We start from the raw sequence: 48,232 nt of genomic DNA on the forward strand, positions 1-48,232 counted from the left end.
ATTCCGCGAACGCGCCGTCGATGAGGTGGGCCTCCAGCGCCCGTAGGAACCGCTCGATGTCGTCGGTCGAGAAGTAGGTGGTGTCGGCGGTGAGCGCCAGCCCCAACCCGTCCGGGCGGTCGACGATCTCGATCCGGGTACGCCAGGTGAAGCGCTCGATCCGCTCGGCGAGCCGGAACGTGGTGCCGGTCGTCGCGCCGCGTACCGCCGCCTCGTCGATGTCGCGGCCGAACAGGTCGCTGTCCGCCGACAGCCGGATGTCGTTGAGGTAGCAGTGCGGGTTCACCCCGGTCGCGTACGGCAGGCCGGCCGCGCCGAACGCGTCGCTGAGCGCCTGCGGGTCGTAGTAGGCGTGCCGGTACCCATCGAGCGCCGCCCGCCACACCCGGGGCAGCAGGTACGCCATCCGACGGTCACCGCTCAGGTCGACCGGCACCAGGGCCAACTGGTTCAGCTTGGCGATCGCCTCCGGGTAGCCGTCCAGCATCCGGTTGTTGACCATCGTGTGCATGCCGACCAGGTCGTTGCCGGAGCATTCGCCGACCACCAGCGCCGCCGCCGCGAGCAGCACCGTCGAGGTGGTCGTCCGATGCCGTACGGCGAGCATCCTGGTCGCGGTGTCCGCCGCCGCCGAGGTCAGGACACCCCGCCGGAAACGCGGGGTGGCCGGCTCCCGCTGCGGCATCCGGGTGTCGCGCGACAGCCGGCGGGTCACCTCCACCCAGTACGCCGCCGCCCGCGCCGACCGCCGCCGGTGGCTCTCCCGCTGCTCCAGGTCGGCGACGTCCGCCGACTGCAGACCGGGTGCGTTGTCGATCCGGCCCCGGGCCAGCAGCAGCCGCAGGTCGCGCAGCACCAGCTCGGCCGACCGGAAGTCGACCGTGGTGTGGCTGAACACCACCACCACCTGATGCGGTACGCCGTCGCGGGTCACCACGGCGACACGCTGCGGCCAGTCGTCGGCGTGCGCGAACGGCTCCGCCGCCAGTTCGTCGGCTACCCGCTGGGCGACCGCCACCGGATCCACCGGCCCGCCGCCCGCCGCGTCGCCGGAGTTGCCGCCGGATTCGGCCGGCACCACCAGCACCGGCAACTCACCCCGGTCGGCGACCAGTTGACGGGGCTCGTCGCCGGCCAGCTCCAGCCGGGTGCGCAGCGCGGTGTGCCGCACCATCAGGGCGGCGATCGCCGCGTACACCCGCTCCGGGTCGGAGCGTGCCCGGCGGGGCACGGCGACGTGCCGTTTCAACGCGAACATCGCCCGGCTGGTGCCGTGCCGCCGGAGCGCCATCCACAGTGCCCGCTGACCCCAGGTGATCGGGGCGGTGCGCGCCGGATCCGGCGCGACGAACGACACCGTACGCCGGCCCACGGTCGACAGTTCGGTCACCACGTCGACCAGTATCAGTGAGTGTGCCGTTACCCGACAGGGTCGAGTAAGCGCTTTCCTATGACCGATCGGCCGATGATCTCCGCCTGGGCGGTAGTCTCCGGCAGGTGCCCCACCACGCGCGCACCGTCCACCGGGTCCGGGACCGGATCCGACTGCTCTTCGTCAACACCCAGGAACGCGCTGCACTGACCGCGATCGGCCTCACCAGCTATCCCCAGTGGATCACCGCCGCCACCGGACTGGATCCGGCGCAGATCGTCACCATCGACGTCGCCGACGGTCAGCCACTGCCCGACACCATCGAGGCCGACGCGGTCATCGGCGGCGGATCCGGGCACTCCGCGTACGAGAAGCTGCCGTGGATCACCCGGACCAAGGAGTTCTTCCGCGCCGCCGCTGCGGCTGGCGTACCGGAGCTGCACATCTGCTGGTCGCATCAGGCCCGCGCCGAGTCGGTCGGCGGGCGGGCGGCGATCGGCGGGCACGGCCGCCGGTTCGGCATCGACACGGTACGGCTGACCCCGGCCGGCCGGCGCGACCCGTTGTTCGCCGGGCTGCCCGACGAGTTCGACCTGTTCACCTCGCACGTCGACGTGGTCGAGCAGGTGCCGGTGCGCGCCGCCGAGGGGGCGGTCGTCGAGTTGGCGTACAGCCGGGTCTACCGCAACGAGGCGCTGGCCATCGGCCCGACCGTACGGACGATCCAGGCCCACCCCGAGATCACCGCGAGCATCATTTCGGCGCTGGCCCGCAGCCGACGCGGCGCGCTGGTACGCGAAGGCTGGATCGGCCCGGACGACGCCGACCTTGACGCCTTCACCGCCACCCTGTACGCCCGTGAGGCGCAGATCGTCGCGACCTCTCGGCGGCTGCTCGCCAACTGGCTGCGGTACCACGTCCGCCCGGGTGTCCGGCCCGCCACCGCTCCGACCGGTACGCCGTCCACCGATGCTGGTGTCGGTGTCGCCGCCGGTGCTGGTGTCGCCGCTGGTGCTGGTGCTGGTGCTCATGCGGGGGTGCCGGCAGCGGTCGGCGGTGTGCTGTGAGCGCCGTACTGCCAGCGGCGCGCAGCAGCGCCGAAGCACGCCTCTACGTCGAGCTGCACCCGTGCGACTGCAGTGAAACGCAGTTCGAGCCGCAGGTCGAGGTGGTCGCGCTCGCCGATGGCGACCTGGCCACCCGCTACCAGGGCAGCTGTGCCGGCTGTGCCACCGCACGGGAGTTCCTGTTCCGGCTGCCCGCCGAGCCGGTGCGCCCGTCGGCCGGCGCTGCTTTCTCGTACGGTGGCCCGGAGCCGTCGCAGCTCATCGACCCGGGCGAGTGGCTTGCCGTCGCCGACCGGTACGCCGCCCTGGTCCCCGCCGACTTCGCCACCGCCGGGCCTGCCGCTGCCGACCCGGTCACGCTCGACCCCGCTCAGCGGCGGCGTGCCACGGCTGCCCTGTCCCGGGCCGTCGCCGCGCTCGACGAGGTGCGCAAGTTCATCCCGGCCGACGCCGACGAGGTGCCGGCCGATGCCATCAGCAGCGAGATCGGGCGCCGGATGCGCCGACGCGAACCGGGCCGGTTCCGCCGCGACCGCCTCACCGCCCTCCGCGACACCTACACAACCCTCCTCTCCGGTACACCTGCAGGACCGCCGGACTGACGCCGCCTACACCTGCACACCGCCGCCAACTCGGCGTAACCAGCAGCTATCCGATCACGTGTTCCCTGGGGCCGCTGCGTACCGCATCACCCACCACGGACTACGGCTGCCCAAAATCCACCAGATTCCTGCCCAAGAGCCATGCTTGCGCCAAGCATAGAGTCCACGGGAAGCTGTCCTGACCAGCGTTTCTGCAACGCGGTCATACTAGGCAATCCCAAGGGAGAGATTTCACATTGAGACCCCCTTGACGAGCAGCTACCGGAGGTCCACGAGCGAACCAAAGAAGCTTTCCTCACGGGAAGTGACAGACTCCATCCGCAATGCTATGGCAGTTCTGGTGGTTCCACCGCAGTCGATTTGTTTGATCACTGCAAATAGGGAAATCATGTCAAATTCGAAATCCAGTCGAACTCTGCTCAGCAAGGTCGCCGTCGTAACGACGCTGATAGCCGTGTTATCGCCGACACTGCTAGCAACACCGGCATACGCCGGTGATCAAACACCGATCAGTGGCTCCACTTTCAGCTCGGGAACTGTCTGGTACCTATCAACCACCTGGCGCACCGTATCCTTCTATGGCCCGTATATTGAGATCAATATTCATCGGGCACCCCGGCTGGCGGATGGTAAGGCCGACTACATGAGATGGCGGATCAATCAAGGTTCCAGTTCCACCGATGGCCCCGTGTACGCAATCAATGAGACTCCGTCAGGCTACACCGACCTTGGCTACTACGGCCCACCTTACACTCAGTTCAGAAATAAGTTTGGGCGCGGGACCACCTGCAACAACTGCGACCACGATTTCGAAGGTAAGATGACCTACTAGCGCAAGTGGCCGAGCCGGGCTAGGCGAGTCAGACTTGACACGCGTTGCCCGGCTCGGCCGTTCGAATCACCAGCCCGGAAAGGCATAGAAAACTGAGTGTTCAGGAACACGATACACAGAGTGGGTGTCTTACTCTTGCCACTTGTATCTGCTTCAATTTTCTCCTGTGGCGCACCCTCAAACGCATCGAGATACGTCGACGCAGCGCAGGCGACTCGCGAGTACCTGGATGAGTCCGAGCAGTTGCACCTCGCCGCAGGCTGGGAGTGGCCCACGCATCCCGGCTATTCGGATCGCGACGAGAATGGCGACCGCGTATTGTACGAAGTAAATTTGGGCCGAGTCGACGCCGCCTGGTATTGGCATTGTTCATGGGCGCAGACTTTGCTCGCTGCGACGAGCTCAGAAGATTACGCCCACGCGAACACATTCGTCCAAGATCTGCGCACTTCTGCGTTCTACCAGTGGGGGTTAGACACAGAAGAACAGAGTCGCAGAGATAAGATTCTGGACGACGTCGCGGACGGAGATCTTACCGAATTTAGTAAGATAATCAACCTAAACTGCCCAGATGCACCAAGGTAGGCCAATGCCAGCTGCAACAATTCAGCAGTTGTTCCGAGTCCCACTGACTGTGCCACTTCTTGCCGGCGGAGGACTCGGCACCGCCACCTTTCTGGTGGATCTGATCCCAGAGTTCCTCGCATTCTTCATCACCCCCGTCGTTAGTTCCGCTGCAGCCTGGGGTGCGGTGGCGCTCCTCGTGGCGATGCGCACTGAGACACGCTCATTCGCCACGCTATTTGGCGTGGCAACACTTTGCTCATCGACCGCAACCTACTACCTACTTATTCTAGTGTTGAGTCAACGCTGGAAACTCGGTGCCGAAACGGAAAATTTCACCCTATCACATAGCGGCATTCTCTCGGTCGTAGCAGCGAATGGATTCTGGCTCCTACTGTCGATATTTGCCGGAGCGACACTCGGAGTTCTTGCTCACGCAATTCGATCTGGCCCACCTGCTCGAAGTGCTGCCTTGACCGGTATAACGACAGGGATGCTAGCAACCGAAGGGGCCTACACAATCCTTCACGTCTCATTTATCTGGGTCGGACCGCTTGACTCCTTCACATGGGCAAGAATACAAACGGCCTCGATGCAGTTGTTGTTAGCTGGGCTCGTTCTTGCGCTGATCGTCACAACCCGCAAACTACACCACACCTGGGCGGCATTACTGACACCCTTCATTGCATCAATTTCTGTTGGTATTGCCCTTTGGCTCCCTTTGGCGGAAATCCGACAGTCCCTTTAGGTTACTCCGATTTCAACCCATGGGCTCGCCGAGGTCGCGGCCGGCTTGAGACAGAGTGCCGGCCCATCTCGATGAGGCGGCTCAGCCGCCAAGCTGCCGGCCGCCGCTTGGCCTGAGACCGCCCGCCGGGAGGCAGAAGGGCTGTCCAACACGACCAAGGTGGAGCGCTACCTCGCCCATCTCGCCGCCCAGGTGGTTGACGCCGCCGACATCACAGACATCTACGAAGAGGCCGGCTCGGCAGGCTCGATATCACCGACCTCAACAGGTCTGGGACAACTGTGCCAGCTTCGCCATCGGTCTGTCTCATATCATCTCACTCTCGTACCAGGTGCCGCTCTACGACGACGGCTGGGATGTGACGTGGAACCAAACACTCCATAAGGTGGAGTGGCATGGCGCAAGCACAGGTGGCCAGAACGACAGCCGCAGCGCGTCGGGCGCCAGCACTGTCCGACTCCCATGGAGCACACCCATCGTGTACATGAACTATCGGATCGGCTGGACATACGCCTGCTTCTGCTGATCGCCCACCTCTTCCCCGTGGCGGTCATCGGCCGCCACGGGGACATCGAGCCGGAGATTTCTCAGACATGCGCAATACTGTCGGCATGCGCGCCCGCATCCTCCTGACCGTCGTAGCCGGGATACTCGCCGCGCAGGGCTGCACTGCCGCTGTTCCCGCACCTGAGGCGCCCCCGCCCACCCCGACCGTCGGACAGCCCGTGGTGTTGGATGCCCGCGTACCCGGTTGGGAGACCGCCGCCTGGCTCGCCGAAGACGCGTTCTGCGTGCGCGTCGCCCGAGTCGACGGTAAGCGCAGTGAGGGCAAGGAAAACGAGTTCGCCTTCTGTGATCCGGCACCGGAGGCTCTTGACACTGTGGGTCCACCACTGCTGCCCACCAAGCCGATGCCGTACGTCGCACCACTTGACCCGCAGCAGCGGGAGATTATCCTGGTCGGGCCTGTACGCGGTGCCGTGACCAGCGTATCCGTCACCATGTTCGGCCAGACCGCCACGGCCGCCGTACACCAACTCCCCGCCACCCGAGATCGCCAGATCGGCGCTTACGCGGTCTGGCTTCCTCGCAACGGGGGTGAGCGCGACGGGATGGACCTCTCCGACATCACCGCCGTCGTCGGCTACGACGCCGACGGCAACGTCGTGACCCAGCTGGACTGACGCCGACGCGGGAGCGCTGGCCTACTTGCGCTTCCCGTGTTTCGATGGCTCCGAGTGGTCCAGGAGCGCGACGATTTCGAGCAGCTCGGCCCGGTGTCGCGTCAGCTCGGCGGCGGTGACGCCGAGTTCGTAGTGGTGGTGGTGACCGGCTCGGGACAGGGCCCACCACAGGTAGCTGGCCCGTCCCGCCAGCTTAGGTCCGGCGTAGTAGGCGAGTAGGAGCAGCTTTGGCCGCTGCACCCGGATCCGCCCGATCGCCGGACAGACCCGGGCCCAGTAACGGTCCATAGCCGCCTCAAGCTCGTGCCGCAGCAGCCAGGCACATGCCCGGGGCCAGGCACCTCGGGCGCCGCGGATCACGCTGGTGAGCATCCGGTCGGCGGTGGCGAGGTAGACGGACTGGTTCATCGCAACCGCCTCACCAGATCCTTGGTGTTGTCGACCATCTTCCAGATGGACATCTCGCTCGGCACTCCGTGGACGGCGTCGGCGACTGCCTTGACCGTCCGGGTCGTTTCCCGGCCGTAGTCCCGGTCGAGGTACGCGAACAGGTTCTGCCGGGGCACGACGCGGCCGAAGAGCCCGAGGCTGAGCACGTCCTTGACGCCGCGCGCGTCGCCGAGCCGCTCCTGGATCCGCTGGTACGGCGTACCGGCCCGGTGCTGTGCGAGCCGGTAGCGGTCCATGCTGACCGCCTCGATCGCTGACCGGCAGTACCCAGCCACCATGATGTCCTTCACCTCATTCGGGATGTCCGCTTTGACGATTGCGCGTGCGTCGTCGAGGTAGCGGTCGGCGGGGTCGCATGCCCGCCGTACCTCGACGATGGAGCCTTCGCGGCGGGTGACTTCTCGGATGTCGGCCTCGACGTCGAGCCGCCGGAGTGCTTCCGGCAGCCGGTCGTCGTGGGTGAACACGACGACCTGTCGGGTCAGGGCGACCTCGCGGAGCACCTCGGCGAGACCGTCGATCTTGGCCGGGTCCATGCTCTGCACCGGGTCGTCGATGATCACGAACCGGTACGGGCTGGCGTCGGCGCAGGCCCGGGGCAGGAACACCGCCAGGCCGAGGGCGTGCAACTCGCCCTGGCTCATCACCCCCAGTGCGTCGGTCTCGACCCCGTCAACGGCGACCGGGAAACGGACCTTGCGGCTGGTGTTGTTGCCGTCCATCCGCAGCTGGTGCAGCTCGACGTTGCTTTCGTGGCGCAGCTGCTGCCACACCCGGTCCGACTGCGCGGCGTAGCTGCCCAGCCGTTCGGCGCGGATTGACTTGGTGGCGTCGACCAGCGCCTCGCGGGCCTTGTTGAGCAGTGCGAGGGTCGGTGCCTCGTCCTTGACCAGCGTCGCGGCGTCGACCCAGCGTCGGATCGCGGCACCGGGCTCACGCCAGGTGTCGTGCCGCTGGGTGAGCCAGTCGGTCGTGGCCGCCGCCAGGCCGGCATGGGCGGCGTCGAGTGCGTCCCAGGTTGCCGGGTCGTGGCCGAGCCCGGCCAGGGCGTCGCGCATCGCGGCGCACTGTGCCGGCAGGTGGGCGGCGAGCGCGTCGGCGACCGGGTCGAGCCACTTGTGGACGTCGCCGAGCAGCGCGTCGGCCGTACGGCGAGCCTTCGCGTACTCGTCCTGGGCTGCGCTGGCGGCTGCGGCGACGGCCGCCAGCCGCGCCACCTCCGACTCTGCCTCCTGCCGCCAGCCGTGGTCGAGGGTCCCTTGCCGGCAGACCGGGCAGGGCCGGTCGCCGCCGTCGCGGTGCATCTCCAGGGCGCCGCGCAGCAGTTCGGCGGCCCGGTGGGCCATGCCGCTGTCGGTGGCGGCTGCCTCCTTCGCGGCCCAGTGCTCCTCGACCAGGGTGACGAGGACGTGTCGACCGTCGGGCAGCTTCTCTTCGGTGAGCCGCCGGGCTGCGGCGGCGGCTACCGCTTCCGAGGCGGCGACCTCGTCGCTGGCCAGCGCGCCCAGCCCGGTCAGGTCGGCCCGCCCGGCCCGCGTTCCGAGGGCGAGCAGGGCGTCCCGGGCGCGTTCGTCGTCGACCTGTGCGAGCTGGGCACGGAGCTGGGCGAAGTCGGCCTTGAGCGCTTTGGCGCGGTCATCGTAGAGCTTCCGTTCGCGCTGCAGGCGGGCGTCGGCGGCGGCCAGCGGGGCGAGGCCGAGGATCGGTGCGATGGCGTCGTACAGCTCGGTGGGCCTGGCGGTGATGACGCGTTCGAGGTCGCGCGCGGAGAGGAAGGGCCGGTACCGGTCGGCCTGGCTGATCCACTCCGGCAGCTGACCGGGGGACATCGCGGCGTCGCCCTGGGTCGTCGTGACGGTGGCGGAGGCCAGGTCGGTGGTGCCTGCCGGCCAGGTGCGGTTGATTGTCACTGGTTCGCCGGTGTCCAGCCGCATGGTGAGGCGGATCTCGGGTGCGCCGTTGTGGTGCAGGTTGCGCCAGCCGTCGCGGAAGGCCTGCGGTCGCTGCGCCCAGCGTAGGGAGTCCTCGGTGAGCGTGAACTCGACTGCTTCGGCGAAGCTGGACTTGCCGGAGCCGTTGCGGCCGATGAACACGGTCAGCCCGGTCTTGGGCACGAGCCCGACCGTGGCGGGCTGGCCGACGCCACGGAAGCCTGCGACCCGGATCTCTTCCAGGAAGGCCTGCGGCCGGCTGCCGTCGACCTCGCCCGCTTCGGGCTGTACGAGCAGGGCGTCGCCCCGCACGACGGCGTCGAGTGGCTCGTCGCCCTGGAACGCGGCGAGGACCAGGCCGTTCACCTTGTCTGGCACCTCGCGCTGCTGAAGCCGGTCGGCGAGCTCCTGGTAGAGCGTGAGCGTGTCGTTCATCAGACCCCCTGATGTCGTTGGTCCATCAAGGAGACCGCACCCGGAGGCCTTAGCATGTGCAAGTGGCTGTTATCCCGGGATAACAAGCATTGCACCGTGTCAAAACATGAGAGACTCGTACAGTTGGCACCGCAGCCGAGGAGGTGAAGCCATGGAGCAGACGGCGGTGATGTCGCAGCGCGAAATCGCGCAGCTGGCGCGGGTCAGCAAGCCCGCGATCATGAACTGGCGCCGCCGGCACCCGGGCTTCCCGGCACCCGTCTCCGGCAGCGACGAGCAGCCGCTCTTCCCCGCCGACGCGGTCCTCGCCTGGCTGCTGCACACCGGGCTCGGCAACGCCGACCCGGAGACGCTGCGCGCCGAGCAGACGCTGCACACGCTGACGGCGTACGCCCGACAACACGGCGGCCGACGCATGGTTGCTGTCCTCAGCGCCGCGCTGTGCCTGCGCCACCTCGCCGGCCGGGAGCTGCCCGCCGACCCGCTGCCGCTGGCCCGCCGCCTCGACCCCGACGACGAGTTTCTGCTGCGTGAGCTGGCCGACGCGGCCGAGCCTGCCGAGTTGCCCCAGCTGGTCGAGCAGCTGATCGAGGGCGCGTACGACGCCGGGCATGCCTGCCGCCTCCTGCTCGGCTCCGCCAACCGCTTCGGCTGGCCGGAGCTGGTGGCGGACGCGCTCACTCCGCAGCTGGTCTCGCTGATCCGTCAGGTCGCCGACATGCCGGGCAGGTCGCGCAGCAGCGGCAACGGCGCCGTCACCATCGCCGACGGCAACGCCGGCACCGGTGACCTGCTGACGGCGTTCCTGAGCGACGACGACGAGGACCGCGATCACCTGCGGCTCGTCGCGTCCGTTGCCGACGAGGAGCTCGTCCGCCTGGTGCGCCGGCAGTTGCTGCTGGCGCGGCTGGACGAGTTCCAGTTCGACGTGACCGCCGACGGGTTGCGCGAGGAGTTCGCCGACCCGGATCTCATCGTCACCCGGCTCCCCTACCGGCCCGCCGAGACCCGCGACGCGCTCGCCGACCTCGACTCCGTCGAGGCGATCGCCGACCTGCTCGGTGCGGGCCGCACGGCGATCGTCGTCGGCCCTGCCAGCAGCCTCGTCGACGAGCTGCGGGACGGGGCGGCGGTGATGCGCCGCACGGCGTTGTTGAGCAGCGGCATGGTCGAGGCGGTCGTACGGCTGCCCGGCGGGGTCTACCCGGCCCGGCCCGGCTATCCGGCCGCGATGTGGGTGCTGACCCGCGATCCGGTCCCCGCCGTCAAGGGCCGGCTGCTGCTGGCCGACCTCAGCGGTGTCACGTTCGATCAGCGCACTGTCGACGCCGCCGCCGAGGACATCACCCTGTGGCGTACGGAGGGTTACCGCAGCGACGGCCACGACCCGTGGACCGGCCGGATCGTCCCGTTGGCAAGCCTCGACCTGCGCCGGGGTGCGGCGCTGCGGCCCCCGGGCCCGGCGTCGGTCACCCTGCGGGCCCGGCTGGCCGCCGACCGGCCGGCGCTGATCGGCGAAGTCGAGCGCCGTCTCTCCGACGAGGAGCAAGCTTTCATCCAGTACGCGGAGGAGCACGGCCCGCTGGTCACCGGCGCGGCTCGACGTGACGGCAGCCGGCCGAAGGAGCTGCCCCTCGACACGCTCCGCAGGGCTCGCCGGGTCCGCCAGCTCGCCGGGCACCGGCTGTCGCCGGAGCACATCGGACGGCGGGGTCACCACCGGGTGCTCGGCCCGGCCGAGGTGCTCGCCGGGGTGTCGACCCGGTGGCTGGACCGGCTCACCCTCGCTGCGGAGTATCCGCAGGTCGCGCTCACCGAGCCGGGTGATCTGGTGGTCACCACCAAACCCCGGTTCGGGGTCATGGTGGACGACGACGGCTTCTCGGTGATCGAGCACCCGGCCGCCGGCCTGCGGGTCGCCGCCGGTGACCCGCTCACCCCGCGCGTCCTGGCGGCGCTGCTGGGCACGGCCCGCAACACCACCCGCAGCCCGGGGGCGGTGCGCGGCCCGCGGCTGGGCGACGCCACGATCCCCGACCTGGCCACCGACGAGATCGCCCGCTTGGATGACGTGTTGCGCCGATTGGCCGAGCGCGAACGCCTCCTGCGGCAGCAGGCAAGTCTTTTGGCCGAGGTACGCGAACTCGCCGTGACCGGCTTCGCCGACGGCACCCTGACGACTCTGTACGGTACGAACTTCTGACCGAGAGAACGGAACACACAGTGCCCCCACGCAAGCGTGCCGCCGGGCAGGGCGAGCTGCCCGGCATGTCCAGCACCAAGCAGATTCAGGACATTCTGTGGAAGGCAGCCGACAAGCTGCGCGGATCGATGGACGCCGCACAGTACAAGGAGTTCGTCCTCGGCCTAGTCTTCCTCAAGTACGTCTCGGATGCGTTCGCCGAGCGTCGTGACCAGATCGCGGAGAGCCTGACCGACATCCCGGAGAGCCGGCGCGCAGCTTTCCTCGACGACCGTGACGAGTACACCAGCGCAAACGTCTTCTGGGTGCCGGAGAACGCCCGCTGGGACTACCTGGTGGAAAACGCGCCGTCTGGGGTCGGCAAGCTGCTCGACGACGCCATGGACGCGATCATGCGGGAGAACCGGGCGCTGACCGGCGTACTGCCGAAGATCTTCAACCGGGACAACGTCGACCAGAAGCGGTTGAAGGAGCTGGTCAACCTGATCAGCGACGCCCGCTTCACCGGCCACGGCGAGCGCAAAGCGCAGGACGTCCTCGGCGAGGTCTACGAATACTTCCTGGAGCAGTTTGCCCGCGCCGAAGGCAAGCGGGCCGGCGAGTTCTACACCCCGGAAAGTGTGGTCCGGGTCATCGTCGAGGTGCTGGAGCCCTACTCCGGCCGGGTCTACGACCCGTGCTGCGGCTCGGGCGGCATGTTCGTGCAGTCGAGCAAGTTCGTCGCGGCCCGCGCCGGCCGCGAGCACACCCACGACATCGCCATCTACGGCCAGGAGGCGAACGAGCGCACCTGGCGGCTGTCGAAGATGAACCTCGCCATCCACGGCATGGACCCGGTCGGCACCGGCGACCGCTGGGCCGACACCTTTGTCGACGACAAACACCCGGACATGCGGGCCGATTTCGTCATGGCCAACCCGCCGTTCAACATGAGCGACTGGGCCCGCCGCAGCGATGACCCGCGCTGGCGCTACGGGACGCCGCCGCAGAGCAACGCCAACTACGCCTGGCTGCAGCACATCGTCTACAAGCTCGGCGACCGGGGCAGTGCCGGCGTGGTGCTGGCGAACGGCTCGATGTCGTCGAAGCAGTCCGGCGAGGGCGAGATCCGCAAGGCGATGATCGAGGCGGGCCTGGTGGCCTGCATGGTCGCCCTGCCGCCGAACCTGTTCCGCACCACCGCGATCCCCGCCTGCCTGTGGTTCCTGACCAAGGACAAGACCCCGCAGGGGGCGAAGGCGCTGACCGACCGGCGCGGCGAGATCCTTTTCATCGACGCCCGCGCGCTCGGCACCATGGTCGACCGCACCGAGCGCGTCCTCACCGACGACGACATCGCCAAGATCGCCGACACCTACCACGCCTGGCGCGGCACCAGGTCGGCCAAGACCAAGGACCAGAAGTACGAGGATGTGCCCGGCTTCTGCTACTCGGCGACCGTCGACGAGGTAGCCGCCCACGACTACGTGCTGACCCCAGGCCGCTACGTCGGTGCCGCCGAAGCCGAAGAAGACCCGGACGCCGAACCACTCGCCGACCGCATCGAACGCCTCACCAAGGAGCTGTACGCCCACTTCGACGAGTCCACCCGCCTCGAAGCCGTCGTCCGCACCCAACTCGGGAGGCTCGATGTCTGACCGCACCGTCACCTTTTCTGAGATGGTCAAGGAACACTTGATCGAGATAGGCGCAGGACGACCGCGAACCGTAAATATAAACGGACAAAACTTCCCCATCCTGCGTGTTGCGAATGTCTTGGATGGAAAAGTAGAGTACGAGCGCCAGACTGCCACAGCAAACAAAAGCATACAAGGAGATGTATCGAAGGTCTCAAGACCTGGCGATGTCGTTTTGACAACAAAAGGAACCGTGGGACGAGTGGCTTTAATACCAAACGACGGACCGACCTTCGCCTACAGCCCACAACTTTGCTATTTCCGACCTTCCTCCGATGGCCCACTGAGGTCGCAATTCCTGTACTATTGGCTCAAAAGTGCCGAATTTTGGAGCCAGGCAAGCTCACTTAAGAGCCAGACAGACATGGCCGACTTCCTCAGCCTAGGGGACGTCGAAAGGATGCGGATTACACTCCCACCCCTCATCCGACAGGACGCCGTGGCCAGCACCCTCGGGGCACTCGATGATAAGATTGCAGTCAACGACCGCATCGCCACAACCGCCGAAGAACTATGCGTATCGCACTTCGCGGAGCGGGAAGGAGGTCCCAGAGTACCAGTCGACGCGCTGTGCCGATTTGACAAGAGGCAGGCCAATCCAAGCACGTTAAGCGAAACGTCAGCAATGCACTTCAGTCTGCCATCCTTTGACGCCGGCCGCACTCCCGAGATAACAGATCCTCGTACGATCAAGAGTTTGAAGTTTGTGGTCCCACCGTCTGCCGTACTCGTCTCCAAGCTGAACCCACACACACCTCGCGTGTGGCACGTGCTTCACAATGAACAGATGCCAGCATTGGCATCAACCGAGTTCCTGGTTCTCGTTCCCACCGAGGGCGTATCCACTGCCGAACTATGGGCAGCACTCTCCCAGCCTGCATTCACGGCGGAGATGGCAGCCAAGGTGACGGGTACGTCCAACAGCCACCAGAGGGTCAAGCCCAGTGAGATCATGGGAGCTTCGATCGCCGACCCTCGGGAATTTGGAACACTCAGACAGACGGTCGAAGATCTGCTACAGAGAGCGATTGCGGCACGTCAGGAAATCCGCACACTGCAAGCATTGCGCGACACGTTGTTGCCGGAGTTGATGTCGGGGCGGTTGCGGGTGAAGGACGCCGAGAAGGTCGTCGAAGAAGCAGTCTAGGTAACTGGCTCTGGGGAGGGTCGCGTAATGGGGTTGGATTGGCGGATGAGCGAGGCCGACTGGGAGTCGCACGCGCTGGAGCAGCTCGGGGAGCTCGGTTGGGAAGCCGGCGCCGGCAAGGACTTCGCGCTCGGTTCGAGGCAGCGGCAGTCCTGGGCCGACCTGGTGCTCGTCGAGGACCTACGGGCAGCGATCGAGCGCCTAAACCCCGAGCTGCCGCAGGGGGCGGTCGCCGACGCGGTGCGGGCCGCCACCGACGTGGCCTCGCGGGAGGCGTTCGCCGAAAACCGGGCAGCGCACGAGCGGCTGGTCAACGGCATCCGGTCGATCGTCTACACCGACTCGTTCGGTGCCGAGCACAATCCGACCGTACGGCTGGTTGATTTGCATGACCCCGGCCGCAACATCTTCCGGGCGATCAACCAGGTCCTGGTCATCGACGGCGATCACCGGCGGCGCTTCGACATCGTGCTCTACGTCAACGGCCTGCCGGTCGCCATGGTGGAGTTGAAGAACGCCGTCGACGAGGACGCCACCCTGCCCGGCGCGCACGCCCAGCTTCAGACGTACCGCGCGGAGTTCCCGTTGGCGTTCCGGCACGCCGTGCTGTGCCTGATCTCCGACGGGATCACCGCGAAGTACGGCACGCCGTTCACCGCCTACGAGCATTTCGCGCCGTGGAACATCGACGACGAAGGCCAGCGGGTCGACACCAGCTCACCGGAGTACGACGGCCCGGAGGCGTTGACCGTCGCCCTGCACGGCCTGTTCAACCAGCGACGTTTCCTGGAGCTGGCCGCCGGGTTCGTCAACTTCACCTCCGAGACGAAGCGGATCGCCAAGCCACACCAGCACTTCGCGGTCATCCGGGCCGTCGACTGCATCGTGCATGCGTCGCAGAGCGACGGGAAGGCGGGCGTCGTCTGGCACACCCAGGGCTCCGGCAAGTCGGAGGAGATGGTCTGCACGGCGGCGATGACCGCCCGGCACCTGGCCTTGAAGAACCCGACGATCGTGGTGCTCACCGACCGCACCGACCTCGACGATCAGCTCTTCGGCACGTTCCAGGAAAGCCAGATGCTGCTCGGTCAGGAGCCGATCCAGGCCGACACCCGCGCCGCGCTGCGGGACGAGCTGTCCAACCGCAACGCCGGCGGCATCATCTTCACGACGTTGCAGAAGTTCGGGCGTACGAAGGAAGAACGGGAGGCCGGGAGGTCACATCCGCTCCTGTCCGACCGCCGCAACATCCTGGTGATCGTCGACGAGGCGCACCGCAGCCACTACGACACCCTCGACGGCTACGCCCGGCATCTGCGCGACGCGCTGCCGCACGCGACGTTCATCGCCTTCACCGGCACCCCGATCTCCACCGCCGAGGTCAACACCCGCGCCATCTTCGGCGACTACATCGACGTGTACGACCTCAAGCGGGCCGTCGACGACGAGGCGACCGTGCGGGTCTACCACGAGCCGCGGATCATCCCGGTGTCGCTGCCACCGGGCATCGACCCGGACAGCATCGACGAGGAGGTGGAGAAGCTCACCGCCAGCCTCGACGACGCCGAGCGGCGCAAAGCCGAAGCCAAGGTGGCGACGCTCAACACCGTCTACGGCGCCCCGGACCGGGTCGAAACCCTCGCGAAGGACCTGGTCGACCACTGGGAGGAGCGCCGCGAGCTGATGCGGCCGCAGCTCGGCGGGCCGGGCAAGGCGATGCTGGTCTGCGCGACCCGGGAAATCTGCGTCCGGGTCTTCGACGCCATCAAGGAGCTGCGGCCCGACTGGGTGGACCCGGCCGTCGACAAAGGCAAAATGAAGATCGTCTTCCATGGGGTGCCGAGTGACAAGGAGCTGCTGCGCCCGCATCACCTGCGCCCGTCGCAGCTCAAGACCGTACAGGCTCGGGCGAAGGACCCGGACGATGAGCTGGAGCTGCTCATCGTGCATTCGATGCTGCTCACCGGCTACGACGCGCCGCCGATCCACACCATCTACATGGACCGGCCGATGCGGGGCGCCAACCTGATGCAGGCCCTGGCCCGGGTCAACCGCCGATTCCGGGGCAAGCAGGACGGCCTGCTGGTCGGCTATGCCCCGCTGACTGAGAACCTGCGGAAGGCGCTCACCGAGTACAGCCGGCGCGACCAGGAAGACCAGAGCCTCGGCCGGGAGATCGACCGGGCCATCGGCGAGGTGCACAACGAGCTTGCCGTCATCGAAGCGATGCTGGCCCCGGCTCCGGTGAAGTGGCGGGAGATCCGCGACAACGACAAGGACCGGACCCGCTGGGTGCGGGCGGTGCGCAAGGTCGCCAACTTCCTGCGCGACCCGAGCACCCCCGGCAACGCCGTCGAGCCCGGCACCAAGCCGCTGCACCAGCGGTTCCGTGACTCGGCGGGCCGGCTGGAACGCTTCTACACGCTCTGTGCGACCAGCCGTGACTTCGTCGACCGGGCCGGCGACATCCACCGCCTACGCGACGACATCAAGTTCTTCCGGGATGTCCGGGTCTGGATCGTCAAGGAGGAGGCCGCCGACCGGGAGGCTAAAGGGCTGCCCAACACGGCCGAGGTGGAGCGCTACCTCGCCCAACTCGCGGCCCAGGTGGTCGACGCTGCCAACATCACCGACATCTACGAGGAAGCCGGGCTCGGCAGGCTCGACATCACCGACCTCAACGGGGTCGCGCTGCAACGCCTGCAAGACTCCGAAACCCCACACCTGGCGGTGTCCGCGCTGCGCCGGCTGATCGAGCAGAAGATGCGCGAGGTCACCAAACACAACGTGGTACGCCAGGAGCGCTTCTCCGCCATGCTCGAAGACCTGATGAACCGCTACATGCGCCAGCAGCTGACCAGCGCACAGTTAATCGTCGAGCTGGTCGAGCTGGCCAAGGAAGTCTCCGCGGATGCCCGGCGCGGCCAGCGGTTCGACCCGCCGCTCAACCACGCCGAGCTGGCCTTCTACGACGCCGTCGCGCAGAACGAAGCGGCTACTGAGCTGATGGGGATCGGCAAGCTCGCCGATATCGCCCGGGAGCTGGTCAAGTCGATCCAGTCGTCGATCACCGTGGACTGGTTCTCCCGCGAGCCGGTGCGCGCCAAGCTGCGCAGCCACATCCGCCGCCTACTGGCCCGCTACGACTACCCGCCCGACCACGAGCGCGCCGCCGTCGACCTGGTGATCCGCCAGATGGAAACCTTCGCCGACGAGTGGGCTCCCAACGGCCAATCCGCCAACCGCTGACCCGCGTCGGTCCGACGTGGTTAGGAGTCGCAAGGTAGCGGCGAGACGGTCACCTGCCAGGCAGGATGGGCAACGCCTACGCTCACACCACCAGCAGCGGGACGCGTAGACCGCTGTAGGTGCCCGGCGAGCGGGTCACCACGACACCGCGTACGGCCGCAGCCTCGTGCACGACGTGCCGGGCGGGTAGGTTTCCCGGCCAGCTACCGATCTCGATGGCGGTGTGCTCGGTCAGCGGCAGCGACTGCACTCCCTGAGTCAGCAGGATGCCTTCCCAGCCGCTCCGGCCGGCGTTCAGCTTCTCTTCGGCTTCAGCGATCGCGGTCGTGGGTAGCAGGATCTGCAGCCAGCCGGACTCGGCCTGGTCGAGGAGCACGCCAAGCTCCCGGTAGCCGTGGAAGAGATCAATCAGTGCCGAGCCGTCGAGAACCCGTGGTGGGCGTAGCCTCACGCCGCTGCCTGCCCCCGCACGCCCCAGATCAACTCAGCCTCGGCGTCCGCGCGGTCCTGCGCCGCTTCCAACTCCGCAAGCTCATCCGCACCCAGCGGTAACGGCGGCGCCTGGCCCAGGGCAGCCGCCAAGCGCTGCGCCGCCGTCAGCGGCTCAGGAGCAGTCTCGTCGGGCGTCACACACCGATACTACTACCGGACGCCACCGCTGCACGCCTCCCCGCAGTCCCACCCACCGAGCCAGCGCCGCAGGATGTTCTCAACCAACTGCCAGACCAAGGCCTAATGAAGGGCAGCTCCCGAGAGAGCTGCGACCACCTTGCCGGAGCCCGCGCGGCTGCCCCCGGCGGGCCTCAATGAAGGGCAGCTCCCGAGAGAGCTGCGACCGAGTACCTGATCGACGACTGCGTCACCTGGTGGCTGCCTCAATGAAGGGCAGCTCCCGAGAGAGCTGCGACTTGTCATCTTGGATGAGCGCAATCGGCGCAAGCGGGGCCTCAATCAAGGGCAGCTCCCGAGAGAGCTGCGACTGCGACCACAACACCTCCGGGTCGTCCTGCCGGATGCCTCAATGAAGGGCAGCTCCCGAGAGAGCTGCGACGTGTGAGCTTCCGTCGTGGGTGGCTGGCATGACGCCTCAATGAAGGGCAGCTCCCGAGAGAGCTGCGACCGAGGGACACCCACCGAACTGCTGCCGGGGTCTCGCCTCAATGAAGGGCAGCTCCCGAGAGAGCTGCGACCAAACGAATCGTTGCGTTCCCTGAGTTGGAACACGCCTCAATGAAGGGCAGCTCCCGAGAGAGCTGCGACAGGGTACGGATTCTACCCCTCCTGACCTGCGGTGGAGTGAGCGGTCCGCGAAGGGTCCGCCCGGAGAGAGCACGACAACAGCCCAAACGCCACCAGCATCCACTCTAGAATAGCGCTTGACCAGCGTAAACAGCTCCGCGAGGGGTCCGCGCTCACGGACGTCACGACGGAGCCTTCGCGGCGAGCGATACAGAGCGCCGACCCTACCGAGGCAGGGTCGGCGCTCTCCGGCTGTCTCGCCGGGGTAGGCGTCAGGCCGTCAGTGGTGCTGCTTGGCCAGCTCGACGAACGACCGCCAGGCGGACGGGCCGAAGGTCAGCATCGGGCCGCTGCGGTCTTTGGTGTCCCGGACCAGGACCCGGCCGGGCAGGTTGTCGGCCACCTCGACGCAGGAGCCGGATTCGGAGTAGGTGCTGGTGCGCCAACAAGGGGCGGTGCTCACGTCCATTTCTCAGCCGTCCTCGTGATCAGGTCAAGGCTCTGGTGGTGCGGCAGAGCGTACCCCCGGATCGTCTCCCAGGTCCCCTCCAAGGCCGCCGTATCGTCCGGGGCCTCCACCACCCGGCCTTCCAGATGGTCGTCCAGGAAGCCGACCGTGCGGCCATCGACGTTGGCCAGCACGAGCGGACCTTCCATCCCGGGATAGACGCCCACCTCCGACGGCACGACCTGCACCTGGATATTCGGCCGCTGGCAGGCTTCGACCAGGGCGGTCAACTGCTCCCGCATGATCTCGGCGCTGCCGGCACGCCGGGTCAACACGCTCTCGTCGATGACGGCGGCGAGCCGGCAGGGCTTCTCCCGCCGCAGGATGGCCTGCCGGCCCATCCGAGTGGTCAAGGCGATCGCCGCCGCGTCCTCGGGCACCCGGTACGCCGAGAGCACCGCCTCGGCGTACGCCTCGGTCTGCAACAGGCCGGGGATCAGCAGCGGCTGGAACGCCCGGATCAGCGTCGCACCGCCCTCGTGGTCGCTGAACGGCCGGAACCAGACCGGCGTGTGCTCGCCGACGACGAACTCCCGGTAGAACTTCATCAACGCGGTGCCGAACGCCTTGTCGACCGAGGTCAGATAGTCCGGCAGGGCGGGCCGCTCACCACGCTCGATGGAGCCGACGTGCTTTGCCGAGAAGTGGACGCGCTCCGCCCACGACTCCTGGGTGAGCCCCAGCGACTCCCGGACCCGGCGTAGCTCCAATACCAGATACTCGCTCGCAGACATAGGTCTTCACATCCCCCAGTTCGCTCGACTTTGTCCACTGGCTACCGGGCCGCTGCCGCCTGCATTCCGTGGCCCTCACGGCATCTTGCTCCGACAGCGCTCGGAAGTCCAGGGTGGAGAACAAATCCGGATGACGAATTTTTCATGATCAGAATTGCGGCGACGGTTCAGTTGGAAGGGATGCCGATGGTGGAAATCGGGGCGTTGTTCAGCGCGGCGCTACTCGGCTTCTGCGCGGGGTTGTGGTCGTTCAAGGTCAAGTCCAGGTGGTGCCCGGACTGCGGGCGTACCACGTACCCGATGGCGGAACGGCGTGACGGGTAGCCGGCTACTCGCCACGCCGGAGCCGAAACCCGGCGACGTCCTGATCATCGGCCGGGAAGCCAGCGTCCAGTTCGCCGACGACCGCGCCATCCGACTCCGGGTCATCGCCGTCGACCGCAAATGGACCTACGACGGCTGGATCTGGCTCACCGGATACGTAATCGACCGTCACGGCAACGCAGCCGAACGGCGGGAGATCTTCGTCCAGCGCCACGGACTCTACCGACTTCCCCGGCGCGCAGAAACCTGACCATCGACCAAGTCAATCAATTGATCAAGGGGAGAGAAATGATCACCGAGATGCTACGTGACTGGTGGCTGCGCTGGCTCGACTGGCGCTCCGGCCGGTCCACGGCGTCCCAGCGGCTGCACCACCTGCGCCGCGAGCTGCACCAACAACGGCACACGACACCGGCCCGCCACCGCCGACTCGACAGCAACCGGGGACACCACTGGTCCACACAGGCCACCGAACTCGTCCCCACCCTGCGCCCACTGATGACCTACGGCCAGCAGCTCAACTACCGGCTCCCGACCACCATGGGATAGAGCCGAGCCCTCCTTGCCGCATCTCGTTCCGGCTCGATATCCGACAGTACCTGGCGAACCCACATCCGGTACTCAGTGGCGCGGTCGCGTTACCCTCCGGTGGCCGGGGGTCATCGAAAGGGGGAGGTAAGTGCGGATCGAGGTCGAGGGCAGTAACCCGACCGCCGACCTGGAGTCGTTACGGGACTGGTTCGCGGAGGTCGACGAGCTGCGGGGACGAGTCGACGAGATCCAGGCTCCCGCAGGCGCGGACAAGCTCGGGCCTCTGCTGGAGGCGTTGAGCGTGGCGGCGGGGTCGGGTGGGGTTGCCGCAGCTGTCGCCGCGTCGGTGATCGCCTGGCTGCGGACCCGGGCCGGCGTCGTGCGCGTACGGGTGGAGCGGCCGGACGGGACGAAGGTCAGCGTCGACGCGACCAGCGTGCGAACTCAGTCACCCGAAGCCGTCCGGGCCCAGGTGGAGCAGTTGCTCAGCGCCATCGAGCCCCCGCGATGAGCGGAGTGGTCGAGGGACTGGCGTCCGACGGGGTACGGGCACTGATCATCGCCACCGCCACGCACACCGGCTCGCGACTACCCCCGGTTCCCGCGGCGCGGCGGTCGGCGGAGGCGCTGGCCGACCGCCTGGTCCGGGTGTGCGGGATGGCTTCCGACCGGGTACGTCTGTTGGTGGACCCACCGACCTCGCTGGACGTCGCACGGGCGGTGAGCGAGGAGGCCGCGAGGGCGACGACCGCGTTGTTCGTGTACTACGTCGGGCACGGCCTGCGTGGACCGGACGGCGCGCTGTACCTGGCGGTGTCGAGTACCGACGAGTTGACGCCGGGTCTGGCCGCGCACCAGGCGTACCCGTTCGCCGACCTACGCCAGGCTCTGACCTCGGCCCGCGCGTCGTCGCTGGTGGTGGTGTTGGACTGCTGCTTTTCGGGCCGGGCGCGGGCCGGAGCGGCACCGTCGGGTGCGTTCGACGCCCCACCCGTGCACGGTTTCTACCTGCTCGGGTCGGCTGAGCAGTTGGCGCTGGCGCCCGAGGACGCCGAGTACACCGTGTTCACCGGTGCGCTGATCGGGCTGCTCGACGGCGGCGACCCGCGCGGCGGACCGGTGCTGACCCTCGACGACGCCTACCACTACCTCTTCGCCGCCCTGCGGGACCGTGGTGCACCGCTGCCGCGCCGCCAGGAAGGTGGACGCTCTGGGCAGCTCGTGCTGGCCCGCAACCCCGCCTCCACCGGACCCGAGCACGAGGAGGAGACGGAGCAGTCCGCCGGGCGAAGTCCCTACCTCAGCCTGGCGCCGTTCGGCGAGGAGGATGCGCCGTACTTCTACGGACGCGCCGAGCTGTCCGCCCGGCTGGTTCGGACCGTGCACGAGCGGGTGGACGATCCCGGCCTGCTGCTGCTGGTCGGCGCGTCGGGCAGCGGCAAGAGCTCCCTGGTGCAGGCCGGGCTGGTGCCCCGGATCCGGCAGTCGCCGGGATGGCGGTGCCGGCTGATGAGACCCGGTCAGCACCCGCTGACCCGGCTGGCCGCCGGCCTCGACGCCCCGGGTGCCCAGGACGGCGAGGCACTGGGCGATCCCTCCCTCGCCGTGACGTGGCTGCCGGAGGACGACCCACCGGTGCTGCTGGTGGTCGACCAGCTCGAGGAGCTGGTCACCGTGTGCCAGGACGAGGAGGAGCGGGTAGCGTTCGCGGCGGCGCTCGCCGCGCTGGCCGGCTCCGGGCGCGCCGTCGTCCTGGGCGTCCTGCGCGCCGACTTCTACGCGCAGGCCATGCGCTATCCGGTGCTGGCCGACGCGTTACAGCAGCGGCAGTTCCTGATCGAGCCGATGGATCAGGCCCAGCTGCGGGAGGCGGTCGAAGGACCGGCGAGAGTCGCTGGACTGCGGCTGGACGAGGCGTTGTCCGACCTGCTCCTGCACGAGCTGGGTGCGTACCGCCGGCAAGGGCCCGAGTCGGGTGCGCTGCCCCTGCTGTCCCACGCGCTGTGGGCGACCTGGCAGCGGCGGCGCGGCAACCGCCTGACCGTGCGGGACTACCGGGACATCGGAGGGATCGGTGGTGCGATCGCGCGTACCGCCGAGGGCACGCTCGCCTCGTTGGACCCACCGGCCCGCGCCGCCGCCCGGCACATGCTGCCGCGCCTGGTGCGCGTCAACGAGGAGGCGGCTGACACCGCCTTGCCCGTCGACCGTGCCGACCTGGTACGCGGACTACCGGCCGACGCTGCCGACACCGCTCTGCGCGCCCTCACGGACGCCCGGCTGGTCATCATGGAGCGGGACGTGGTGCGGATCAGCCACGAGGCCCTACTGTCGTCCTGGCCTACGTTGGCCGAGTGGGTGGAGGCCGACCGGCAGTGGCTTACCGTCGCGCAGCGCCTGACCGCCGACGCCCGCGCCTGGACGGCGGAGGGTCGCGACCCGTCCCTGCTCTACCGGGGCGCCCGGCTGGCCCTCGTTTTGGACCAGGCGGCCGAGGCCGCCGGCGCCGACGAGCTCGACCAGCAGTCGTCGGCGTTCCTCGCCGCCGCCCGGAGTCAGGAACGCCGCAGCGCACAGCTCCGCCGCGGAGTGGTGGTGGCGCTCGCGGTGCTGCTCGTCGTCTCGCTGGCCGGTGGGCTGGTCGCCGTGGTCCAGGGCCGAGAAGCTTCCACGCAGGCGCGGGTCGCCGACGCGCGCAGCCTGCTCACCACCGCCGACGCGGTCCTTTCCACCGATCCCCGGCTCGCGCTCCAACTCGCCGTGACCGCGCATCGCCTGTCACCCGGTGCCGCGTCCCGCGCCCTGCTGACCGAGGTCCTGGCCACGTCGCGGTACGCGGGCGCGTTGCCCGACCAGTCCACACCCGTTACCGCCATGGCGCTGGCGCCGGACAACCAGACGCTGGCGGTCGGTACCCAGGAAGGGGTGCGGCTGTGGGATGCCCGTGACTGGCAGGACCCGCGCCCGATCGGTGACCCGACGGGCGGGTTCGACGTGGCCGTCACGGCGATCGCCTGGCACCCCCGCGGGGGGTTGCTCGTCGCGGGTGACCGATCGTCCCTGCGCTTCCTCAGCGTCTCCCCTGATGAGCCGGTGGTGGAAATAGCATCGCTGCCCGGCTTTGGGTCCACGGTAGACACCTTAGCGTGGTCGGCGGACGGTTCGGTCCTCATCGCCGGCAACGTCACCATCACCGTGGTGATCACCCAGCACGAGAACGGATACCGGGTTGCCGCCACGCTGCGGCGCGACCCGGACATCGTCTCCGCACAGACCGTCCTCCACCACGACGGCAGCTCCATGGTCGTCGGCACCGACGACGGCGACGCGCAGCTGTTCGACCTCTCCGACCCGCGCTCGCCGAGGAAGGTCGGGCCGCCGCTGTCCGTGGCGGCGCTGACCAACGCACCGATCACCGCGATGGCGCTGTCGGCCGACGGCAGCGTGCTCGCCACCGGGACCGCGGACGCGAAGGTCGCGCTGTGGGACCTGCGCGACCGTGAACGGCCCAGGCGGATCGGCGACCTCCGCAGCGTGATCGGGATGACCATGCAGGTGGTGCGGGTGGCGTTCGACCGCGATGACCGGGCACTGGTCGTCGCCGACCGCAGCGGCATGGTCGCGCTCATGCCGTTTCCACCGGGCACACCCCTGGCCGAGCGGCTGAATCCGGGCCGCACGGAGCCGTCGTTCTCCGCACACGCCGGCCAGGTCGGGGCCCTCGCCGTGGACACCAGTCGCGGCCTGCTGGTCACCGGCGGAGACGACGGGACGGTACGACTGTGGCAACTCGACGACAACGGGGCGCGTCCCACCAGGTGGGGGGAACCGCTCGCGGGACACGAGATGGACACGTACAACGGTCGCATCGAGGTCGCGGCGAACATCGCCACCAGCACCGCCGAGGACGGTCGCCTGTTGGTGTGGGACGTGACCGACGACGGCGCTTTCACCCCCAGACCGCCGGTGCGCTTCGCCGGATCGCCAGGGACCTCGGACCACCCGAGCGGGTCGGCGCTGTCGCCGGACGGTGGGACGGTGGTGACCGCCACCGCCGATTCGCTAAGACTGTGGGACATTTCCCCAGCCGGCCCGCCCGAGCAGGTCGGCGCGGACGTACCGCTCGGGACCACCCCGGTCGACTTCGCCTGGAGCAGGGACGGCCAGATCGTCCTCAGCGGGGGCGATGACGGCACCGTGGCCGTGCACGACGTCACTGACCGCGCCGCGCCCCGCGAGATCACTCGGTTCGACGTGGACGGCTCGGTCACCGACGTACACCTGGCGTGGACGGAGCCGTTGGCCGCCATCGGCACCGAGAACGGCGTCGTGGCGTTGTGGGATCTGAGCGACCCGGAGGAGCCTCGGCGGCTCGGCGGCGTGCGCACCGGCCAGCACGGCACCCAGCGCTGGGCTTCCGCGTTGTCCACGGACGGGACACTGCTGGCGATCGGTCAGTTCTCCGGCACCATCCAGTTGTGGAGCGTGGCGAACCCGGCCGCGCCGGAACAGCTGGCGTCGTGGCAGACCCCTGGCGTCGGTCCGATCGCGTCGGCGGAGTTCTCTCCCGACGGCAGTGTGCTGGCTGTCGGCGACACGACGTCGGTACGACTGTGGAACATCGTCGACCGGCAGCTGCCCCGCAGGCTGAGCCTGCCTCTGTACGGTCCGGCAATTTTGCCGGTTTCGCTTGCCTTCCTGCCGGGTGGCGAGCGGCTGGCGAGCCAGACCGGCACACACGTCGACATATGGGACCTGTCGGCGCTGCCGACGCTCCGCAACCAGGGCGTCCGCCTGGCGTGCGACCGCCTCGACGGGCAGGGCCTGAGCCGGGCCGACTGGGCCCGCTTCCTGCCCGGCCGCGACTATCAGAATGTCTGCGTCTGACCCGGTGCGGGTCGTCGTTGTTCGGACGGCGCCGCGCACCTCACTGGCGGACGTACCCGATGTCGTCTGCGACGAGCTGTCCCGGGCACGGCATGGGGTGATCATGCTGGCCGTCGACGGGTTGTCCTACGACGCGGCGCTGGCTGCAGGCTGGCGAACCGCCGAGCTGACCCAGCTGGCCAGCACGTTTCCGAGCACGTCGACGACCGCTTGGCTGACCGCCATGACCGGCGTCGGGCCGGCGCAGCACGGGGTGCCCGGGATGGTCTACCGCGTGCCCGGCCGTGGTTGCCTGGTGTACGCCGTCACCGGCCAGGTGTTGGCGCAGGGACCAGCCGACCCGGGGGGCGACCCCAGACTCGTGATCGGCCACCCGACCATCTTCGACCGGGCGGCGGCTGACGGCGTGCAGTGCCGGGCGGTGGCCCGGGAGATCGCCCACCTGCCCGGCCCGTGGGCGCAGGCGCTGCTCCGGGGCGCGACCGTCGTCCCGGCCGCACCGGCGGAGACACTCGCCCGGCATGCCCGCGACCCCGCGTTGCTGGTCGACGCCGCCGCGACCGAGGTCGACGAGCAGATCGACGTGCACCGCGACGGGCGGGCCGGCAGGCAGCTCGGCGACGTACGGCGTCGGCAGCCGATGCTCCTGTGGACCTACGTCAACCTGGACGACTACCTGCACCGGCACGGCTACGACGAACCGGCCGTGGCGGCAATGGCCGAGCTGGGCCGCCGGGCCGCCCGGTGGGCGCAGGCCGGCTGGACGGTCATCGGCTACTCCGACCACGGCCAGGTCCGGTGCGCCCCGGCCGATGACCTGGTGCGGGCCTGGTCCGTCCTGGACGACCCGGCACGGCGGCTGCTCCCGGCCGGCGGGGCAGGCCGGGTCCGGTGGCTGTACCCGGCCCCCGGCGACGAAGACGAGGTCGGCGGCCGACTCGCTGCGGCACTCGGCTCCTCGGCCCGGATCGTGGCCACCGACGAAGCCTGGCGGGACCGGGTAGGCCCGGTGATCGCGATCGCCGCAGACCAACGCTTCCCCGTGCCGGACCCCAGCCTGAGCTGGGAGCACGGCGCCGACTCGGCCGACGAGACGGTGGTGCCGCTGGCAATCTGGCGGAGCCGCTAGTGCCGCATCATGCAACGGCGGATCATGCTGCCCTGTTCCTTGATCTGGCCAGCGAGTGTCACTTTATCGGCGTGCCAATCCGAATCCGATTGCCGTCAGGGTCGCGCAGCTCAATCTCACGCGCCCACGGAGCATCCTCCGCCTGCACATCGAACTCGGAGGCGATGGCCTCGACGTCACGGGCGCGGAGGTAGACCAACGTGTCAGGGCGGGCATCTCCCTTGTGCTCCGACAGGAACAACCGCACATCGCCCCGGGCGACCTCGACGAACGCGGGAAGTCCCGGCTCGAAGCGGTGTTCCCACTGCCTGGCGAAGCCCAGTCGCTCGTACCAGGCAACCGCCGCCGCGGCGTCCTCGACGCGAAGAATGGGAATGACTTCCTCGTTCATGGCGCCATCGTCGCAGACCGCCCAGGGCAAACGCTGCCTGATGTGGCACTAGGACAAACACGTGCCGTTAGGACGCGGTGCCGACGGGCGAGACGTCGGCCGGCCGCTGCGGGTGCGTCTGCGCCCGGAACGGCAACAGCGCGGCCCCCACCAGGATGAAGACTGCGGCGACCACGAAGTAGATCGGCCGGTACCCGACTGTGCCGACGACGACGGTGCCGACACCGATGCATACGGCGTACGGCGTGTTGATGATCGCCTCCGACGCGACGATCGCGCGGCCCTGCAGCTCGGCGGAGGTGCGCCGCTGCACCAGGGTCACCTCGGCGACGAGAATCAGCGGCAGCCCCAACCCGACCAGGACTGCCCCGGCGGCGACCCCGGTCAGGGTGGCGGTGCTGGCCGCAGCCAGTCCGACCCCGTTGAGCAGGAAGCCGGCGCAGGCGACGGTGTACTCGCCGTAGCGGCGCATCGCGGGCCCGACCAGGAGACCGGCGACGACGCTGCCGGCACCCTGGATGCCACCGAGGATCCCGATGATGGCGGTCGGACGCTGCAGCCCGTCGCTGACGAGGGAGAACAGGGCTACGTTGATCATGCCGGCACCGCCGAACGCGACCGCGCTGGCGACGACGATCCGCCGGATGATCGGGTGGCGGGCCACGTGCCGGACCCCGGCGGCGACCTCGGTCGCGAGCGAGCCGCGCTCCGTGGCGGCGGCCGACCGGACCAGATCCCGGGGCCGGCGCAGCAGCACCAGCGCCACGACGGACAGTGCGAACGTCGCGGCGTCGACCAGGATGACCGCTTCGATACCGCTGGTGGTGTAGAGCGCGGCACCGACGACCGGCCCGATCACCCGCATCCCCTGACTGAGGCTGCTGAGTACCCCGTTGGCGTTGCCGAGGCTGTCGTCGGGCAGCATCGAGTGCAGCAGGCCGCCACGGGAGGCCCGGTAGATCTGCCCGGAGCAGCCGTACAGGAAAGTGACGACGTACACCAGCCACAGGTCGGCTGTGCCGTCCACTGTAAGCAGTGCCAGGATCAGGACCGCCATCGTCCCGTCGTTGACCGTCATCAGCCACCGGCGCGGCAGGCGGTCCACCAGCAGACCGGTCAACGGCGACAGCAGTACGGCGATCGCCATGAGCAGGAATACCAGGCCGGCGGCGCTGGTGGATCCGGTGAGGTCCTTCATCCAGATCGCCAACACGATGACCATCATCGTGCTGCCGAACATGTTGAACGCCTGACCGGCAAGGAGCAGCCGCATGTTGCGGTCACGCAGGATGACGGGTCGCATCGAAATCCTCAGCCGCATTGAGATCCTCTGCAGGGTTCAGGACCGGGACGACCCAGCCGGCCCGGTGCAGCATGTCGAAGACCCGGTCGGCGAACGCCACCGAGATAGGAAGTTCGCCGGCCAGCGCCGCCCACCAGGCCGCGCTGCGGCGGCCACGCCGACCGTCGACAGCTCGCAACAGCGTGAGTACGCGGGCGTGGCTGCCGCCCCGGTCCTCAGCCAGGCGTTCGGCAAGCCAGGCACGGTCAGCTGCGGTAGCGGCGAGCGCCCGGGGATTGACCGGGCCGAGCGCGGCGCGGGCCAGCACCGTACCCGGCGCCTCGTCGGCGGTCTACGGCTCGACGCACAGCGCGCGGTCGCGGCCGGCGACGGTCGCGCGGGCAGCGGCTGCGCGGTCCGCAGCGGTGGCGGACACGTCGGCCAGCCAGCGCGCCGTACGGCCGATCTCCCCGGCCGGCACACCGGCGTACGTCAGCGTGCTGACACATCTGCCGACGATCTCGCTGCGGTGGGCCACCCGCCGGACCGACGCGGCGTCGCTGGCCGGGTCCAGCACCGGGCTGCCGTCGTCACGGTACGGGTGCGGTGCCGGCGGACGCTGCCGGCCGGGTAGCGCCGCCAGGATGTGCCCGGCGGCCCAGCCGGCACACGCGTCGGCGACGTCGGCGGCCAACGCCGGGTCCGCGCGTCCGCGTACCGCCGCCACGGTCGACGCCGCCACCGTGACGGTGCGACGCAGTTCGGCCGGGTCGACCATGTCGAGCGTGTCGGCCGAGGTGTGGTTGGTCCGGTCCGGCCAGTGCCCGAAGGACACCGTCGGGCAGCCGGTCGGCGCGTCCGAGACGAGCGCGTGGTCGGAACCTCCGGAGAACGGCGCGGTGACCGCCTGCCCCGGATCGCACGACACCGCGCCGCTGTAGGACCGGGCCCGCGCCGGCACCAGGTCGGCGCAGCGTCCGGCCAGGGCGGGCAGAAACGACGGTACGTCGTCCGGCCCTCGCTCGATCACCAGCGAGCTGCCACAGCGGTACGGGTCCTGCCCGGCCATGTCCACGTTGACCGCCAGGCTGGGCCGGGCCACCGTACCGCTGCCCACGAGATCGTGCAGGTACGCGGCGACACCGACGAACTCCGGTGCCCACAGGAAACGCAGATCCGGTCCGCCTGCGGGCCGGGCGCCGAGCAGCCGGGCGGTCGCGAGCAGCGCGGCGACGCCGGAGGCGTTGTCGTTGGCGCTGGGCCGGGGGTGGCACAGGTGCGCCGAGAGCAGGAACTCGTCGCCGCCACCGTCGCCGGGCAGCACCCCGGTCACCACCGGCATGGTGGCCGTCGACCCGGCCACCGCCACCTCGACGGTGACCGTCTCGCCCCGGTCGGCGGCCGCGCTGAGCCTGGCAAGCTGCGCGGCGGTGAGGCTGAAGCCGGCCAACGCCGCACCGGGCAGCAGCTCCAGCCGGCCGACCTGGTCGGCGAGGCGGTCGGTCCGGGCGCCGAGCGGGTCTGCGGCGACCGCGACGGCGCCGCCGGCCGCCGCCCGCCGGGCGCATTCCGGAAACGGTACGCCGACGTCGTCCAGCAGCACGAGTGTGCCGGTCGGGTCGGCGCCGGCGCACATCGCCGACCAGCGCAGCAGTGGTACGGCGACGCCGCCGGCGAGGGTCGGTGCCGAGTACGCCGCGAGGGTGTACGGCTGTGCCGGGTAGTCGATCAGCGTTTCGCCGCCGTGCCGGAGGCTGGCCCGCACCGGTGTCCACGACATCGGGGCCTGGTAGGTCCACCACCGGCGGGCCCCGTCTGCCGGGAACGTGTGCACGGTGACGTCGCGCAGGCCGGCGTCCGCCGCCCGCTGTGCGACGTACCCGGCCGCTGCGTGGATCCCGGCCGATGCCTGGTAGCGGTCGTGGCGGGCGACCTCGGCGACGTCGGCCATGGCAGCGGAGACGTCGATGCCGTCGTGCACCGCCGCGACCAGCTGGGCAAGTCTCATCAGCGGCCCGCCGGCCGGGGTCGACCGATGGCGGAGCCGGCAGCGGCGGCCGGCTGAACGGCGGTGAACGCTGCGGTGAAGGCGGCCAGGCGGGCCTCGGACAGCGGCACCGACAGCCGCAGCAGCGCGCCCGGTGAGCCACCCGGCTCCAACGACGGCACCTGCTTGGCGAGCACTCCTCGGGCGGCCAGGATCCGGCGTACCCGGTCGTCACCGGGCAGGACCAGCCACGGCAGCCGGGGATCGGTCGGCAGTGGAGTGAGACCGGCGGCGATCAACTGCTCCTCGACGTACGGCTTCACCTGCGCGATCCGGTCCCGCAGTGCGGCCAGCGGATCTTGCTGGGTGAGCAGCGCGGCGGCCAGGTCCAGGGCGAGTGCGCTGACCGCCAGCGGCGGTGCCACCTGCCGGACGACGTCGGTCAGGTCCGGTGCGGCGACGGCGTATCCGACCCGCAGCCCACCGGCGCAGAATCCCTTGGACATGCTGCGGATGACGACGGTGCCGGGCAGCTCGTCGGTGAGTGGGGCGGCGCTCTGGCCGGGCGGCAGGTAGGCACCGAGCGTCTCGTCGACGACCAGCACACTGCCGACGTTGGCGCAGGCCTGCGCGACCTGGCGCAGTTGGTCCCCGGTCCAGATCGGGCCGAGCAGGCCGGGCCGGTCGACGAGGGTCAGCACCGGCCGGTGGTGGGTCACAGCGGCCACCGCGTCCGCCGGGTCGCGCAGCGACGTGGCCCGGACCTGGCCACCGGTGGCGCCGGGCAGTTCCGGATGGCCGGCCACGTCGACCAGGACGGTGCCGCCGTCGCCGAGCCGGGCCAGCGCGTGCAGCAGGCCGGTGGCGCCGGCGCCGGCGGTGACCCGTTCGGGCGGCAGCTGCCGACCCTGCGGCCAGCGCAGATACCCGGCGACGATCGGCGCGAGCCGCTGCGCCGCGTACGGGTCGGCCAGGTCGTAGCGGCGTGCCCGCTGGATCGCGGCCGGTCCGGCGGGCAGCGCCGCCCACGCCGCGGCCAGCGCGGGTTCGACCGGCCCGGCCTCGTCGGGGGCGGCGCGCAGGTCGAGCGGACCCGGTACGTGGTCGTCGGCAGATGGCGGGTCCGGTTGCGGGCTCGGCAACGGCTCCGGTGGCGCTGGCGCTGGCGTACGGTGGCCGTCGAGTGCCGAGGCCACCGTCGGCGCCGGTCTGGCGACGAACTGGACGTAGCGGGTGTCCATGGTCAGCGTGGCACCTGCGGTGAAGTCCGCGTCGGTCCGGGCCACGGCGAACCCGGCCCGGGTCAGCAAGGTGGCCACCTCGGTCGGGTGGTAGAGGCGGACGTCGTCGGGCAGGACGGCGGTGGTGCCGTCGGGCCGGCGGACGTCGACCCGGCCGCTGCTGCGTCCGGTGGCCGGGTCGTAGCGGCGCTGAAAGTGGAACGCGGTACCGCCGATGTCCGCGTGTGCCTCGTCCCGGTAGTGCCGGGCGATGGCGAGCACATTGGAATGGTCGAGGATGAGCAGACCGTCGGCGGGCAGCAGGCGGCGTACCGCGCGCAGCAGCCGGAGTTGATCAGCGTCGGTTCCCCAGCCGAACGCCTGTACGCAGATGGCCGCGTCGATGTCGGGCAGCCCCCACCCGGGCGGCTGCGCGCCGAGCAGGTCCACCCGGCGCAGGTCGAGGGTGACACCGGCGGCGTCGGCGGCGCTCGCGGCCCGCTGCAGCGCGTACGCCGACACGTCCACCCCGATGACGTCGAAGCCCTCGCGGGCCAGACCGACGGCGTGCCGGCCGACCCCGCAGCCCAGGTCGACCACCCGCCGGCCGGGGGCGTGGGTGGCCAGGACGTCCGCCAGGTAGGCGACCTCGGCGGCGGTACGTTCGGCCGTGTACTCGTCGTCGGCGAACGTCCAGTAGTCGGCCGTGAAGTAGCGCTCGTACCACGGGGTCGGCGGCATGCCGGTCAGGACACGGTGGTGAGTTCGCGACGCGCGAAGAAGTCGCAGACGTCGCAGAGGTCCGGTGCGTTGGCGACACCTTCCTGCTGCAGGTAGACCCCGCCGCAGACGCGGCAGGTCGCTTCCATGAAGGGGAACATGTACCGCTGCATGTTCTCGAACGCGGAGAACATGTAGTAGTCGATGCCCGGCCACAGGTCGAGCAGATGGTCGGTCATCGCGTACGACAGGGATCGCTCGTCCGGGCCGGTGGTGAACCGTCCCGGTGTGCCCTGTCGGTTCAGTTCCGGCGCGACCAGCTCCAGGTACAGCGTCAGTTCCTTCTTGGTGATCCGGTACAGCGGGAAGATGTACCGCAGGCCGCCGATCTGCCGGGTCGGGATGCCACCCATCCGGAATCCGCTGGTCATCCAGGTGACCATGCTGGCCAGCAGGTCGTCGGCGTTGAAGCCGAACGCCACCACCCCGGCGCCGCGCGCGTGCGCCTCCTCCTCCAGCATCCGCCGCAGCACCTGGTGGCCGATGACCATCGTCAGGTGGCTGCCCTCGTCGCCGACGATCTCGTTCATCGAGTCGACGAACGTGCCGCGCAGCCGGAACACCCGCTCCACGTCCGCCGCGGTCACGATGACCTGCTCGATGCCCAGCCGTTCGCCGGAGGCGCGGGCGGCGGCGAACGTCGCCGGCTCCTCCCAGTCCGGCAGGCCGGTGATGGTCACGGCCGTCATGTTCAGTGGCGGCAGCCGGTCCCTGGTCCGCTCCAGCAGGGTCAGGTACGCGACGCTGTCCCGCCCGCCGGACAGCCCGACGATCACGTGGTCGCCGTCGCGCATCACCTCCCGGGACAGGACACTGTCGACGAACGCTTCCTCGACGTACTGGATGAAGGCGGCAGCGTCGAACTGCTCGCCCCGGACCTCGACGGCGCCCTTGTCATCAAAAACGATGCTCTTGGTGTAAACCGGGTTGGGTACGCCGTAGACCTGCCGTTTCGGGCGGCGCATCACATTCAGATCGTAATGCCGGACCTGCCGGACTTCGATGATGTCGTCGGCGCCGACAACCGTGGTGTCCTCCGACACCACCTGCCCATCGCGCCAGCTCAACACGGAGTTGACCGGGATACCGTTGCGGCGTAGCACGTCGACCAGAGGCTGCCCCGCCGCCGCAGCCAGTTCCTCGGTCGTGCCGACCTTCGTGTGGTAATAGACTGACGCCATTGTCCAACAATAGATCTCCGCCGGTGTCCGGTACAGTGCGATGATGGGCCGTTCCATCGTCGTCGACCACTACGATGACCCCCGGGCGGCGGCGCGAGCCGGGTGGGATGCGGTCGCCGGCAGCGATGACACGCCAATCTTCTATCAGGACGGTTACCTGTCGGCGTACCACGATGCGCCGCTCGCACCGCTGGAGCGGCTCGGATACCTGGTGGCCCGGGAGCCAGCCGGGCGACCCGTCGCCGTGCTGCCGATCGCGCTGCACCGGCTCGCCGACCCGATCGGCGGGCTGCGGCGCCTGCATCCCGGCATTGAACGGGACAGCGCGTTGCTCAGCCACGTCTGGCACTGCTACGACACCCGTCTGCTCGGCGCCGTCGCCCGGACCGATGTGGTCACCGGACTGCTGGACACCCTGCGCCGGCTCGCCGCCGGCTGGGGAGCCCGCTGGTACGGGCTGGTCAACGTGGACTCGACCGGCCCGACGGCGACCGCACTCACCGCCGCCGGGCTGACCGGCAGGCATCTGGTGGACCGCTACTCCACCGACCTGACCGGCCTCACCTCGTACGAGGACTACCTTGCCCGGCTGGCTCCCCGGCCCCGGGCAAACCTGCGCCGCAACGAGCGTCGGGCGGCCGACGCCGGCTTCGTCTGCGACGTGACCACACCGGACGGCGCGGACCTGGTCGAGATCGCCGAGCTGTGCGACCGGACCGCCGCCCGGTTCGGCAACGCCGGTTTCTACCCCGCCGAGACGTTCACCCGGTTCGTCACCGCCCTCGGCCCGGCCGCGCACGTGCTCCGCATCCGTCAACGGGGCACGCTCGTCGCGGCCGGGGTGTGCCTGACCGACCAGCGCCGTTTCCACACCTGGACCTGCGGTGTCGAATACCGCGTCGACGGCAACGCCAGCCCGTACGCGGCGCTGTTCACCGAATCGGTCCGGCTGGCGCTGCGGCTGGGCCGTCCGATCCTGGAGGGTGGGCGCAGCAACGACGTCTTCAAACGTCGGCACGGGCTGACCGCCCGCCGGCTCGACGCCTACGTGATGCGGCTGTGAGCTATCGGCTGTGCGTGCATCCGGGCATCGCCCCGCAGTGGGAGCGGCTGGCCGCCGGCGGGCCGATGCTGACCACACCGGGGTGGCTGCGCGCCATGGCCGGCCGGCTCGGCGGGCGTACGCTCACCTTCGTCGTCGAACAGGACGGCGAGGCCTGTCTGGCCGTGCACGCCACCGTGCAGCCCGTCCCCCGCCCAGGTGAACTGTTCGACCTGCACCACGTACTGGTCAGTGAAGCTCCCGCGCTGCCGCTGACCGACGCGTCGCGGGCCGCGCGGGCCGAGCTGTCCGGGCGAGCCGAGCTGTCCGGGCGGGCCGCGTCCGATCCGTCGCGCTGGACGCCGAATCTGCTGGTGATGCTGCCCGGCTACGAGTGCCTCCCCGTCGGACCGGCGGCGACCAGCTCAGCCGCGCTCGCGGTCGCCGTCGACGGCATCCTGGGCTGGGCCGCGGACGCCGGCATCGCGACGGTGGCGTTCCTCTACACCAGACCGGATGCGACGGCGCTGACCGGCGCCCTGTCCGCGGCGGGGTTCGTGGCGACGCCACTGTCACTGACCTGGGACCTTCCGGTACCCAGCGACGGTGGTTTCGACGCCTATCTGGCGTCGCTGCCCCGCAAGCGGGCGGCCGAAGCAGGGCGGGAGCTGGCCCGGCTCACCGCCAACGGCGTACGGCTGCGTCATCTGCACGGCGATGCGATCCCCCCGTTCGTACCGGTGCTGGCCCGGCTACGCGGCCAGCTGGTCAGCAAGTACCGGGGCCGCTGCGACGAGCTGGCCGAGCGCGGCCGGTTGGAGTCGCTGCTGCATGACGTCGCCGGCGGCCGTGCCGAGGTGGTCCTGGCCGACGCCGGGGACGCTGTCGTCGGATTCGCGCTGTTCGCGCCGTTCGCGGACGGGTGGCAGTGTCTGGCCCTCGGGTACGACTACACCGATCCCCGGTCGCGGTTCGCGTACTTCGGCACGGCGTTCTACGGGGCGGTCCCGCTCGCCTCGGCGCAGGGGGTCCGCCGGATCGGTTACGGACAAGGCTCGGCGCGGGCCAAGCAGGACCGGGGATGTGTCGGTACGCCGCTGACGGCCTGGCTGCACTCGACCGACCCTGAGCTGATGGCGACGGCACGGGCCGCCGCGACGGCGACCGTTCTGATCCCGGGCGACGGCAGGTCACCGGCAGAGGCGTCACCGGCAGAGGCGTCACCGGCGGGGCGGAAACCGGCGTGAGGTGGCGAGCACGAGACGTTCCCACGGGTCGAGCCGGGCACAATGGACAGCGAGCAGGTTCTGCACCCGGGCCGGGTCGGGGCCGGGCCGGTCGGGGGTGAACTCGGCGGCCAGGATCGGCGCGAGCGGATGCCCGCCGGCCAGCAGCCCAGCGGCCTTCTCGCCGACCCCGGTGGCGGCGAGACCGCTGGGGTCACCAGCCAGCAGGTCGGCCGCGCTGCGGCGGGCGGATTCGGACAGCTCCGGCCAGGCCAGGGCGAGGACCCGGGCGCGCAGACCGGCCAGTACCTGCGAATATCCCCGACGCTCGGCGGGAGCGCTCCGGCTGAGCAGATCGAGCAGGGTACGCAGGTCGGCCGGGTCGCCGCCGTCGTACCCCCCGAGCTCGCCGTCGGTGAAGACCGCGCTTTCCCGCTGGGACTCGGCAGGAGTGTCGGAGCTGTGCATCAGGGCCAGCATGACGTTGATGGATCCGAGGTCGGCACGGATCGTGCCAGGGCTCGCCTCAGCGGGATCACTCGCCCCTTTGGCCAGGCGCAGCCGCGCGTGGCTGGGGTGTCGCGGATCGGGCCGGACGTCGCGGACCAGGAGCGCCACCGTCGGACCGAAGTCGAAGAGCTGGTCGACGAGGCGGTAGAGGTACGCCTTCCACACCTGGGTGATGTTGCGTTCGTGGAACGCGTCCAGGTTGGCCGGCCGGTGCCACAACACCCGCCACGCCACCGGTTGGAACCCCTGGGCGACCACCCGGTCCATGATCGGCCCGCCGAGGTGGCGGGCGAGGGCATCGGGGGCGATCAGCATGAAGACCGTACGCTCCCAGTCGACTGCTTCGCTCACGCGGAGGCTCCTTCGCCACGGAATGGTGCCGGGTGCGGCCCCGGACCTGCCGGCTGCCGCACCCGTCGTCTGTTTCAGGTCACCGCTTCTTCTTCACGACCGGGCGCCGTGTGTGGACAGCTTGGCGGTTCATCCTGGCCTCCTTCCCCGGGTAAGCGGCGGGGTGACCCCGTCGGTTGACGGATCAGCGAGCGGGTGTGCGGCCGGCAAGGGATGATCACTTGCGGGTCGTTGTCGTCTTCTTCTTCACCCGCGGCCTGCGGCCGACCTTCATGTTCCGGTTCACCTTTCCCTCCCTTCCATCGGTAGGTGGTCTGCCGGGTGGGCCGCTGCGGGCTTTCACCCACCGGCGGTCACCACCACCAGTTGGTCTGCCATGGACACGGCGACGTCGTGGACCTGCTGCGGGGCGGCGGCTGCGATCCGGTCGGCGTACTCGGCTACCGACCAGCCGGCGCTGCCACCCAGCAGGGCGTGCCGGCCCAGCAGGAGAGTTTCATCGAGGGAGGCCTCGGCGTCGAGCCGGACCAGCCCGGCGGCGCGCCGTCGGGCCACCGCCACGCGGGCGTCGCTCCAGCCATCCGCCACCGCCGACCGGATGAGGTCGGCAGAGAGCCGGGCCACCTCGTCGCGGTGCTCCACAGCGGTGGTGATCGCGATCCGCCAGACGCCGGTATCGGGGTAACCGCTGAGATCGCCCCAAATGTCGTAGGACAGCCCCAGATTGGTACGCAGTTGTTCGACGAGGACGGACGCGTTGCCCCCGGCGAACAGTTCCATGACCACCTCGGCGGCGGCGAGCCGCGGATCGGCCAGGGCAAACGCGGGTCCGCCGAGCACCACCGCCGCGGTGTCGCCGGGCAGCGGATGATCCAGCCGCCGTGACGGTACGCCGGGAGCCGCAGACGGCAACGGGGTCGGCAGCGGCAGCGGGAGCGGCTCGGCTGCAGGCCGGACGGTGCGGGCACCCTGGTGCGGTGCGGACAGGCCGGCGAGGGCGCTCCGCGCGGTCGCTGCGGTCACGGCCGCAGGGGTGACGCCGCCGGTGACCACGACGGCGATTCGTCCGGCCCGGAGATGGCGACGGGACCAGGCGGTGACCTCGGCGGCGGTGAGCCGGAGCGCGTCGGCGGGGCTGCCGCCGACCGGCCGGCCCATCGGGTGGTCGCCGTACACGGCGGCGAAGAACACGTCGTGGACGATGTCGGTGGGGTCGGCTTCAGCCAGGCGCAACTCTTCGAGGACCACCCGACGTTCGGCCTCGACGAGGGCCGGGGCGAACTCGGTGGCCGTCGCGGCCTCGGCGAGCAGGTCCAGCACGGTCAGCGCGTCGACCGTCGGTACCCGCGCATACAGGACCACGTAGTCACGAGCGGTGATCGCGTTGCCCTCGCCACCGTACGACTCAATTTCGTCGATGACCCGCGTCTTCCGGCCGGGCGGCACCGCCTGCATGACCAGGTGTTCGAACAGGTGGGCGGCGCCGGGGGTGGTCTCGTCGCGGGATCCGGCAAGGATCCACACCGACACGGTGGTGATTTCGGCACCCGGCCGGTGTCGGGTCAGTACCTGAATGTCGTTGTCCGACGCCCGCTCGGCGATCTCGGCGGCGGCGGTCACGAGTGCGCTCCGGTGGTCGCCGGATGAGGCTCCGGGCTGGACAGCTCCGCCACGGTATCCTCGTCGACCTCGTCGCCGATCGTCAACAGGAACCTGCCAACAGGAGTGTCCACCCAGGCCAGACGTCCGCGTTCGTGCAGTACGGCGGTCGGGGCGTCACCTCGCGGGGCGCCGTCCAGCGGCAGGCCGAAGGCCAGTACGCCGGCCCGGACGGACGCACCGGCGGAGAGCCGTTCGGCGGCCGCCGCCCAGGACCGCTGCTCGATCCGGGCGGAAGCACCTTTGATGTTGCGACGCTGCAGGTGGCGAGCCATGCCGGTGAGGGGACGGCGCAGCACGGCCGCACTGCGGATCGCCCGGCGAGCGTGGGTGTCCAGTTGGTTCCGCCGGGGTGGTGGTGGCAGTGGTGGCAGGCTCGTCCGCGCGATGAGCGCGGCGAGTTCGGCGTACTCCGGCCACAACCCGAGTGCGGTCAGTGCCCGGGTGAGCGTGGCCAGTTCGTCGTCGGAGGCGGAGTCCACCAACAGGCTGGCGTCGATCAGATCCCGGGCCCGGAAGCGTTGCTCGAAGCGCTCGAACAGGAGCATCAGGGTGTTCTTCACCGCCGGTGCCCGCCACGGTTGCGGCATGGCGGTCAGCGGTCGCACTCCGGCCAGGTCACCCAGCGACCACCAGGTGGCGATCTCCACCCCGTACGGCAGGACGAACCGGGATTCGTGCGGCCGCCGCAGACTCACCATCATGTGCAGACGATCGTCGAAACAGGCGAACGTGCCGGTGTGCAGGTCCCAGCCGTCGTCGATGAGCAGGCCTGCCGCCCGCCACAGATCAGCCTCGGTGCTGGCGACGTAGTCGAGGTCGTTCATGGTGCGACCGAGACCAGCCGGGTAGCGGTCGGCTACCTCCAGGCCTTTGATCGGGGTCAGGTCGCTGACGCGTGCGGTGAGTTCGGCGGCCACCGTGCGGTAATAGGCGACCCGCGAGGTGGCCAGCTCAAGGTCGTACGCGGTGCCCGGGTCGAGGGTGATGCCCTCTGCGGCCCATGCGGAGTACAGGGTGGCGGTCAGGGACGGCTGTCCCTGGCGCAGCGCCGCGACCGCCTCGGCCGGTTCCTCGAACGGCTCACCGCAACAGACACTCAACGCACTAAGGACATCGTCCGCCGACAATTGGAAGGTCACGGCACGGTGCTCCTCGCGGGCTCGGCGACGCCGGCGTTCGCACCGCGCGGCGACGCCGAGCGCCCGACGGCGGTGCGCTAGTAGTTGGGCAGGCAGTCGGTGCAGGTGGTGCGGAACTTGACCACCTGGACCGCCTGGCGACGCGCGAGCATCTTCTCGACCCGGCTCGGAGTGAGCAGCGTGGGCGCGACAACCGTGTCTTTCCTGACGCTAGTGGAGTTCTTCACTTCATCCCCTTGCTAGGAAAAGTGGTGGCGTATTCAGCTGATCGTACGGAGCTCGCCACACGCAGTCAATGCACGAACCTCAATTGCCGATCGAGTGAAGACAATCGACCAGTACCAAACTAGCAAAATGCCGGATAAAGCTGGGAGCCGCCCAAACCCGACCAACCGCCGCCACCCAGGACACAATCGCCAAGATCACTTGATCAGAATTCGGGCGACACGCCGACACCAGCCCGAATTTCCGTCAAGTGATCTTCACGCTACCCCTGGTGCGTCGAGTGGGGTAAGCCGGCCAAGGAAGTCGCCGAACGACCAGCCCATGCTGGTAGTGACCACCTGCCGCTCCCGCCAGGCGATCGCATCCGGCGTCCCCGGGCCGGCCAACAGGTCCTTCGGCAGGAAGCCGACGCTGCCCGGGCGGGGTTCCGTCAGCCGAAGCAGCAGCAGACCCTCCATCGGGACCGCGATGACAACGAAGTCCGTCGACAACTTCCCGACCCGCCACTCCCGCTCGGCGGTCAGCAGGTCGAACGCCGGATACTCCGGGTGCACACCCAGTAGCGGACGCCCCGGGAACAGGGTGAACGGTGCACCCGGCACCCACTGCGGCTCCACCGGCTGCATGCCGTTCGTCTGCGACAACCAGTCCCGGTAGGCCCAGGGAAGCGGGCGCTCCAACGCCTGCTCCAGTGCCTGCAACCGCCCCTCGTCCAGCTGCCCGAACGGCAGCCGCTGCGCCGGCCGCCACCCCGTCACCGCCGTCGCCTCGTCCACCACCGGCGGCGCCTCACCCGGCGCCAGCCGCCGCACCGTGACCCGCCACCGGCCAGCGTTCTCGAAATGCGCCCCAGCGAAGTACCAGTTTTCGGCACCGATCGGGAAAGTCTCGCCCAGCCGCAACAGGTGCGTCGTCGAATCGGCAGACCCGGGGAAGGCCACCACCACCTGCGCGGTCACCGGTCGACGCGGGTTCGCCCCGCCTGCACCGAGGCTGAACGTACCCATGTTCACCTGTGTGTTGTTCCGGATCACCAGCACATCGGGGTGCGACGGCACCATCCTGTCCCTTCCATCGAGAGTTCAGCCATCGAGCATCTCATGCAGCGTCGGCTCGTCCGGCAACTCGAAGCCCAACTCGCTGCGGGCCACCTGTTCCGCCTCCGTACGACTCACCGGCGAGCGGCCCGCTGCATCGGCCGAAACAGTGACAGCGCCGGGCACCCCAGAACCGTTGCCCCAGGCTATCGACCGTGGCCCGTCCGGTCCGACCTCGACGGCCGCCAACGTGACAAGCTCACCGGCCGTGCCCCGATCCACGTAGTAGACGAAATACGCGCCGCCCCGGTCGACCACCGTCCGGCCCGGCCCCGCAGCGGTCAGCGCGGTGGTCGCCACACCGGCCGACCCACCGACCCGAGCTTCTGCCACCGACTCACCGGCCCGACTCGCCTGCTGCGCGACGGGCGGCACCGGCGGGGGCTGCGGCACCACTGGCGCGCGGTCCAGATGGGCGTAGTCCCTACTCATCAGATCGAGAAACGCCCGCATCGGAATCGGCTGCGGATGACCATGGTTCCAGGGGTTGCGCAGCCAGACATGCCCGTCCTGCGCCGCCACCACCTCGTACGCGTGTCCCGCATGCAGTCCGTACGGCGGCATTCCATTCGGCAGATGCTGATAGCGGTCCGGCGGCATCGTGCTGACGATCACCGGATTCCGCCGCGCCAACAACTGGGCCAGCGTCGCCTCGACCGTAGGCTCGCTGCCCGGATGCGTGGGAAATCGGCCGGTGCCGGCCGGCTCGCCGGTCAGCTGGGTCAGCAGCTCCGCCCACAGATTGGGAGTGCTGCCCGGGTCCATCCGGGCGTAGCCGCGCGGCGCGGCCCGGTGCGGATCGGGCTGCTCCTGCCAGCTCTGCCACTGCTGCTGCCAGTGGACCTGCCGGGACTCGGTCCAGGTCCGGTCGACCGCCGCCAGCGCCTTCTCCAGCATGCTCGCCCATGCCGCCCCGGCCTGCGCCTGGTCGGCGTAGGCGGCCTGCCCCGGCATGATGGCGTGCACCGGGACGTCCGGAGTCACGGTGATCCGCAGCCGTCGGCCGGTCGGGGCCGTCCGGTCACCCGGGAGGCTGCTCTCGTGCAGCAGGACGTCGACGGTGCCGTCCGGGTTTAGGCGGAACAACCCACCGATCGTCAGCGGGCTGTGCCCGGCGACCGCACCGATCGCGGCGAGCATGCCGCAGTCACCGAGAGCCCCCTGTGCGACTTGCTCCCGCCTGGGCAGCCCATTCCACAGGGGCGCTGCGGCGCCCGAGTTCGCGGCCACCGGGCGGCCGTACTCCGGTGCCGCCTCCCCGGGATCCGGCTCCGGCAGGGTGGGGTGGTCGGCGTACACGTGGATCTCGGTCGGACCGACGGCGAGCGGTGCTGCTTCCGGCGCTGGCTCGACCGGCGCGCTCGGCGCCAGGTTCAGGATCGCCCGCGTCAACGCGTCCGAGACCAGCGCCATCGTGCGGGTCTGCGCCAGGTAGTGGAAGCTGTGGCTGCCGAGCAGCCGGACGACTTCCGGGTTCTGCCCGTACGTCGCGGTGATCGTCGCGTACGCCCGGCGGACGTCCTCGGCCAGCAACGCCCGTCGGCCGGCGTCCGTCGCCAGGTCGAAACCCGGGTGTACGCCGCCCACGTCCACATGCGGCGCGTTCGCCAGCACGTACGGGCTGATGTCGACCTGGCCGGTCAGGTCGACGTACACCCCGTCGCGGGCGATCCGCGCGGCCAGCGCCGGATCGACGGCCTGCAGCTGGGCGATCTGATCCGGGCGCAACCCGATCACCTGGCCGGCGGAGGCCGGCAGCGTCGGCAGGCTCCGCTGGCCCTGTTCGGCGTCAACGGCGAGCCGGTGCAGCTGCTCGGTGAGCTGCGGCGCGAACGGAACGTACCCGTTGTGGACCAGCCGGGCCCGGTAGTCACGCTGCTGGGCGCGTTGCGGTTCGGTCAGCGTCGCCGGGTCCGTACCGAGCACCGCCAGTACGGTCTCCGGGGTGAGCGCCGGTGAGGTGAGCCGCAGCAGCAGGTTCGCCAGGTCGGGCGGCAGCTGCGCCCACCGCGCGTACACCTGCGGGGTGCCGCCGGTCAGGCCGAGCTGGTCGACGAGTACGCCGATTTCGGCGCGCAGCGCCAGCCGGGTCCCCGGGTCGGCGGCGGTGTAGTGGGCCGCCAGCTGGCGGATCCGGGTCAGCCGGGGATCGGCTGGTTCACTGTCCCGGCTGGGGGCCAGATCTGGTGACCGCTGATCCGGCCCTGCCGCCTCGCCGCCGCGTACTGCTTCATGACCACCGGTATCGGCAGGCTGCTGTGCACCGTCACCGTCCCCGACCGGTCGATGATGTAGCAGCCCATCCCGACGTGCGCCCCCATCGCCCGCTGTTCGGTCGACGGTGTCTCCTTCGCCAGCCAGCCGAACTCGAACGGATGCAGTTCGATCGGATTCGCCGTCCCGACCAGCCGTTCGATCAGTTGCTGCGCGTCGTCCTCCGTCATCGCCCGGCACCTCCCCTGGGGGCACTGTCATCGACCATAGAGTGTGCGTCATCTCGACGTACTCCGTCGGCGGCTCGGTCCACACCGTCCCCTGTTGTGGATCCCACCAGATGGGCCCATCGGCGTCCGCCGGGTGAACCACCACGAATGCATGTGCGTCGTGCATGACGACGTTTCCATCTTTGTCGACGGCCGGTTGTCCGGTCAGTCGGTCCAGCTTGAGCCATTCCGCTACCACCAGGGCTGCTGACCCCGGCCCACCAGCTGTCAGCTGATCCTGCAGTTCTTTGTACTGCCGACTGACCCTCTCGGCCCGTTCTGCAGGTGTGCCAGGCATATCGGCTGGCTGAGATGCCCACTGACCGCCCAGCCAGGCCTCTGCCCGCTCGACGCCAGCCGCCTCCCCACTCGCCCAGTCTGTTCGACCGTCAGGAAGCGGGTCCGGCCAGCGCGGCAGCGCAACCTGTGGCTGACCGTAGAAGCTGGCCAGCGCGGCCAGGGATGCGTCCAGGCAGTTGTTTCCCCGACCTGGCTGCGACGGCCCGCCATCATTGATCAGCCTCCCGTACGGGTGGACGGCCGGATCCGAGCCGACCTGGTAGCCGTCAGGCGCAGTGAGGCTGTGCTCCAGATCTGACTGGTAGCGAGGGTCTTCCAGCGGAGAGAGTCCCTGCGGACCAATCAGCCGAGTGCCCGGTAGCGGCAGCAACGCTGGTGGCGTCGATACGCTGCGGTCATGTCCGACGCCAGCGACGCCCGGCCCGCCGTCAGCGACGCCCTGTACACCGCCATCCTCGCCGACCCCGACGACATGGACCTGCGGCTGCGCTACGCCGACGCCGTCGAACCCACCGACCCCGACCACGCCGAGCTGATCCGCGCCCAGATCGAGTACGACCGGGCCAGGATCGCCGGCGCCCCGATCGCGCCCGAGCTGTCCCGGCGGGTCCGTGGACTCGCGGTCAGACTCGAGCCGCGGCTCTGCGCGAGGATCGCCGGGCTCGTCGACGACTGCGGGGTACGGCGTGGTTTCGCCGAACTGATCGAGTTGCCCGGTGCCGACTTCCTCGACCGGGGCGCGGAGATCTACCGCCTGGTTCCGGTCCGCCACGTCCTGCTGACCGACGTCAGCCCGGACCTGGTCGGTGCGATCGCCGCGAACCCGCTGCTGGCCCGACTCACCAGCCTCGGACTGGACGACAATCCGATCGGCGACGACGGGCTGCGAGCCCTGCTGGCCTCGCCGCACCTGCGGCGGCTCCGCTGGCTGGGGCTCGTCAACTGCGGCATCACCCAGGCCGGATCCGAACTGTTCGCCGAACTCGCCCCCCGGGTCCTGCCGGACCTGCGGTTCGTCTACTTCGCCCGCAACCACGCCGAGCTGGTCCCCTACGGTGAGGGCTTCGACGCCGTCGGCGGGCAGGACCCGATCGATGTCTACATCCCGCCGATCGCCGAGCGGATCATCGCCGAGCACGGACCGCTGCCCTGGCTCGACCCCGCCATCGCCTGGCGGGGGGGATTCGTCGACTTCAGCGAGGTGTGACCGCGGCGGTAGCGAGTTCCGGTTGGCCTCGGCGATCCGCTGCGCGTGGAACCGGATACTCGGCGGGATGTTTCGCGAGTCGTCCGGCAGCGCAGCGGACGCTTCGCTGATTTGGAGCTCCGCTGACCTCCTGAACTTGCGGCTAACCGACGGCATGAGCTGACGGGCCACGGCGGCGGCACCGAGAACCCGCAGGCGGCCGGACGCGTCGGACAAGCCGAGAAAGTCGGGACCGCCGTCGCGGGTGGTCGCCGGCCCGTGCAGTGGGCGCAGTTGCAGCGCGCCGGCGAGGGCGGCGACCCCGCCGGGATACTCGGGGGCCTGGCCGATGGAGAAAACGACCCGGTCGTACTCCTGGCGGGTGCCGTCACTGAACTCGACCAGGAACGTACCGTCCACGGTGTGCCGGGCGCTGACGATCTCGCGCAGCGACTGACTGATCCGGCTGTCGGTGGTGGCCACGTCGTACGCACCGACGTCGGGCAACGTGTTGCGGCGGTTGTATCCGCCGGAGAAGCTGCGCTGAAATTGCAGCTCAGCGTCCCGGACCGGGTCACCGGTCCGGTCCGCCGGCGGCAGCCCGACCGCGCGGGCCGACCAGTCGATGGAGGCCGCCGGCGAGGCGGCGGCCTGCTCGATGTCCCACGCCCCGGAGGCACCCGCCCCGAACACCAGCACCCGGTCGCCTGACTGGTACGCGTCGGCCAGGTTCTGCCCACCGAAGTCGACCCGGGGACGCGCCGGCGCAGGGGCGGCCAACCGGCCGTCGGCGTCGAAGCCGAGCCGCTGCGCGACGTCGCCGGGCAGCGCCGCCGGGTCGATCGGGAAGCCGTCCGGGGCGTACGGCGTGCCGGTCGTCGGGTCGACGGCGTACCCGCTGGCCGGATCTGCCAGCAGCGGATCGGTGAGCCGCCCGTCGGTGTCGGCGAGCAGCGGCAGGCCGGCGCGGACGGTGCCGGTACCGGTGCCGGTGTCGGTGCCGCCGAGCACCGTACGGACCGGGGCGGGCAGCGTCGCCGGGTCGACGGCCGCCCCGGTCGGGTCCCGAAACACCGGTATTGGGCCGGACCGGTCGACCTGGTAACCGGTCGCCGGGTCGACGTACCGGCCGGTTGTCGACGCCGGCGCGGCCGGCACCCGCGCCGGACCGGGACCAGCGGCAATGTCCACGGTGGCCGCGTAGAAACTCCGCTCGCCGACCGTGACCCGGTAGTTGGCGTCGGCCGGCCACCCAGCGGCGTCGTCGGCGCTGGTCGGGCGGGGCAGGATCGCGGTCGCGGTGCCCTGGTAGCTGGGCATCCCGGTGTACGCGCGGGCCGCGCCGACCGCTGCCGCGAAGTCGCTGGCGAGAGCGAACTGGGTGCCTTCGTCGGCGAAGTCCGCCGGCTGGAACGGCAGACCGGGGATCTCCAACTCGGTGGGGACCTGCCCCATCAGCAGCTGCTGCCGGTCGGCCCACGGGTCGTGGCCCTGCGACACGGCCAGCACCGGCGGCAGGCCTGCGCCGGTGTCCGGCGGCGCGTCGAGAGTGGCCGCGTCGAGAGTGGCCGCGTCGAGGGTGGCGAAGTCGGCCGTGGCCGCCCAGCCGCCGCCGATGATCAGCCGGTCGAAGACGTGCTGCGGGTCGGCGTCGAGCGCGGCGTCTACCCGGTCGGTCAACGCCAGGTCCGCCTGGTCACGGGCGGCGGTCGCCCGCGCGGCCCACCGGCGGGCCGCCGCCCGTACATCGGCCTGGACGACCCGGATCTCGTCGGCCAGGCCGGGTCGGTCGCGGGCGGCCGCGAGCAGCCCGGCGAGGTCCGCGAAGGCCGGCCCCAACTGGGTACGGACGGCAGCGAACCGGGCGTCCGTGGCGGCCAGCCCGACCACCGGTACGTTCGGCACCAGGCTGTGCACCCGGTGCCCCGGGTACGGCTCCAACAGCCCACTGCTGATCAGCAGGCCGACCGCTTCGGCGTGCAACTGGGCCACCTGGGCCGGGTCGGCGTGCCGGCCGGTGCCCGCCTGCGACAGCTGGTCGGCGACGGTACGCAGCTCCGCCAGCCGCCCCATGTCCCGCGCGGTCAGCTGCCGCTGCCCATCTCCTTCGGGCCGGGAGCCTTCGGCGAGCGCCGTCGTCGCATCGGTACGCAGCCCGTCGGCCCGTTCCTGCGCGATGGCGTCCACTTCTGCCAGTGTGGCGGCGACCGCCCGCCGGACATGGTCGGCGGAGGCCCGGTCTGACACCCGTACGGTCGCCCCGTCGGCGTGCGTCGCGATGGTGGCGACGGGTGCCACCGTCGTACCGGGCGGCAGCGAGGTCACGGTGAGGGTGACGGTCACCGGCCCGGCCGAGGTGTCGAGGGTGACCGTGCCGGCATCCGGGTCGGCGACCGCGCCGGCCGGCAGCAGTCCGGTGTCGAGCGCGTCGCGTACCGCCGCGCCGACCGCCGCCGGGTCGGCGTCATACAGCGCGCCCCCGAAGGTCGTCCCGGCGGCGGCGCTGACCAGTCCGTCCGGCGCGGCGCTGAGCGACCCGTCCGGCCCGGCGGTGGCTAGTGGTTCGGCTCCGGTTCGTCCGTCAGCGGCCACACCTGGCGGCCGGTCGTCCGGCCCGCCCGGCGGGCCGCCGCGTACTCCTGCATGATGATCGACGGCGGCATGCTCCGGTGAGCCGTCACCGTCCCGTCGCGGTCGATCACCCAGTTCCCCTGGCCCAGACCCATCCCCTGGGTGCGTTCCGTCTCCGACAGGATCTCCCGCGCCACCCAGCCGAACTCGAACTCGTGCAGCGCCATCCGGTTCGGCGTCCCGACCAGCCGCTGGATCAGCTCCTGCGCGTCGTCCCGAGTCACTGTTGGTCCCTCCCCGTGCCGTCGGCGCGTCCATCGACCACAACGTGTGCGTCGCCGCCAGGTATTCGGCGGGTGGCTGCGTCGCGGTTCCGCCGTACTGCGGATCCCACCACACCGGCCCGTCGGCACCGTACGGGTAGACGATCAGGAACGCATGCGAGCCGGCTGCCTGCGCGTTTCCGTCGGCGTCCAGATGCAGCCGTCCGGTGTCCTGGTCGAGGCTCAGCCAGTCGGCGACGACCAGGGCGGCACTACCCGGCCCGGCCGCCGCCACCCGCTCCTGCAACTGCGCGTACTGCTCGGCGACCGCCGCCACCCGGTCCGCCGGTGCCCCCGGCATGTCCGCCGGTGGACCGACCCACTCCCCGCCCAACCACGCCTCGGCCCGGCTGATCCCGTCGGCCTCACCCGTGACCCGGTCGATCGTCCCGTCGCCCGCCCGGTCCGGCCAGCGCGGCAACGACACCATCGGCCGACCAAGAAACGTCGACAACCCCGCCAAC

The 48,232-nt window shown here is 69.9% G+C and carries 38 protein-coding genes, 1 pseudogene and 1 CRISPR repeat array (1 of these 40 only partly in view); of the genes and pseudogenes, 18 read left to right on the top strand and 21 right to left on the bottom strand.

Translation table 11 applies throughout. From position 1 onward, the window contains the following. Positions 1-1,393: the 5' portion of a condensation domain-containing protein gene (locus ACFHWT_RS07020; RefSeq protein ID WP_416593755.1), read on the bottom strand. Its footprint begins 2 nt before the window's first position; the window shows 1,393 of its 1,395 coding nt (coding positions 1-1,393); its start codon is at positions 1,391-1,393; only part of the stop codon is in view: it crosses the left edge, with 1 base visible at position 1. A gap of 104 nt (positions 1,394-1,497) precedes the next feature. Between ACFHWT_RS07020 and ACFHWT_RS07025 the strand changes: the two genes are divergently transcribed. The 5 genes from ACFHWT_RS07025 to ACFHWT_RS07045 all read left to right on the top strand — a co-directional run bounded on the left by ACFHWT_RS07025 (position 1,498) and on the right by ACFHWT_RS07045 (position 6,369). After that, a complete protein-coding gene (locus ACFHWT_RS07025; protein WP_416593756.1) occupies positions 1,498-2,439 on the top strand; it encodes a type 1 glutamine amidotransferase in 942 nt (313 codons plus the stop codon). Next, positions 2,436-3,041, top strand: a complete 606-nt coding sequence (locus ACFHWT_RS07030; protein ID WP_416593757.1) for a hypothetical protein — start codon at positions 2,436-2,438, stop codon at positions 3,039-3,041. Before ACFHWT_RS07025 ends, ACFHWT_RS07030 begins: the two co-directional genes overlap by 4 nt. Before the next feature lie 304 nt (positions 3,042-3,345). Next, positions 3,346-3,873, top strand: coding sequence for a hypothetical protein (locus ACFHWT_RS07035; RefSeq protein ID WP_416593758.1), 528 nt, complete (start codon positions 3,346-3,348; stop codon positions 3,871-3,873). A gap of 589 nt (positions 3,874-4,462) precedes the next feature. Further along, positions 4,463-5,185 (top strand): DUF6518 family protein, encoded by a 723-nt coding sequence (locus ACFHWT_RS07040; RefSeq protein ID WP_416593759.1) that lies wholly within the window; start codon positions 4,463-4,465, stop codon positions 5,183-5,185. 593 nt (positions 5,186-5,778) lie between these two features. Beyond that, on the top strand, positions 5,779-6,369 hold the full coding sequence (locus ACFHWT_RS07045) for a hypothetical protein (protein WP_416593760.1): 591 nt from the start codon (positions 5,779-5,781) through the stop codon (positions 6,367-6,369). A gap of 21 nt (positions 6,370-6,390) precedes the next feature. Here ACFHWT_RS07045 and ACFHWT_RS07050 read toward each other — a convergent pair whose 3' ends face one another. Both ACFHWT_RS07050 and ACFHWT_RS07055 read right to left on the bottom strand, forming a co-directional pair. Further along, positions 6,391-6,777 (bottom strand): hypothetical protein, encoded by a 387-nt coding sequence (locus ACFHWT_RS07050; protein WP_416593761.1) that lies wholly within the window; start codon positions 6,775-6,777, stop codon positions 6,391-6,393. Then, positions 6,774-9,185: an AAA family ATPase gene (locus ACFHWT_RS07055; RefSeq protein WP_416593762.1), complete on the bottom strand. Its 2,412-nt coding sequence runs from the start codon at positions 9,183-9,185 to the stop codon at positions 6,774-6,776. Before ACFHWT_RS07055 ends, ACFHWT_RS07050 begins: the two co-directional genes overlap by 4 nt. 151 nt (positions 9,186-9,336) lie before the next feature. On the opposite strand from ACFHWT_RS07055, the gene ACFHWT_RS07060 reads away from it, so the two are divergent. From ACFHWT_RS07060 to ACFHWT_RS07075, 4 genes are read left to right on the top strand one after another with little or no spacing between them, the layout of a single operon-like run. After that, positions 9,337-11,388 (top strand): SAM-dependent DNA methyltransferase, encoded by a 2,052-nt coding sequence (locus ACFHWT_RS07060; protein ID WP_416593763.1) that lies wholly within the window; start codon positions 9,337-9,339, stop codon positions 11,386-11,388. A 20-nt stretch (positions 11,389-11,408) separates the two neighbouring features. Beyond that, positions 11,409-13,025, top strand: a complete 1,617-nt coding sequence (locus ACFHWT_RS07065) for a type I restriction-modification system subunit M (protein ID WP_416593764.1) — start codon at positions 11,409-11,411, stop codon at positions 13,023-13,025. Further along, on the top strand, positions 13,018-14,211 hold the full coding sequence (locus ACFHWT_RS07070) for a restriction endonuclease subunit S (protein WP_416593765.1): 1,194 nt from the start codon (positions 13,018-13,020) through the stop codon (positions 14,209-14,211). The genes ACFHWT_RS07065 and ACFHWT_RS07070 overlap by 8 nt, the downstream gene beginning before the upstream one ends. A gap of 27 nt (positions 14,212-14,238) precedes the next feature. Beyond that, entirely contained in the window at positions 14,239-17,460 is a 3,222-nt protein-coding gene (locus ACFHWT_RS07075; RefSeq protein WP_416593766.1) for a type I restriction endonuclease subunit R, read from the top strand. Between the two features lie 82 nt (positions 17,461-17,542). Here ACFHWT_RS07075 and ACFHWT_RS07080 read toward each other — a convergent pair whose 3' ends face one another. The 4 genes from ACFHWT_RS07080 to ACFHWT_RS07095 all read right to left on the bottom strand — a co-directional run bounded on the left by ACFHWT_RS07080 (position 17,543) and on the right by ACFHWT_RS07095 (position 19,941). After that, complete coding sequence (locus tag ACFHWT_RS07080; protein WP_416593767.1) at positions 17,543-17,911, bottom strand: hypothetical protein; 369 nt, start codon at positions 17,909-17,911, stop codon at positions 17,543-17,545. Further along, positions 17,908-18,090 (bottom strand): hypothetical protein, encoded by a 183-nt coding sequence (locus ACFHWT_RS07085; RefSeq protein WP_416593768.1) that lies wholly within the window; start codon positions 18,088-18,090, stop codon positions 17,908-17,910. The genes ACFHWT_RS07080 and ACFHWT_RS07085 overlap by 4 nt, the downstream gene beginning before the upstream one ends. Positions 18,091-18,189: 99 nt before the next feature. Next, positions 18,190-18,720: a CRISPR direct-repeat array (repeat unit 36 nt; unit sequence GCCTCAATGAAGGGCAGCTCCCGAGAGAGCTGCGAC). Between the two features lie 259 nt (positions 18,721-18,979). Continuing rightward, positions 18,980-19,168, bottom strand: a complete 189-nt coding sequence (locus ACFHWT_RS07090) for a DUF397 domain-containing protein (RefSeq protein WP_416593769.1) — start codon at positions 19,166-19,168, stop codon at positions 18,980-18,982. Next, entirely contained in the window at positions 19,159-19,941 is a 783-nt protein-coding gene (locus tag ACFHWT_RS07095) for a helix-turn-helix domain-containing protein (protein WP_416593770.1), read from the bottom strand. Before ACFHWT_RS07095 ends, ACFHWT_RS07090 begins: the two co-directional genes overlap by 10 nt. A 144-nt stretch (positions 19,942-20,085) precedes the next feature. Between ACFHWT_RS07095 and ACFHWT_RS07100 the strand changes: the two genes are divergently transcribed. The 6 genes from ACFHWT_RS07100 (at position 20,086) to ACFHWT_RS07125 (ending at position 26,812) form a co-directional block, all read left to right on the top strand. Continuing rightward, entirely contained in the window at positions 20,086-20,265 is a 180-nt protein-coding gene (locus ACFHWT_RS07100; RefSeq protein WP_416593771.1) for a hypothetical protein, read from the top strand. Next, positions 20,255-20,515: a hypothetical protein gene (locus ACFHWT_RS07105; protein ID WP_416593772.1), complete on the top strand. Its 261-nt coding sequence runs from the start codon at positions 20,255-20,257 to the stop codon at positions 20,513-20,515. Before ACFHWT_RS07100 ends, ACFHWT_RS07105 begins: the two co-directional genes overlap by 11 nt. Positions 20,516-20,553: 38 nt before the next feature. Continuing rightward, positions 20,554-20,814 (top strand): hypothetical protein, encoded by a 261-nt coding sequence (locus ACFHWT_RS07110; protein ID WP_416593773.1) that lies wholly within the window; start codon positions 20,554-20,556, stop codon positions 20,812-20,814. Between the two features lie 130 nt (positions 20,815-20,944). After that, complete coding sequence (locus tag ACFHWT_RS07115; protein ID WP_416593774.1) at positions 20,945-21,307, top strand: effector-associated constant component EACC1; 363 nt, start codon at positions 20,945-20,947, stop codon at positions 21,305-21,307. Beyond that, positions 21,304-25,683, top strand: coding sequence for a caspase, EACC1-associated type (locus ACFHWT_RS07120; protein ID WP_416593775.1), 4,380 nt, complete (start codon positions 21,304-21,306; stop codon positions 25,681-25,683). The genes ACFHWT_RS07115 and ACFHWT_RS07120 overlap by 4 nt, the downstream gene beginning before the upstream one ends. After that, positions 25,670-26,812, top strand: coding sequence for an alkaline phosphatase family protein (locus ACFHWT_RS07125; protein WP_416593776.1), 1,143 nt, complete (start codon positions 25,670-25,672; stop codon positions 26,810-26,812). Before ACFHWT_RS07120 ends, ACFHWT_RS07125 begins: the two co-directional genes overlap by 14 nt. A gap of 58 nt (positions 26,813-26,870) precedes the next feature. Here the strand turns inward: ACFHWT_RS07125 and ACFHWT_RS07130 are convergent, their stop codons facing one another. The 6 genes from ACFHWT_RS07130 to ACFHWT_RS07155 all read right to left on the bottom strand — a co-directional run bounded on the left by ACFHWT_RS07130 (position 26,871) and on the right by ACFHWT_RS07155 (position 33,653). Continuing rightward, entirely contained in the window at positions 26,871-27,203 is a 333-nt protein-coding gene (locus ACFHWT_RS07130) for a glyoxalase superfamily protein (protein WP_416593777.1), read from the bottom strand. A gap of 67 nt (positions 27,204-27,270) precedes the next feature. Next, positions 27,271-28,506: an MFS transporter gene (locus ACFHWT_RS07135; RefSeq protein ID WP_416593778.1), complete on the bottom strand. Its 1,236-nt coding sequence runs from the start codon at positions 28,504-28,506 to the stop codon at positions 27,271-27,273. Further along, positions 28,484-28,813 carry a hypothetical protein gene (locus ACFHWT_RS07140; RefSeq protein ID WP_416593779.1) on the bottom strand — a complete coding sequence of 110 codons (330 nt, stop codon included), beginning with the start codon at positions 28,811-28,813 and terminating at the stop codon, positions 28,484-28,486. The genes ACFHWT_RS07135 and ACFHWT_RS07140 overlap by 23 nt, the downstream gene beginning before the upstream one ends. Positions 28,814-28,837: 24 nt before the next feature. Beyond that, on the bottom strand, positions 28,838-30,493 hold the full coding sequence (locus ACFHWT_RS07145) for a DUF4910 domain-containing protein (RefSeq protein WP_416593780.1): 1,656 nt from the start codon (positions 30,491-30,493) through the stop codon (positions 28,838-28,840). Next, on the bottom strand, positions 30,493-32,433 hold the full coding sequence (locus ACFHWT_RS07150; RefSeq protein WP_416593781.1) for an aminotransferase class I/II-fold pyridoxal phosphate-dependent enzyme: 1,941 nt from the start codon (positions 32,431-32,433) through the stop codon (positions 30,493-30,495). The genes ACFHWT_RS07145 and ACFHWT_RS07150 overlap by 1 nt, the downstream gene beginning before the upstream one ends. Positions 32,434-32,438: 5 nt before the next feature. After that, on the bottom strand, positions 32,439-33,653 hold the full coding sequence (locus tag ACFHWT_RS07155; RefSeq protein ID WP_416593782.1) for a hypothetical protein: 1,215 nt from the start codon (positions 33,651-33,653) through the stop codon (positions 32,439-32,441). A 43-nt stretch (positions 33,654-33,696) separates the two neighbouring features. On the opposite strand from ACFHWT_RS07155, the gene ACFHWT_RS07160 reads away from it, so the two are divergent. Together ACFHWT_RS07160 and ACFHWT_RS07165 are read left to right on the top strand one after the other, a co-directional pair. Further along, a complete protein-coding gene (locus ACFHWT_RS07160) occupies positions 33,697-34,716 on the top strand; it encodes a GNAT family N-acetyltransferase (protein WP_416593783.1) in 1,020 nt (339 codons plus the stop codon). Then, positions 34,713-35,942 carry a hypothetical protein gene (locus ACFHWT_RS07165; RefSeq protein ID WP_416593784.1) on the top strand — a complete coding sequence of 410 codons (1,230 nt, stop codon included), beginning with the start codon at positions 34,713-34,715 and terminating at the stop codon, positions 35,940-35,942. The genes ACFHWT_RS07160 and ACFHWT_RS07165 overlap by 4 nt, the downstream gene beginning before the upstream one ends. Here the strand turns inward: ACFHWT_RS07165 and ACFHWT_RS07170 are convergent. The 6 genes from ACFHWT_RS07170 to ACFHWT_RS07195 form a co-directional block, all read right to left on the bottom strand. Further along, a complete protein-coding gene (locus tag ACFHWT_RS07170; protein ID WP_416593785.1) occupies positions 35,916-36,782 on the bottom strand; it encodes a nucleoside-diphosphate kinase in 867 nt (288 codons plus the stop codon). The two genes, ACFHWT_RS07165 and ACFHWT_RS07170, sit on opposite strands and share 27 nt — an antisense overlap. Positions 36,783-37,121: 339 nt before the next feature. Then, positions 37,122-38,402 carry a M16 family metallopeptidase gene (locus tag ACFHWT_RS07175; RefSeq protein WP_416593786.1) on the bottom strand — a complete coding sequence of 427 codons (1,281 nt, stop codon included), beginning with the start codon at positions 38,400-38,402 and terminating at the stop codon, positions 37,122-37,124. Next, positions 38,399-39,583, bottom strand: coding sequence for a hypothetical protein (locus ACFHWT_RS07180; protein ID WP_416593787.1), 1,185 nt, complete (start codon positions 39,581-39,583; stop codon positions 38,399-38,401). Before ACFHWT_RS07180 ends, ACFHWT_RS07175 begins: the two co-directional genes overlap by 4 nt. 77 nt (positions 39,584-39,660) lie before the next feature. After that, the gene (locus ACFHWT_RS07185; RefSeq protein ID WP_278172398.1) at positions 39,661-39,810 is read right to left on the bottom strand and encodes a hypothetical protein; all 150 of its coding nucleotides are present in this window, start codon (positions 39,808-39,810) and stop codon (positions 39,661-39,663) included. Between the two features lie 255 nt (positions 39,811-40,065). After that, entirely contained in the window at positions 40,066-40,869 is an 804-nt protein-coding gene (locus tag ACFHWT_RS07190) for a DUF6406 domain-containing protein (RefSeq protein WP_416593788.1), read from the bottom strand. 21 nt (positions 40,870-40,890) lie between these two features. Next, positions 40,891-44,214: a toxin glutamine deamidase domain-containing protein gene (locus tag ACFHWT_RS07195; RefSeq protein ID WP_416593793.1), complete on the bottom strand. Its 3,324-nt coding sequence runs from the start codon at positions 44,212-44,214 to the stop codon at positions 40,891-40,893. On the opposite strand from ACFHWT_RS07195, the gene ACFHWT_RS07200 reads away from it, so the two are divergent. Then, positions 44,161-44,895: a hypothetical protein gene (locus ACFHWT_RS07200; RefSeq protein WP_416593794.1), complete on the top strand. Its 735-nt coding sequence runs from the start codon at positions 44,161-44,163 to the stop codon at positions 44,893-44,895. The two genes, ACFHWT_RS07195 and ACFHWT_RS07200, sit on opposite strands and share 54 nt — an antisense overlap. 2,534 nt (positions 44,896-47,429) lie before the next feature. Here ACFHWT_RS07200 and ACFHWT_RS07205 read toward each other — a convergent pair. Further along, positions 47,430-47,729 (bottom strand): hypothetical protein, encoded by a 300-nt coding sequence (locus ACFHWT_RS07205; protein ID WP_416593795.1) that lies wholly within the window; start codon positions 47,727-47,729, stop codon positions 47,430-47,432. Positions 47,730-47,880: 151 nt separating this feature from the next. Further along, a pseudogene (locus tag ACFHWT_RS07210) lies at positions 47,881-48,198 on the bottom strand (toxin glutamine deamidase domain-containing protein); the annotation flags it as partial. Between the last annotated feature and the right edge of the window lie 34 nt (positions 48,199-48,232).

Source organism: Micromonospora sp. LOL_021 (genome assembly GCF_048060215.1).
In the GTDB taxonomy this organism is placed as follows: domain Bacteria; phylum Actinomycetota; class Actinomycetes; order Mycobacteriales; family Micromonosporaceae; genus Micromonospora_E.

What these genes read in the sequence shown, in the direction of transcription:
- ACFHWT_RS07090 (WP_416593769.1), bottom strand. Translation starts at nt 19,168, where the DNA reads ATGGACGTGAGCACCGCCCCTTGTTGGCGCACCAGCACCTACTCCGAA.
- ACFHWT_RS07190 (WP_416593788.1), bottom strand. Translation starts at nt 40,869, where the DNA reads ATGGTGCCGTCGCACCCCGATGTGCTGGTGATCCGGAACAACACACAG.
- ACFHWT_RS07095 (WP_416593770.1), bottom strand. Translation starts at nt 19,941, where the DNA reads ATGTCTGCGAGCGAGTATCTGGTATTGGAGCTACGCCGGGTCCGGGAG.
- ACFHWT_RS07100 (WP_416593771.1), top strand. Translation starts at nt 20,086, where the DNA reads ATGATCAGAATTGCGGCGACGGTTCAGTTGGAAGGGATGCCGATGGTG.
- ACFHWT_RS07075 (WP_416593766.1), top strand. Translation starts at nt 14,239, where the DNA reads ATGGGGTTGGATTGGCGGATGAGCGAGGCCGACTGGGAGTCGCACGCG.
- ACFHWT_RS07045 (WP_416593760.1), top strand. Translation starts at nt 5,779, where the DNA reads ATGCGCAATACTGTCGGCATGCGCGCCCGCATCCTCCTGACCGTCGTA.
- ACFHWT_RS07135 (WP_416593778.1), bottom strand. Translation starts at nt 28,506, where the DNA reads ATGCGACCCGTCATCCTGCGTGACCGCAACATGCGGCTGCTCCTTGCC.
- ACFHWT_RS07160 (WP_416593783.1), top strand. Translation starts at nt 33,697, where the DNA reads ATGGGCCGTTCCATCGTCGTCGACCACTACGATGACCCCCGGGCGGCG.
- ACFHWT_RS07155 (WP_416593782.1), bottom strand. Translation starts at nt 33,653, where the DNA reads ATGGCGTCAGTCTATTACCACACGAAGGTCGGCACGACCGAGGAACTG.
- ACFHWT_RS07070 (WP_416593765.1), top strand. Translation starts at nt 13,018, where the DNA reads ATGTCTGACCGCACCGTCACCTTTTCTGAGATGGTCAAGGAACACTTG.
- ACFHWT_RS07055 (WP_416593762.1), bottom strand. Translation starts at nt 9,185, where the DNA reads ATGAACGACACGCTCACGCTCTACCAGGAGCTCGCCGACCGGCTTCAG.
- ACFHWT_RS07150 (WP_416593781.1), bottom strand. Translation starts at nt 32,433, where the DNA reads ATGCCGCCGACCCCGTGGTACGAGCGCTACTTCACGGCCGACTACTGG.
- ACFHWT_RS07050 (WP_416593761.1), bottom strand. Translation starts at nt 6,777, where the DNA reads ATGAACCAGTCCGTCTACCTCGCCACCGCCGACCGGATGCTCACCAGC.
- ACFHWT_RS07145 (WP_416593780.1), bottom strand. Translation starts at nt 30,493, where the DNA reads ATGAGACTTGCCCAGCTGGTCGCGGCGGTGCACGACGGCATCGACGTC.
- ACFHWT_RS07060 (WP_416593763.1), top strand. Translation starts at nt 9,337, where the DNA reads ATGGAGCAGACGGCGGTGATGTCGCAGCGCGAAATCGCGCAGCTGGCG.
- ACFHWT_RS07120 (WP_416593775.1), top strand. Translation starts at nt 21,304, where the DNA reads ATGAGCGGAGTGGTCGAGGGACTGGCGTCCGACGGGGTACGGGCACTG.
- ACFHWT_RS07110 (WP_416593773.1), top strand. Translation starts at nt 20,554, where the DNA reads ATGATCACCGAGATGCTACGTGACTGGTGGCTGCGCTGGCTCGACTGG.
- ACFHWT_RS07130 (WP_416593777.1), bottom strand. Translation starts at nt 27,203, where the DNA reads ATGAACGAGGAAGTCATTCCCATTCTTCGCGTCGAGGACGCCGCGGCG.
- ACFHWT_RS07200 (WP_416593794.1), top strand. Translation starts at nt 44,161, where the DNA reads ATGGACCTGCGGCTGCGCTACGCCGACGCCGTCGAACCCACCGACCCC.
- ACFHWT_RS07125 (WP_416593776.1), top strand. Translation starts at nt 25,670, where the DNA reads ATGTCTGCGTCTGACCCGGTGCGGGTCGTCGTTGTTCGGACGGCGCCG.
- ACFHWT_RS07040 (WP_416593759.1), top strand. Translation starts at nt 4,463, where the DNA reads ATGCCAGCTGCAACAATTCAGCAGTTGTTCCGAGTCCCACTGACTGTG.